Below are 55941 nucleotides of genomic sequence, written 5' to 3'. Positions count from 1 at the left end.
GGCCGCGCCCGCGAGGCCCATCCACGCGCCCGTATCCGCGGCCTTGCGTTCGGCGGCGTTGACCGAGGCGGCGAGCCGCCGATACCGGCCGAGGAGGAACGGGCCGGCCAGGCAGGCGCGCATCTCCTCGCTGGACTCCATGTAGGCCATGTGCCAGCGCAGCTTGTGCAGCATCCGGCGCCGACCCGAGGTCTCCAAACCGGCCAGGTACACCACGCGTGCGGCCCGCACGTAGGCGGCCGCCTGGGGCAGGCACGCCAGCAGCAGCAAGGGGAGGAGGAGCGGGTGGATCACGGCGAGGACGGTGGCTCCGGCCGCGAGGGTCGCGGTGGCGGCCAGCACGTCTTGGGCTTCCTCCACGAGGTCTGGGGTGACCTGGGAGCCGCGGTCGGCGATGTCGTAGAAGTCGTTGTAGCCGGGCTGATTGTTCGCGGCGAGCTCGGCGCCGAGCGCCGCCTCGATCATGGTGAGTTCCGCGGCCCGGGCCAGGAAGGGCCGCAGCCGCCCGGTCAGCCACGTCACCGTGATGCCCAGCAGAGCGCGAAGGCCGGTCGCCGCTGCGATGACGGCCAGCTGCGGGGCCGCCTCCCACAGCCGGTCGGAGATGTCGCCGGAGGAGATCAGCGCGGTCAGGGTCCCGGTGACGGCCAGCAGGCCCAAGGCCGCGAGCACGCCGGTGCCGACCTGGCAGGCCAGCAGGCCGGCCGTCGCGACCCGGTCGACCCGCCAGGCCATCTTCAGGGACCGCAGCACCAGCGCGGGCAGGCGCCGCGCCATCGTGACGGTCGTCATCTGCGCACCAGCCTGAAGCCGAGAGGTATCCCGGTAGAGGAACTCCTCCTCCTGCGGCGTGCTCACAGCATCTTCCGGAGGGCCCGCCTCCGATACGTTCTCGCCCTGCTGCTCGGATGTACTGCTTGTGCTCAAGCTGTCCCCCGATCTGTCGGTCACGGCTGGTCCGTGATGCTCAACGAGCTGGCCGAGATATCGAACTGGTGTGTTTCAGTCGCTCCCGATTTCCCGAGATAGAGCGGGTGGTGGCACGTGGAAGATGCACGAACCCGTCCGGCGCAACGGGTCTGCCGAGCTGCGTGGTTGGCCGAATCGCCGAGGTTCGCACCGGCGGGCGGGTGTGGCCTGGTGGGCTGGCCGCAGCAACGCCGTAATGGCCGCGCGCCGCCGCACGGGGTCGATATCGTGGTGCCGGTGCGGATGATGGATGCCGAGTTCGGTTCCACGACCTTCGTGGTCGTCGATGTGGAGATGCGTCGCCAGCCCGGCGGCCTTGTTCCGGCGGCCGTAGCCGCCCTCGCTCTCAGCGGGGCGGACTTCCAGCCCTTGTGGCGGGTTCACCAGGAGATCCGCGAGGAGCTTCATTCCTCCTGGAAGAAGCCGCGGCCGCCTCGACTGCCTCACGAACTCCCAGAGGGGTCCGCGGGACTCGCCCTGCGGGAGATCGAGCGGCATGTCACGGCGCAGCCGCATCGGATCGTCGCCGCGCTGGGCTTTATCGAGGCCTCGCTGCTGCACACCGAGCGGGCCGCGTGCCCGCGTCTGGCCTCCCTCACCCGCTGGGACGCGGTGGAGCTCGCTCGAACCGCCTGTCCCGGCGTCGAGGGAGGGTTCGAGGAGCTCGCCCGGTATCTGGGTGTGCGGCTGCCTCCGGGACCCCGGCCCGCCACCCAGGAGGCCTGGGCGGTGGCCCAGGTGTTTCGACACGCGGTCAAGCGCGGTACGGCCGAGGGCCGGTGGTCGACCTTCGCTCAGCTGGAGGAGATCGCCGGGACCGCGGCGAAGCCAGTCGAGGAGAAGTACCTTCCGCCGCCCACGGTCCAGGGCTCGCTGTTCGGCTGACGGCCCCGGTTCCGGCCCGGGCCCCGGGGTCGGGCCGGTCATGCCCGGCGTGCGACGACGATGCATCGCGTGCTGTCGCCGGTGAGAGGGCTGCCGTCATACCCGCCGAACGTGCCGTGAACCGTGAACCCGGCTTCGGCGAACGCCCCCCGGAGCTCCTCTGGGGTGTAGAGGCGCGAGGAGCTGTGGAACGGTTCGACGTGGCCGTCCTCGTAGCGGGTGGACATGCGGCTGTTGAGCCGGGCGGTCGCCGGGTCCCAGGTGGTGTGCACGGTGGTCGTCGCCTCAGGACCTTTCAGGATCCGGGTGCCCACCTTGGCCGTGGCGCTGTTGGGCGGGAAGTGATCCATCCCCAGGAGGGCGCCGGGCCGCAGGACACGGGCGGCCTCCTTCAACACGACGAGGTCTTCCTCGGGGGTATCGAGGAACCCGAAGCTCCGCAGCATCAAGACGGCGTCGGCCGAGGCGTTGTGGAAGGGCAGCGCCCGGACGTCGGCGCGTACGAAACGGGGGCGCCGGCCGTTGGCGCCTGCCGACGAGGCGGCGTGCGCGAGCATGTCGGGGGACAGGTCCACCCCGACGGTGCGGGGGAAGCCGCGCCGGGTGAATTCGTGCGTGTGACGGCCGAAGGCGCAGCACAGATCGAGGATCGCCTGGCTGGGCTGAAGGCCCATATGGTGGATGAAGAAACCGACACTGCGGCGGGTCTTGGCGTGGTTGTGGTGGCTGTAGCGCTGGTGGGGGCCGCGGCCACGGTAGTTGGTGATCCACCAAGGTTCTTGATCGGGTACGGCTTGGGCGCGGGGCATGGCACTCCGAGGGCGCAAGAGGACGGGACGGTGGAGCTCTGGCTCGTGCGCGCGGCGCCCCGTCCACGGGCATGGACAGGGGCACCGCGCGGGTCACCCCGGGATGAGGCCGGGCACGGGAACGAGCAGGCCGTCACGGACGGCGAGGACCCGCATGCCGGCCTCCAATGCGGACGTGATGCCGTCCGGCGCGTCGTCGACGGCCAGGCACCGGGAGGGCGCTCGCCCGATCAGCCGGGCGGCCTCCAGGTACGCGTCGGGGGCCGGCTTCCCGCGCGCCACCGATTCGGCCGTCACCACGACCGGCAGGAGCTCGCCGAGGTCCAGCCGGTCGATGAGGGGATGGATGAGAACTCCGGCCGCGGCGGAGGCGACGGCCCGCGGCAGACCCAGAGCCTCGGCCCGCCGCAGCAGGTTCATCGTGCTGTCGATCAGCCGCGGCGGCGGCTCGTTGAGCAGCAGGCGCCGGCTGGCGGGCACGATCTCCTCGACCGGGAGCGTGCGCGGGCCCGCGAGGCGGACGATGACCTCGCGGATGGGCAGCCCGCAGTTCAGGGCGTACCACTGCGGGTCGACGTCCACGCCGTATGGGGCAAGAGCCTGCTGGAGCGCGCTCAGCCGGATCTCGGCGTTGTCGACGACGGTGCCGTCCCAGTCGACGACGACGCCGTCGACGTCCTGGAGCAGCTCGTCCACCGTGGGTGCAGCCGCCGGGACGGGCTGCGGCGGGAGGTTCACGGTCATCGTCCCTCCGCCCAGCTCTTGGCCTCGCGCTGGATGGTTTCAGCGAAGCGGTGCAGGTCGGCCTCGGTGGTCTGCTGCTGAAGGGTGACGGCCAGCATCCGGTCCACGGTCTCGGCGGCGCGCGGGCAGTCGGCCGGGCTCAGGTCCTGGCAGGCCGGGTGCTGGTGTGCCGCCCGGAGCCGGTAGGTGCCGACGGAGTTGGCCACCCCGGCCTCGGCCAGGCGGGTGCTGAAGTCCCGGGGGCGGTCGATCTCGACGCGCCACAGGGCGCTGTACCCGTTCGGGATGTCGTCGGGAGCAGGGGCGTGCACGGTGAGCCCCGGGATGTCACCGACGAGGTCGTAGAGCTGGCGGGCCTGCTCGCGGCGCCGGGCCACGGCCTGGTCCAGGGCCTTCAGGTGGTGCCGGGCGAGCGCGGCGAGGGGTTCGGCCAGGCGGTAGTTCATCCCCCGCCGGCTGGCGGCCGGTGCGCCCGAGGCGGGGGTGAGCCAGTGCGTACGGTACGCGGCGGCGCGCTCGGCGAGGGTGTCGTCGTCGGTGAGGAGGTAGCCGCCCTCCCCGCAGGAGATGATCTTGCCGTCCTTGAGGGAGAAGCAGCCGATGCTGCCGACCGTGCCGGCCGTGCGCCCCCGAGTGGTGCTGCCCTGGGCCTGGCAGGCGTCCTCCACGACGTGCAGGCCGGCCGACTGCGCGTGCGCGGCGAGGTCGATCAGGCCGTCGGTCCGTCCGGCGAGGTGGACGGGGACGATCGCTCGGGTGCGCTCGGTGGTCTTGGCGGCTACGTCGGCCAGATTCATGCCGCGCCCGTCCTCGGCGGCGTCGACGAAGACCGGACGGGCGCCGACGGCGGTCACGGCGGACACCGTCATGATCACGGTGGCGGCGGGGAGGAGGACCTCGTCGCCAGGGCCGACGCCGCAGGCGACCAGGGCGGTGTGCAGCGCCGCCGTGCCGGAGGAGACCGCGATGGCGTGCCGGACTCCGTGGACGGTGGCGAGTTCGGCTTCCAGGGCGGCGGCCTCGGCGCGGCCGGCCGGGTCCGGCATGCGGTCGATGGACGCCTTGAGCGCGTCCAGGGCGTGGGAGGTCGTCGTCACGCGGGGCTCCCGGAGGTCGGGGTGCCCAGCACCCGGTCGAAGTCCATCAGGGGCCACATGTTCACGCAGTCGACGCTGAACAGGGCGCAGTCGCTCCCGCAGCCGGAGGGCTTGCCGAAGAGCTCGGCCGCGTCGGCGCCCTTGATGGTGCGGTGGCGCTCGGTGGGCGTGGCGGCCATCTTCAGGGAGGACGGGCAGTCCCAGAGCGAGCCGTCGGGCTCGGCGAAGTACAGGGTGTCCCCGCCGAAGCAGCCCTCGACGGCTCCGGTGAGGTGGTGGATGGCGGAGGCGACCTGGCCGGGGTAGGTCCGGGGCGGGAGCTGGAGGGGGAGGCCGGCAGCGTAGAGACGGTCGAACTGTTCCTCCAGGACGGGTAGTTCGGCGTCGGTGAGGACCAGGGTGTCGTAGAGGCTGTGCCCCTCGGGCAGCGCGACGGGCTGGGGCACGGCGTAGTCGCAGCCGAGGTCGGCGGCCAGCTGCGGCACGCCGAGGACGTCCGGCAGGTTGAGCTTGGTGATGACGTTGTAGAGGCCGACGCGGGGCCGGCCCTGCGGGCCGCGGGCGGCCAGCAGGGCCTTGATGCCGCTGACGACGCCCTCCCAGCCGTCACCCTCCTTGCGGGGCGGGCGCCAGGTGTCGTTGTAGTCGGGGTCGGTGGAGTCCAGCGAGACGGAGAAGCCGTCCACTCCCAGCTCTACCAGGCGGCGGGCCATGTCCGGCTGGTTGAGGGCCACGCCGCTGGTGCACACCACGACCTCGAGTCCTCCGCCCTTGAGGATCTCGATGAGGTCGAGGATGGGCCGCCACATGAGCGGCTCGCCGCCAGCGAGGAAGACCCGCCCTACAGCGGAGCCGGGGAGGGTGCGGGCGAAGGCCATCACCTGCTCGGTGGGCAGGTCGTGGGGCGAGAAGTGCGACAGCAGGCCGGGGGTCTTGTCGACGCGCTGCTCGTCGAGCCAGGTGAAGTAGCAGGGCTTGCACTTGTGCGAGCCGCAGTAGGAACGCAGTGCCCACAGCAGGCTGGCGGTCCTCGGTATCGCGGTCATGGTCTTCCCTCACGTAGTCGGAGGCGCGGCGGCCGCGCGCGGGCGGCCGCCACTCGGTCGGCTGGTTCGACGGGTGTTCAGCCGTGCCAGGGGTTGTCGGGGCTCTGCAGGAGCCGTACGCGGGCGTGCTGGGTGGCGAACTCGTCAGCGCGGGTGTGCCGCTGCTTCCACAGCACGGCGAGCCAGCGCAGGGCACAGGTGCGCTGGGCGGCGAGGAAGAGGTGGCGGTTGGCGGGGGTGATGCCGAGGTCGGGCAGGAGCGTGATCCAGGTGCTGTCGGGGATCTCGCGGGCGCTGATGTGTTCGATCAGGTCGGCGGCGTCGAAGTGGACGGTGCTGTGCCCGCTGTACTCGAAGTCGACGCAGGGGCTGGAGGCTCCGTCGCGCAGCCAGTTGTTGAGGTTGGAGTCGCCGCGGGAGAGCACGGCCGGGGCGGAGGTGTCGTCGACGAGCTCGGCGTCACCGCTGGCGTGCCAGGCGGTGAGCAGGGCGCGCATGTCGGCGGTCAGCGGGTCGTCCTCGTGGCCGGCGAGGAGTTCGGGCCAGCTGCCGGTCAGGCGCAGCATGTAGTGGGAGCCGGAGTCGATGCGCTCCAGTTCGGCCATCAGCCCGGACAGCGGCACGGCGTGGAGGCGCTCGGTGGTCTGGGCCAGGCCCTTGAGGGCGGCTTCAAGGTCGGGGCTCTCCAGCAGCGGCGTGCCCTTCAGCAGCGTCATGCCGACGGCGGGGACCTCGTCGTGCTGGTCGAGCCACAGCGGGCGGGGGACATCGCTGATGGCGTGCTCGGCGAGCAGGTTCAGGGCCGCCCACTCGCGGTCCACGCGCCGGCGGTGGTTGCCCTTGGCGTAGAGCTTGACGCAGATGGGCCCGGCCTCGGGGTCATCCCAGGCGTAGACGTGGTTCTGGAAGCCGCCGGTGAGCGGGCGCAGGCCGTGGCCGGCGAGCACTTCCTTGAGGCGGGTCTCGCTGCCGGTGCGGGCGCCGCGCAGGTCGGTGAGAAGCGCGGCGGGCGGGGCGAGGCGCGTGGGGTGCATGCGGGGTACTCCGTGACGTCTGGTGGTCGGCGGTACGGGAAGAACGGGTCGGTTCGCTCTACTGCATGGAAGAACTGTGTTCGGCCGGGGCGGGTATCGGGACGCGTTCGGCGATCGCGTCGACGACGGCCTGGTGGACCTGTTCAGGTGTGAGTCCGAGGACGTCGACGGTGACCAGGCCCGGATCGTTGGCGGCGAGGTGGCCGTAGGCGTCGTGGACGTGGCGCAGGAAGGCGTGCTGCTCGGCGGTGTAGGGCTGGCCCTCACGGCGGGTGGCCCGGGCGATGGCCTCGTCGGCGGGCAGGCGCAGCCACACGGCCACGTCGGCTGGCGGCCCGGACATCACGGAGACGGACCGCAGCCACCCGATGCCGTCCGCAGGCCGGCCGGGGTGTTTCTGCAGGAGGGTGGCGAGGCTGTACGACTGGATGGTGTGGATGCCGCGGTCCTCGATGACCGCCTGCCCGGCCGTGAGGGCGGGGGCGATGTGCGTGGCGACGGTGTTGGTGCGGATCGCGGTGGCGAGCATCGTGTCGGTGACGATGTTGCCGTGCCGGGAGAAGGGGTCCCCGCTGGCGAAGAGGTCCAGGAGCGTGCTGCCCAGGGTGTCCTCGGTGCGGGTCAGGTTGTCGGGCAGGTAGTTGACCGGCACCTGCTCGCGGGTGAGGTGGTCGGCGAGGAGCCGGGACTGCGTGGTTTTCCCGGCGCCGGGAAGTCCCTCGAACGCGATCAGCATGCCGGGCTCCCCGCTGTGGCCGCCCACGGGGTGCCCGTGGTGGTGGCCGCGACGATGTCGAGAACGGCGTCGCGCAGGCCGGGCGCCGTCGCGATGGTGGTGAGCGAGTCGGGGGTGTGCGGGCTGCCGTCGGTGTCCGTGACGACGGCGCCGGCCTCGCGGGCGAGGACGACGCCCGCGGCCATGTCCCAGTCGTGGTTGCCCAGGGTGATGGTGGCGTCGAGGGTGCCGTCGGCGACGAAGGCCAGATCCACGGCGGCGGACCCGAGCATGCGCACGCGCTGGGCCTTCTCGGCGAGGTGGGCCTGGATGGCGAGGGCGACGCGGTTGCGCTCGGGGCCGTCGGGGCCCGTTCCGTAGTCGCCGACGGCGATCATCGCCTCGGGCAGCGTGCTGGTGCCGGCGGCGCTGATGCGCTGGCCGTCGCGGAAGGCGCCCAGGCCCTGGGCTGCCCAGTAACGGCGGCCGATCAGGGGCAGGTGGATGACGCCGAGGACGGGCACGCCGTGGTGGACAAGGGCGAGGGAGATCCCGCACAGCGGCAGGCCGCGGATGAAGTTCGCGGTTCCGTCGACCGGGTCGATGATCCAGTGGGTGTCGGCGTCGGTGTCGCCGCCCTCCTCCTCGCCGACGAAGCCGATGCCGGGCGCGCCGTCCAGGAGAGCCTTGCGGGCCTCGTGTTCGATGGCGAGATCGACGTTGGTGACCATGTCGCGGTCGCCCTTGGCGGTGATCAGGTCCGGGGTGAGGTCGCGTAGCTGCTGCTCGGCCCGTTCGGTGACCGAGCGGGCGAGGTCGAGCAGCGCCGGGAGGTCGGGGCTCATGCGGTGAGGGCTCCCTTCGGAGCGGGTCGGGTGGGCGGGTGCTCGGCCATCAGGTAGGCCAGGGCGGTGCGGGTGCAGTCCGGGACGGGGGCGCTGGTGTCCAGGCGCAGCGCGGGGACGGTGATCGGCTCCGCGGAGGCTTTGAGCCGTCGGTAGAGGTCGGGGTCACGGTTGGCGGCCGGGTGGGTGCCCGCCTGCGCGTCTCGGTTCAGGCGGGCGGCGGCGACGTCGTCGGGGCAGACGCATTCGATGATGCGCAGCGGCCGGCCGGTCTCCTTGGCCAGCCGCTGCACGTCCTCGACCTGGTAGCGGCGTGAGCAGGTGCGCCCGTCGAGGACCACGGCCGCGTCCGGGTGTTCGCCGAGGTGCCGTCCGGCCGTCAGGTGCATGACGTGGATGCAGAAGTCGTCCTGTTCCCGGGTGTAGGCGACCAGGTGCGGGCCGAACAGCGCGTCGCGGATCCGGTCCTTGTCGAGCAGCAGGGTCTTCGGGCCGAGTGCGCGGGTCAGTTCCCGGCCGAGGGTGGTCTTGCCGGTCCCGGGCAGGCCGGCCAGTTGCACGATCACCGGGCGACCTCTTCTCGGCCCGGCCCGCCGCCGGCCACCGGCGGCGGGCCGGGAACCAGGTCGGGCAGGTGGCTGTGCAGCACCGCCCATCCTGCGCGGAGCGGCTCCGAAACCGCCGCCACGGCTTCGCGCGAGGAGCCCGGGGCGGCCAGGGCGAGGCGGGCGGCGTCGGCCAGACCGGACCAGCGCGGGCGTGCGGCGAGACGGGCGAGAGCGTGCGCCAGCGCGTCCGCCCGGGCGAGGACAGGCAACGCCTCTCCACCGTCGCCTGCGGCCTCGGTCCGGGCAAGAGCCGCCCGTACGTCCGCCGGGTCGGCGGTGTGGCCCAGGCCGGTGGTGATGTCGATGCTCACGGTGGGCGTCAGCGCGTCCCCGGTGGTCCGCCGGCGCGTGTGCGCACCGCGGCCCGGCTGCGTGAAGCCGAGCTCGGCCAGCACCTCCAGGGCCGCGTCCCGGTCGGCGGCGTCGACCAGGAGGTCGATGTCGGTGAACTGCCGGAGCCCGCCGGGCGGGTACAGGGCGGTGTCGTACGCGAGTCCGTTGAGCACCGCGACGGGCACGTCCCGGCCGGTGAGCGCCCGCACGATTCGGACGGCTTCGCCGCGGTGGAGCCGGTTGTGCAGCGTGTTGGCGCGCGCGATCTGGCCGAGGACGGAGCGCATCGGACGGGACAGGCTCGCGTCCGGGGGGCCGCCCAGGAGACGGTGGGCCAGCAGGCAGACCAGTTTGGCGTCGATCGCTGCCTCCAGCACCGCGCCGAGCGGGATGGAAGCCGGCGCGGACGGGCGGATGTTCGGGCGGGGATCGCACAGCCACCGCAGGGCCGCTGCGGCCGGCCCGTCTCCTGCGGGCGGCGGCGGCGTCGCGGCGGTGGGCCTGGCGGGGGCGTTCACCCGTGCACCTCCGCTCCCGTGCCGAGGAGGCGGCCGACGGTGTCGGCGAGGGCGGCCGGGTCGGAACCGGCGTGGATCCGGTAGCAGGGCAGTTCGGCCAGGGCCTCGACCACGCGGTTCAGGTTGCCGCCGGTGATGGCCGGGTCGGGTGCGGGCCACAGCCAGTGGTTGATGTGGGAGCTGGGCCTGCGGCCGGGGTCGGTCATGAACAGGCGTGTGTGCAGCAGCTCGTCGCGGGCCTCGGCGCCTGAGACCGGCTCGACGTGCACCGTGGTCCGGTCGGGGTCGAGCTGGGGGAAGAGCAGCATGGCCGGGCGGACCGAGCCGAGGACCTGGCCGTCGCCGGACAGCAGCCGGTCGAAGTCCCACGGCTCGATGGGCACCTTGGGCCGGCTCCACCACCGCTGTTCGGCGGGCACCGTGCGCTGGGCCTCGGGGACGAGGCCGGCCAGGTGCGGCAGGGCGGCCAGTGTGCCGATGCCGGCCCGCAGCCGCGCGGGCCACACGTACCCGGCGAGCCCGCCCTCTTCCTCGGCGCGCAGCAGCAGCCGGTCGTTGGTGACGTAGTCGGCGCCGAGGCGGTGCAGGCCGGCGAGCAGGGTGGTGGTCTTGCCGCGGCCGCGGTGTCCGGCGATGACGACGCCGCGCCCACCCAGGGAGAAGGCCGCAGTGTGCGCGTAGACCGCGCCGTTCTCCAGGAGCTGGGCGGTGATGGCCTGCCGGGGCAGTCGCGCCGCCCAGTGCAGCGCCGCCTCCTCCTTCGCGCAGCGCACGGTGATCGTCGCCTGCTGGGTGTCGGTCACGATCAGGGTGTGCAGCGCCTCCACCCAGAAGGCACGGCCGCCGGGCCGCGCGAGGACGGCGGCCGTCAGGCGGGGCCCGATCTCGACCGTGGGCGCGTCGGTGAAGCCCTCGACCTCCTCGTACGTCGGGCCGCCGTCGACCAAGAGGTCGATCTGCCAGTGCGCGAAGTCCGGGCCGGTCTGCTCGTAGGCGTACAGGGTGCCCGTGGCGTGGGTGAAGGCGGCCTTCGAGTTGGTTCGCAGGCAGACGCTGGCCTCGGCCTGAGTGAACGTGGTCTCCCAGAGACGGCCCGGCTGCTGGGCGGGGACCTGGTCGGTGGCGGGGGCCGTCACGGGCGGTCTCCTTCCGGCCGGGGCTGCGCCTGGGGCAGGTGCGTGCGGGCCGCGTCCACCAGCCGGGACATCCGCTGGGCGCAGGCGGAGGTGTGGAGGGCGACGAGACTGTCGGGGCCGACCGCCTCGCGCAACCACGCCGGCTCGACGGCCCGCACACCGCGCCCCCAGTGGTCGCGGCCGCGCCGGGACCCGGTGAGGGTGAAGCCGGCCCCGGCCCGGATCGCGGTGATCTCCACCGGCGCGCTGGAGCGGTACTTGACCTCGGCGTGCTGGGCGGCATGCCGGCTGGTGTGCTGCTGCTCGGTGCCGGGCAGGTCGGTGTAGATGTTGAACACGGTGGCGGGGCCGTCCAGGACCGAGGTCTGGTGCCAGGCCCCGAACGGCACGGCGACCAGGTCGCCGGGCCCGCACGCCTGCCAGTTCAGCACCGGGGTACCGGACGGGTCGTGCCAGGCGGTGATCATCAGCACGCGCCCGGACAGGACCTCGAACACCTCGAGCTGGGCCGGGGTGTTCCAGTGGCCGATCGAGCGGTTGAGTTCGCCGCCGGGCAGCCGGCCGGGCCGGTAGACGCAGAGGTCGGCGAACCACTGGGCGCCCAGGGCCCGGGTGGGTGGGAGGATGTCGCGGTGCGCGGTGTAGAGCACCGGGTCACTCCCTCCCTCGCGGGCGGCACGGGCGGCGCTGGGGTCGGCCAGGTAGCAGGCCGGCGCCCCGTTCGCTGCGGTGGCCAGCAGGTCGGACAGGTGCCGGTCCGCTCCGTCGCCCGCGGCGCTCAGGAGGGCCGTGCCCGCGGCGGGGCCGGGGCCGGTGGCCAGGTCAGTCATGGGAAGCACTCCGTGAGATCAGCTCCGCCAAGGCCGCGCGGCACGAGGAGACCAGCAGGTCCGGCAGCTCGGCGAGATCGGCGAAGTCGGGGACCTGGGGCCGGGAAGCCTTGCGGCGGGGGTTGTAGTGGATGGCCCGGCATCCGGCGCCCAGGGCACCGTCCACATCTGTGAGCAGGTCGTCGCCGACGTGGACGACGCGACCGGGCGTCATGACGGCCCGCTCGGCGACGGTGGCGAACACCTCGGGTCGGGGCTTGGCCACTCCCAAGTCGCCGGAGAACAGCAGGTCGTCGAACCGGTCGAGCAGGCCGAGATCGGACAGCAGCTGCCGGTGGACGTCCGGCGGCGTGGCCAGGGTGTTGGACGTCAGCACCAGGCGCCCGCCCGCGGCCTTGATCGCGTCCAGGGCCTCGCGCGCCCCGGGGATCGGCTGCGGGCAGGCCCGCAGCACCGCGTGCGTGTGCACCGCGAGCAGCAGCTTCAGTAGATCGGGCGCATCCCGGTCGATGCCGAGCTCGTCGAGCACCGCCCCGACCTGAGCCTCGACGCCGGGCTGCGCTCCGGCCATCCGCTGCTGGTGCGCCGCCTCGGCCCGGGTGCGCCCCACGATCTCGCTCAGCGGCTCCGGCGCCGGGCGGTGGCCGTAGGCGTGAAGGACGCGGCCGAACTCCGTGATCCGCCAGGCGTCCGCGGCCTTCCGGTCCCCGTGGGTGATGAGGGTGCCCCACAGGTCGAGGCTGACCGTCCACCCCGCCAGGGGCAGCACGGAGCCGTTCACCGGGCACCTCCGTGCGGGCGCGCGGAGGTGGGCTGGCTGCGGATCCACGCGGCGGTCGCGGCCGGGTCGTCGCTGCCGAAGAGCAGCGAGCCCGCCACGACGCCGGTGGCCCCGGCGGCGACGAGGTCGGGCACCGTGTGCTCGCGGATCCCGCCGTCGGCCAGGAGGGGGATGTCCGTGCCGCGCCGGTCGAGGATCTGGCGGATGACCCGCATGCGGTCCAGGGCCTCGGGGACCATGCCGGTGCCCTTGGTACCCAGCGGGGTGCCCACCATGGTGACGGCGTCGACGGATTCGAGGAGGTCCTCGACGTGCTCGGGGGCCAGGTCCAGGGTGAGCGCGAGACCGGCCGCCTGGCCTCCGGCACGGATGCGGCCGATCGCCTCCAGCGCTCCGTCGGCTTCGGCGTGGACGGTGATCAGGTTCGCGCCGGCGTCGGCGAACGCCGCGGCCAGCTGGGCCGGACGGTGCGCCATCAGGTGGACGTGGAACGGAACCTCGGTGCGGGGGCGCAGGGCACGGACCAGGTCGGGGAAGAAGATCGCGTCGGGGGTGAAGGAGGTGTCAGAGGCGTCGATGTGGAAGGAGTCGGCGTACGGGCCGATCCGCTCGACCTCGGCGGTCAGCGCTCCCAGGTCGGCGGACCACAAGGAGGCGTCGATGATCGTCCGCTCGCGCGGGCGGTCGGTCAGGAAGGACACAGGGCACTCATCTCGTCGAGGTCGCGGGGACGGGGCGCGGGCAGCGGGGCGCAGAGCCGGCCGGTGATCGCGGCGGCCATCTCGGCGGCCACCTCCGGTGCTTCGCGCAGGTCCACCCGGATGGGCAGGACGCGGGGGTGGTGGGCGTCGAGCACCCGCCGGTAGGCCGCCGAGTAGCAGGGGAGGAACAGCAGGCGCTCGATCGCGGCGGGGTTGCCGCCTCCCCGGCCGCGGGCGATGGCGCGTTCGCGGGCCAGCGGCCAGGGGGTGTTGAGGAAGACGGCCAGGTCGGGGTGGAGGAACCAGGGCGCCACGATGTCGAGCAGACGCTGCAGGGTCTCGTCGGCGGGCGCGTCGGGCTGTGTCTCGGTCAGGACGGTCAACGCCCAGGCGATCTTGGAGTAGACGCCGTGGTCGATGATGACGACGTCGTGCTCGGCCAGGGCCGGCTCGTAGAACGTCTGGTGCTGGTGGGCTTCGCGGCACAGGCGCAGCAGGACGTCGACGGTGGCGTGGTGGGCGTGTGCGTAGCCGCCGGCGCCGGTGCGGGAGCGCAGGGGCTGGGCTTCGAGGACCTCGGAGAGCCGGCCGATCGTGCCGGGGCGGGGCCCGTAGTGGAGGACGGCCACCGTGAAGCCCGCGGCCCGCAGCTGTTCCCCGGCCAGTTCGGCGGTCGTGGTCTTGCCCGCGCCCCAGACTCCTTCGGTGCTGACCAGGAGCCCGCGCGGGCCGTCGAGCCGCCACACGGGGGCGCGGTCGGCGGACGGGCCGGGCGGGCCGGCCACGGTGGCGGGTACGGGGGCGGCATGGTGCGGGGGGCCGACGGCGCTGCCTTGCGTGCCGGGGCGCATCGGGTCTCCTCTCCAGGTGGTTGATGGACGGGATGCGTGGGGTCAGCCGCGGGCGGTCAGGGAAGGCAGCCAGTCGAAGTCGACGGCCGCATCGCGGGTCGGCTCGTACTCCAGGCCGATCCAGCCGTCGTAGCCGGAGGCGTCGATGCGCGAGAAGAAGTCCGGGTAGTCGAGGACCCCAGAGCCGGGGCGCCCGCGTCCGGGGGTGTCCGCGATCTGGAAGTGCACGATGCGCCTGGCGTGGCGCTTCAGCAGGTCGGGGATGTCCTCACCGTTGCGGCCGTGGTGGTACAGGTCGCACAGGAACCCGGTGTTCGACAGGCCCGCGGCGTCGTTCACGCGGTCGGCCATGGCGACCGTCGCGTCCGCGTTGCCGAGCGGGTAGTCGGGGGCCTCCTGGCGGCTGATGGTCTCCAGGACGACCGACGCCCCCACCTGGTGGGCGGCGCGGGCCGCCAGGACCAGGCTCTCCAGGGCGAGCTCGTCCTGGGTGCCGGGGTCGGTGTCCGGCTGCTGGTTGCCGTAGAGGGCGTTCAGGACGCGGCAGCCGGTCCGGTCGGCGAAGGCGACGGTGGTGTCGATGCTGTCGCGGAACTCGGCCGCGCGGCCGGGGACGGACAGCAGTCCGCGGTCGCCGGCGCGCATGTCGCCCTCGATGAAGTTCATCGCGACCAGCTGCAGGCCGGCGTCGCTCAGGGCGCGGGCCAGGGCGTCGACGTCGCGGTCGGCCGGAACGGGGGAGTCGAAGGGCCACCAGATCTCGGCGGCCGTGAATCCGGCGGCGGCTGCGGCGGCGGGGCGCTGAAGGAGCGGCAGGTGGCCGTAGAGCATGGACAGGTTTGCGGCGAAGTTCAGGGTGCCGGTGTTCATCGTGGTCGGTCTCCGTCCGGTGGTTGCACGGCGAGCCGCCGTGCAGGTCTGGGGGAATGGATGGGCGAGCTGTGCGGTCAGGTAGCTGCGCCGACCGTCTTGAGGGCGGCGAAGAACTCCTCGGCCCGGTGCTCGGGGTAGGTGCCGTCGCGCATGGCCCGCAGGTAGTAGCTCTGCACGCGCTCCCACTCCCATGGGTTGGCGGCGAACTCGCCGGTGATCTGGTTGTTGGCCAGGGCGATCCAGCGGCGAAGGCAGCTGGAGCAGCGCCCGCAGTGCACGCGCCGCCCTCTCGGTTCGAAGCAGGACAGGGTGTCCAGCAGGTCTCGTACGGGCAGGCCGGCCTCGACGTACCAGCGCACGACGTCGGTCTTGGTCATGTCCCAGAACGGGCTGTCGACCTTGATCGGGCGGCCGGCGAACTCCGAGAGGACTTCGCTCATCCGCGCGAAGGCGTCGGGGCTCTTGTCGAGCGTGTGGTCACCCCTGACGCCGACGCACCAGATGGTGTCCGCCTCGTAGTTGGAGGCGAGCATCGCGAAGTAGATGTTGCGGAACGGGATGAGAGGGCGGGTGTCCCAGGCGGACAGGTCCAGCGCGGTGCTGACCGTGAGGTCGATGCCGCACCGCTCGGCGAGCTCGCGCACGCACTCCAGCTCGGCTTCGCGGAAGTGGTGGCGGATGTCGAAGTACACCGCGGGCGGTTTGCCCAGGTAGTGCCAGGCCGGGAAGGAGTCCAGGCCGGCGGAGTACAGAAGGATCGACTTGCCCTCGTCGCTCATCGGGTCTTCCCCTTTCAGCTCGGGTCGCGTTCGGACGGGGAGGCCGCGCCTTGTTCGGGCACAGGGTCGTCTCCGGCCGTCGGGGTGGTCGCGGGGGCGGGGGCCTTCGGCCCGTTCTCCGTCTCCCAGGGGAAGATCACCCAGGTGTCGGTGTGCTCGGCGATGTAGTCGATGCGCTCCTCGGGGGCGGCCGGGCCGGGCCAGTTGGAGCGGTTGACGGTCAGCACTGCCATGCGCAGCCGCCGGACGCCGAGCGCCTCGACCATCCGGCGGGTGCGCTCCAGCGTCGCTCCGCTGCCGGCGATGTCGTCGACCAGCAGGACGTCCCGCCCGGCCAGGTCGCCGAGGGAGGCGGGGTTCTTGGTGGCCGGGGCGCTGGTCTTGGCCGCGTTGACGCCGTCCGTCTCGGTGTGCGTGACCTCGATCGTCCGGACATCGCGGATGCCGAGCTGATGGGCGATCATCACGGCCGGGATCATGCCGCCGCGCATGATCCCGAGGACGGTTTCCGGCAGGCCGTCGCCGCTCGCCTGCTCGGCGAGGTCGCGGGTGAACGCCTCGATACCGCTCCAGGCCAGCCGTATGGGCGCCGGTGTGGTGACGGGCGGGATGGTTGTGGTGGTCACGGAAGCTGCTCCTCAGGGTGGACGCCCGGCGTGCTGGGCACGCGGACCTGGTGCCAGGCGGGCAGGAAGCGGTCGACGATCAGGGCCCAGACGCGGTGGACCTCGGGCTGAACCTTGGCGGGGACGGTCATCTCCACCTCGGCCGCGCCGACGGCGCCGGGGAGGTGGTGGGCGGCGAGAGCGTGCCGGCCGCGGTCACGCAGCTGCACGGTCAGCCACACCCCCGGCGCCGTCCCGGGCAGGTCCACGGTGACCCTCAGGGCCTGGCCGGGTACGAGCTCGTTCGGCGTGTGAACGCGGACGGCCGTGTGGGCGGGCGTGGTGGGACGGTCTGCCACCAGGCCGCAGCGCGGGCAGGCCACGCGGATCCGCTCCACGGCACCAGGCGCGGGCCCGGACCACACGGTCCGTTCCAGCGGGCCGCGGCAGTATCCGCACCGGTCGGCGCCCGTCGGCCCGTGGGCCGGGGTGTGGGCGGCGGTCGCGGCGTCGGTGAACTGGTCGAGCATGCCGAAGCGGGAGTGCTCGCTCATCTCGGACAGGGCCTTGGCCCAGCCGGTGGCGTGCCGGTCGAACGCATCGGGCAGGCCGGGTAGGGGACCGTACCCGGCGCGCAGCGACTTCTGGACGAGGTGCAGCGCGGCGAGGGCGCTCTCCCGGGCGGCTTCGCGATGACGCCGCATCACCTTGAGCCCTTCGACCACGCGGGACTTGGGGCGGTCGGCCGCCATGGCCCAGGCGCGCAGGTTGTCCTCGAACAGAGCGCCGGCGTCGAGGGAGGTCAGCCAGCCGGTCAGCTCCGTACGCAGCCCGAGCGCCGCCCTGTGCCCGTCGGCGACGGCCACCAGGTCCTCGGGTTCGTGCCAGATCCCGTCCCGGGTCAGCAGCCCCGGCGGCCCGCCGGGGCCGGGGAGGGTGAGGAAGGCCGGGCGCCGGCCGGGCCAGGGGGTGAGGACCGGCGCTGTGCCGGGCGCGGGCGGTAGAGCGCAGGTCTGTTCGGGGTCACCGAGCAGCAGGTATCCGCTGGCCCGCCCTGCGGTGTCGTTGAGGTCGGCGGTGACGGCACCGGCCGGGCGGGCGGCGGCGAGCAGCCGGCCGGTCAGGCGCGGCTCGGCGTGCACGGGCAGGTCCTGGTGCACCATCCCGATCACCGCGGCCGGATGCCCTTCCAGGGCGGCGTGGGCGAGGGACACGCTGGAGGGGTAGTGCTCGTGCGGGTCGAGGATGAGCGCGGTGCACACGAACAGCGCGAGCGTCCGGCACGCCAGGTCACGCAGCAGCAGCGGGGTGAGCGCGCCGCCCGCCCGGCACCGCTCCGGGGTGCAGCCGCCCGGCACCGGCTCGCCCGAGACAGCGAGTTCCCGATCCCCGGTCAGCCCGCACACGCTGTAGGGGCCGAGGAGAGCGTGCGATCCGGAGCCATGGGCCTCCACCACGGCGGAGCGCCACCGGCCGCCGACGGCGGTGTCCAGGGCGGTGCGCTCGTCGAGGTGCCGCCCGGTGCGGGCGGTGCCGGTGAGCCCGTCCAGCAGTACATCGGGCTCCTCGGACTGCGGGGTGCGGGCGGCCAGGATCTTGGCGAGCGAGAAGGCGACGCCCGGAAGGTCGATGCCGGTCAGCAGCCCCACGCGTACCGAGCGCTCGGACCAGGTGTGCAGGAGAGGAGTCAGAGCGGCCAGGGAGCATTCGCCGGCGGGAGCGGTGAGCAGCACGCTGCCGCCGTCCGAGACCGGCACCGTGCCGGCGCCGCTCAGCTCGTCGACCGGTACGAAGCCGCGGCCCAGGACGCGGGCGGCGCGCCGGGCGAACGGGCCGGCCGAGCCGACGCCGACCACGAGGCGTTCACCGGCCGGGCCGGGTGCGGGGGCGAGGGGCGGCTGCGCGCGGTAGAAGGCGGCCACGTTCGCCCAGCGGGCGGCCCGCTGCGGGTCGGCCGGCCGCAGCAGCGCGATCCGCCCGTCGTCCAGGTGCTCGCCCCATGCGGTGAGATCGTCGGCCCAGCAGAATCCGTTGGGCAGCTCTGGGTCCGTGATCGGGTCGGGGGTGGTCATCCGCAGTGTTCTCCCTTCGTGTCCGGCGTGGGTGCGGGCAGGGTGATGCCGCATGCGGCGAGGTCGGCAATGAGCCCGGGGACGGAGAGGAAGTCGACCGCGTGCAGCCCGACATGCCGGGCGGCGATGACATTGGTGGGGTTGTCGTCGGCGAAGAAGATCTCTCCGGCGGCCACGCCCATGGCCTCGATGGCCAGCCGGTAGGCCACCGGGGAGGGCTTGATCACGCCGAGGTCCGCCGAGTTGATCAACGTGTCGAACGCGTCGAACCCGAGACGGGCCAGATCCGCCTCCAGCCCGCTGGTGTTGTTGGTGAAGATGCCGACGGGGATGCCCTGGGCGCGGACGGCCTTGAGGACGGCCACCGCGTCCTCGTCCAACTCCCCGGGATCCTGCGCCCACACCTCCACGGCGGCCCCCGCATCGGGACCGAACTCGGCCACGAGTTCGCCCCGGACGGCCTCCAGCCAGTCCTGGTGGGTGTAGACGCCGTAGTTGGCCAGCGCGAACGCATCCTTGTAGGCGATGCGGCGCAGCGTGCCCGGCGGCAGGCCGACCGCCTTCTCCGCTTCGGCGCGGCCGTTTCCGCGGAAGTGCAGAAGGACTCCGCCCAGGTCGAACAGGGCGGCGCTCACGCGCGTGCTCATGACGGCTCCCGGGCGGTTAAGGCCAGCGCGCGGGCGAGGAACGCGGGCGTCGGCTGGGCGGTGAAGTGCGTGAGCGGGATCTCGAGACCGAAGGTCTCGTTGATGCGGTGCAGGAGCTCCACGCACGCCAGGGAGTCCCCGCCGCAGGAGAAGAAGTCGGTCGTCGCGGTGGCCGGTTCGGCGCCGGTGGCTTGCCGCCACCAGACCCGGACCGTGTCCGGCAGCTCCACGGGCGGGCCGTCCGCGGCTGCTGCCGGGGCGCTCTTGTCCGGCTCGGCGGCCGGACCGGCGCCGGGGAAGGCCAGGGCGGCGATCGCCTGCACATCGGGTTTGCCGTACCCGGTCAGCGGGAGCGAGGGGTGAAGGTGGATGCGGGCGGGGACGGCCGTCGAGGGAAGCAGGCCGGCCAGGTGCGCGCGCAGTGCGGCCTCGGTGACCCGGCCGCCGGGGACAGCCGCGTGCAGGGCGAGGACGTCCCGGCCCTCGGCCGGCTCGGCGAGCGCCGCCGCCGCGGTCACGCCGTCGAGGGCCAGCGCGGCGGCTTCGACTTCCTCCGGCTCCAGGCGCACGCCGCCGAGGTTGAGCTGCCGGTCGATCCGGCCCGCATACACCAGCTGTCCGTCCGGGCGCCGCCACGCCCGGTCGCCGGTCCGGTACACGCGTACCGCCCGGCCACCGATCGTGAGCGTGGGGAAGGCGTGGGCCGTACGGTCGGGCAGGCCCGCGTAACCGTCGGCCAGTCCGACACCGGCGAGGTGCAGGTGACCGGGCTGCCCGTCGGGCACGGGCTGGTCGTGCTCGTCGAGGAGGAAGTCCTCCACCCCGGGCACCGGCCGGCCGAGCGGAGCGGGCTGGTCGTCGGCCGTGATGTGAGGTGCGACGTGGGTGGCGATGGTCGCCTCGGTCGGACCGTACGCGTTGGCGACCTGGTGCCGGCCGATCCAGTAGGCGAAGCGGGCCGGGTCCAGCGCCTCGCCGCCGACGACGAGCAGCCGCAGCTCGGGCAGCGTCACCTCCGGTAAGGCCGCGAGCATGGTCGGGGTCAGCGTGGCCACGGTGACCTGCTCTGCGGCGAGCCACCGGACCAGTCCGATCCCGGGGACCCGCTGACGGCCGTGGGGAACGGACAGGGTTCCGCCGATGGTCAGGGTCAGCAGGGTCTCCCAGAGCACGACGTCGACCGAGGCCGCCGCTAACTGCGCGATCCGGTCCTCCGCCGTGATCCGGTACAGATCGGCGAAGGCGGTGATCCGGTGGGCCAGTCCGCTGTGGGGGAGCACCACGGGTTTCGGTGCGCCCGTCGAACCGGAGGTGTGCAGGATGCACGCGGTCCGGCTGCTGGCAGTCGAGGCGTACTCCGCGCGCGGTCCGGGCAGGTGACCCGCCTCCGGGAAGGTGACGGCCGGTATGTCCTCGGGCCACCAGCTCGGAATCGCCCCGCCGCTGTGGACCAGGAGGTCCGCGCTGCTGGCCAGCAGGCGGAGCCGGGCCGGCGGGTGGTCGAGGTTGACCGGCACCGCCGCCGCCCCGGCCCGCCAGATGCCCAGCAGGCATCCCACCCAGTCGGTGCCCGGCGCCAAGCCGATCGCGACCCGCAGCTCTCCGCCGTCACGGGCGGCGGCCGAGACGACGGCGGCCACCCGCCCCGCCCGCTCCCACAGCTCCCCGTAGGTCACCCTCTCGTCCGCCGAGCGCACAGCGCAGGCGTGGCCGCGGGCCTCAACCTGCCCGGCGACCGCGGACAGCACGGAGCCTGCCGTAGGGCCGGTCGGCGTCTCGGCGCGCGGAAGTGTGTCTTCCGCGGCCGGTGACGTGGACATCAGCTCACCTCCTTCCTGGTCTGCTTGCCGGTTCGCGTTCAGGCCGCGTTCCACTGGGCCGCGGCGAGGAACTGCTGGTTGAGCACCGGGTCGGTGCCGAACCGGCCTCCGGTGTGCAGCGTGGTGGTGCGGGCGGCCTCCATCCGTACGCCGCGCATGCTCATGCACAGGTGCAGCCCGCGTACGGCGACGGCGACGTCCTTGCGCCCGATCACGCCGGTGAGGTGCTCGGCGACCTGCTTGGTGAAGCGTTCCTGGACCTGGAGACGCCCTGCGAAGTGCGCGGCGATACGTCCGAACTTCGACAGGCCAACCACCTCGCCGTCGGGCACATATCCGGCCGTGACCTGCAAGTTCATGGGCAGCATGTGGTGCTCGCAGAGCGCCCACACGCTCATGCCGCCCACGACGACCAGCTGGTCGCTCAGCAGGGGTTCGCTGAAGCAGGTGACCGACGTGGCGTCGTCCGGGGACAGGAAGTCGCTCCACCAGGCCGCGACGCGCTCGGGGGTGTCGATGAGCCCCTCGCGGGCGGGATCCTCGCCCAGCGCGATCAGGAGCTGGGAGATCAGGTCGGCGACTCGGGCGGTGTCGATGTCCGCGGCGGGCTGGCCGGGAACGGGAAGGGCGGCGCCCAGAGGGGTAAGGGGGCCGGCCGTGGAGGTCGTCATGGGCTTCTCTCGCTTCCGGGGACTGGGGAACGGAGGGGACGGAACGGGGGGATCAGCGGCCTCGTGCGTCTGCGAAGGCGAGCACGTGCAGCCGGGTGGTGAGGTGCCAGTGCCGGGCCGCGACCGCGTCCGCGAGAACCCGGGTCGTGGCGGTGATCGCGTCGGCGGTGGTGCCCTCGGGCATCACCCACACCGGTGCGAGCCGGTAGGAGTCGGCGAGCTCGGCGATGCGGTCGAGGTCACCCGCTGAAGACGCGACGAACTTGAAGGCCGCCCTCCCGGACGCCACGAACGCCTCCAGCGCGGCGGGCACCACGCTCTTCGCTTCGTCCATGCCGAAGCTGGCGATCTTGGGTGAGACGTTGAAGCGGATCCCGTCGACCAGCAGCTCGCGCACTGGCGCGATGGTGCCGTTCGTCTCGAACTCCACCCGCTTCCCGGCGGTCAGCAGCGTCTCGACGAGCGGAACCAGGCCCGCCTGCTGGAGCAGCGGCTCCCCGCCGGTGATCACGACCAGCTCCACCGGCGAGGACGTGGCCCAGGTCACGAGGTCGGCCACCGTCTGCTTCGTCGCTTCCTTGCGAGGGTCGAACTGGGACCAGTCCCACGTGTACTTCGTGTCGCACTTGGTGCAGCTGAGGTTGCACCGGGACAGGCGGATGAACAGGGCGGGGTGACCACCGCTCGGGCCCTCGCCCTGGAAGGTCGGAACCTCGACGCCGAAGCGCTCCGCCACGATCAGATGCACCGCGGTCAGGTCGATGCCGACCGGCCTGGAGATGGTCACTGGGCGGCCACATCGAAGCGGGCCCAGCTGCGCGACGTCTCGCGGACGACGACGGCGACCAGGCGGCCGGGGATCGTCGGCTGAACGTTCTGGATGAACCAGCCGGCGAGGAACTGGGCCAGCCGCTCCGAGGTCGGCTCGAAGGGCAGGATCTCGTGCAGGTTGTGGTGGTCCAGCTCGGCGTCCAGGAACTTCTTGAACGGGGCGAGCGCGCCGAAGTCCGTGACGAAGCCGGGCTCCTCCAGCGTGGAGGCGGTCAAGACGATCTCCACCTCGTAGCTGTGGCCGTGCTGGCGCGCGCACTTGTGGTCAGGCGGCAGCCCGGGGAGGCAGTGCCCGGCCTCGAAGTCGAACTTCTTGCCGATGGTGAAGCCACCGGTCGGAAGCGGAACGGAACCGAGGTCCATGATCACCCTTCGTGAGTCGCGTGGTGGGCGGCTCGAGCCGCCAGAGGAATTCCCACAGAGCCAGGTCCAGCAGGGGCGGGCTCTGGCGCACAGGGACGCCGTGAAGACGCGGAGCCGAGGTGATGCGCCACAGCGACCGAGATATCGCTGGGGTGATCGAGTGTCGGCCAACTGTGCGCGCTGCCACAGCGGTTGGCGGGAGTCCCGCGGGAGTCCCGCCGCCTTCGGCAGTACGCTCAGGCCGTGCCTGCCTGATTGGATTTCGTCGTGGACGAGGATGAGCGCACACCCCACCCGCTGGCCGCAGTCCGCATCGCGCGCGGGTTCAACCGTGTGGAGTTCGCCGAGGCGATGCACGGCGCTGCTCGCCGTCGCGGACTTCGCTCCGGCGTCGACAAGGCCCGGGTGCGCAAGTGGGAGGTGAACGGCGTACGGCCCGATGCCGTCTCCCAGACCTACATCGCGGAAGTCCTGGGCCTCCCGGCCGGTGACGTCGACCCTGCTGCCTGGCCCGCCTGGCTTCCCCGCGTCGACCAGGGTGTCGTGCCGCTCGGCCCCGCCAACATCGTGCCCGCTCTGCGAGAGGCCCTGCACACCATGGACCGCCGAACCCTCCTCAGCGCCATCCCCGGATCCGCGCTCGTCATCCTGGCCGGAAGCTGGGCTGGCACCCAGCCCGTGGCCCTCGCCGCCGGCCCCTCCCGCCCGGGCGCCGCGGTGGGCGAAGACGTCGTCGCCCTGCTGGAGGAGACCAGCGCCCGCCTCAACACACTGGCCACCGAGCAGCGCCAGCACATCGCGCCGCTCTACGACGCCCACCTCGCCCGCGTCACCGACCTGATCGAAGGGCAGCGCTATACGCGCCCCCTGGGAGTACGCCTGCACAAGCTCGCCGCGAGCCTCTCCCAGACGGTCGCCTGGATCCGCTTCGACCATGGCCAGCATGGCGCCGCCAGCCGGTACTGGATCGCCGGGCTGCACAACGCTCACGCCGGCAACGACCGGGACATGGGCGCGGCCCTCCTCAGCGACCTCGCCTACCAGGCCTCCTGGCGGGATGACCCCACCACCGCCGCCGGCATCCTCACCAAGGCCCTCAGCCGCACCACCCACCCCGCCGCCGGCTCGCTGCTGCACCTGCGACTGGCACGCGCCCAAGCCGCGCTCGGCGAACGCAGCGCCACCCTGCGCTCCCTGAACGCGGCAGAACGCCTGCTCAACGCCGGGGACACAGACGACACCCCCGCTTGGTGCTCGTGGATGTCGACCGCCGACCTTGCGGTCGACTCTGGTCGCTGCCTGCTCGATCTCGGTGACACCACACAGGCGCACCGCCTCATCGCCGAGGGCCAAGCGCTCCTGCCGGCCAGCCGCGACAAGACGCGCGGGGTTTTCCTTGCGTACCGGGCGCAAGGCCATCTCAGCCGTCGCGAACCCGAAGCAGCAGCCGCCGACGCCCTCGAAGCGCTCCGCCTGGCCGAACGGATCGGGGCCCCGCGATGCGTTCAGCTCGTCCGCGATCTCGCCCCCGCCTTCACCCCCTACCGTACGGCGCAGGGCGTGCCTGAACTGCTGCACGCCGTCGCGTAGCCCGGGCCGGCGCCGCAGGGCCGCCCGGATGCTTACGACATCGGGCACGGTATCCACCGACAGGTAGCCGCCGTGGCGGTTGCTGCCGGCGGGCACCGCAAGGAGTGCGGCGCCGTCCACCTTCACACCAACCGCGCCGTCCGAGGTCCGGATCGGCGAGGCATTCCCAGAACCAGGCGTACTCCTCAGCGCACTCTTAGGGTGAAGGGTGGCAGAGCGGAGCGGCGATGTGCGCCAGCGGGAAGCGGGGCATAGAAGGCGCGGGCCTCGCATCGTAGACATCGGTCACGCCGCCCGGGTGAGCGGGTGGTTGAGGATTTCGGTGAGGGCGTCCCGGTCCAGGCGCACCACGACCGTGTGGTGGTCGGACAGGCCCTTCATGTCGACGACCTCGACCTCACGGACGGCGGGCAGGAGCTGCTTGCTGGCGTAGATCCGGTCGATGCGCGCGTCCGGGCCGTGGGTGGCGCAGGCGTCGACGGTAGCCGCGACCGCGCTGGTGTCGCCCGTGGCCGCGACGAGGTGCCGGGCGACGTCCTGGAGGCCGGCGATGCGCAGGGTGTCGTCGGGCCGGTCGTCCATCCGGCGAACGCCGTCCGCCCCGAGGTAGGAACGGTGAGCCCGGTGGGGCTCGTCGCGGATTTCTTCCAGGGCGGGCAGGGCCGGGTCCCCCGGGGTTCCGACGACGGGGTAGCTGTTGTTGTCGCCGCCGAGCAGAGCGGGGTAGTGGACGTATCGGTCGCCGTCCCTTACCCACTTGTCGTTCCACTTGGTCAGCCACTCGGCCTCCGCCAGGCGCGTCGTGGGGGAGCAGTAGTTGAGGTGGTAGGAGCCCACGATCAGCGGGGTGGCGTCGGGGGCCGTTCCGGCGAGCTGGAAGCTGCACACGGTCGGCGGGAGCGCCCACACGGGACCGGTATTCGGGTACTCGCTGAACGGGATGAAGAGCTTCGGGTCGTGGTAGACGGCGGTGCAGCACTCGCGGCCGATGAAATCGACCATGCCAAGCACGGCTTCGGCCTCGTCCGCGAGCTCGTTGCCGTTGTCGTGGGCGCCCCACATCTCCTGCCGCAGGAGCAGGTGCAGGTCGAGCGAGGCCAGGCGGTCGTGCATGCGCTGCCACAAGTCGCGGTCGCCACCACCGTTGTTCTCGAAATTGCAGATCGCCGCGTTGATGAGCACGAGGGTCCCCCCGGAGGTAGAGGTGTCAGCGGGTGGGCGCGAGGGCTCGGCGGAGGACGTCGAGGTCGAACCGCGCGAGGAGCAGGGCGTGGTCGGAGACCGCTCGCACGTCGTCGTTCGCCAAGACCTCGAAGGCGGTCAGGGCCGGCGCAAGGTCGGGGGTGCAGTACATGCGGTCAATGCGCTGGGCGGGCCCTTGGTCGGTGCGCTTCAGGCTCGCCGTAGCCGCGATCGCGCCGGGCTGGCCGAGGACCGTGGCGGCGTGCAGGCCGAGGTCGGTGAAGACCGGGTTGCCGCCGGAGAGGATCTCGTCCGGTCGAGTGTCCGAGACACGTCGCCCGGCGCGCTCGACGGTCCGGTGCTGGTAGTGCACGCGGTCCTCGACCTTGTCCCAGTCCGGGAGCGCCACGGATTCCAGGTCCGTGCGGTGCGGGTAGCTGTTGGCGTCCATCCCCACCAGCGCGCTGCGGGAGTTGTCGGCGAGGGTGGTGAGCCGCCGCGCCTCGGTCGCGCGCAGGTCCGGGTCGAAGTGGCACAGGTGTGCCGAGGCGAGGTCGATCGGCTTTGCGCAGCCCTTGAGGCGGACGCGGGGATTGCAGATCGGCTTCCACGGCATGTCGTGCTCGAACTCGCCGTCGACGAAGAACACGTTGGGGTCGACCATCACGCCGACCGGGTTACGGCTGCGTCCTTCCCGCGGGGCGGACATGAACGGCGTGAGGCCGCCGAGCCGGTTGGCCTCGGCGTACAGGTCCGCCTTCCCGCGGTCCCAAGCGCCGGTCAGCTCCTGGCGCAGCACCACGTGCGGTTTGATGGAGACGAGGATGTCGCGGGCCAGGTCGCGGTGGTCTTCCCCTCCATGCCGACCGCGGCCGTTGTGCTCGACGTTCCAGCACACGATGCGGATTTCGTTGTCGAAGGTGGGCTCTGCCAGGGACAAGAGGGCATCTCCTTGGGCGGGTCGCGGCTCGCAGGACCGACTCGGGCTGGGATGGTGGCGCGGTCACGCCGCGCGTGCGTCGGGTGCAGGAGCGGGCCCCACCGCAGCGGGGGCGGATAAGGATGCGATTGGCCCGTGCCGCTCACGCAGACGGCGGGCCTGTTCGGTATACGGCGGCAGGCCCGCGTCGGCCCGGCGGGCGTCGAGCTGGGCGGGATCGGTGATCGGGTGCGGTTCGAGGAGCCCGTCGGGGCGGTACCAATGCTGGGTTCCGTACAGCTGCGCCTGCCCGCTGTTGACGAGCATCCGGTCCTGCAAGTGGGCCCACTGGGCAGGCGTCGCCTCGCCTTGCTGCGCCGCCTCGTGCAAGGCGGCGAGGAACCGGCTCTGAAGCTGGCGGTCCTGATCGGCGTGAACAGCAATGGCCACTGCGGCCTGGCATCCGTTCTCACCGACCTGGGACCGCCCTGGCCAGCCGTACCGGACCACGATCTCCCCTAGGAAGAGGGCGTTGTCGGCGTCTGCCTTCCGGGCCGCCGCGAACACGTCCGCAGGCGTGGCGGACCGGTGGTGGGCGGGCGTGCGCCACGACTCCCTGGCGATCTCGGCCCGCGTGGTCAGGTCGCGGCCGATGGCGGGCCAGTTGGGCGGGCTGCCGGGCGTAGTCATCGTGATGCGTCTGCCTCTCGATTGGTCCGGCTGGTCAGATGTCGGTCTCGGCGCGCACCAGCCACAGCCCGCCTGACCGAGCGGCAATCCAATGCAGCTGGGCCTCGTAGATCCGGTCGATGGGAGATACCGAAGTGCGGCTGACGGCGACGACGCCGCGGACGGGCGAGGCCGGGTCGGCGAGGAGGCGCAGCGCACGGGCGTAGCCGCGCCGCAGGGTGGGGTCGTCGCAGTCCCCGTGGCCGTCGAGCGTGTCGACGATCTGGTCGGCGACGGTGAAGGAGTGCCGGGCGGCGTGTCCCTGGGCGGCGGCGAGGTCGTCGGGCGGGTCCAGGTCGTCGGGCGGGTCCAGGTCTGCACGGGTGAGGGCATACAGGACCACGTGCGGCGGCCCCTCCGCGTGCCGCAGTGCGGCCTGGTTGATCGCGGCCCTCTGCGCGGCGAGCGCCTGAGACCCTGCCGGGCGCCACAGCGGCGCCAGTGCAGGGCGCTGGCCGCGAGCCCGCGGCGTGAGCGTACGGACGTCGTCAGGCGGCCGCCGGCGCGACAGCGGATCGCCGGAGGCAGACAGGGTGGCTACCTGGGGGCTCATCGGGCCCTCACCGTCGGCAAGGGAAATGCGTCGGCGGAGGCGGAGATCGCCACGGTGGGCGCGGGGCGCAGCTCGGCCCGCAGCCGCAGGGGTGTGACGCGTTCGCCGTCGGCGCGCCGGACAGCCGGCAGATCCTCCCACCCGAGGTCACGCAGCAAGACCAGCAGCGTCGGGCGCGTCTGGGAGGCAGCCGGGATCTCCCACCAGACCCACTCCAGGCCGTGCTGTGCCGCGTGGTCGGCAAGCCACAGCGCCAGCAGCCGCGCCGCCTGGTCATCGTGTCCCGGCACCGGCGGAACCAGGGATACCCGGACCCCAGGGCCCGGGTACGCGCGGCTCCAGTGCGGCAGATTCTCGCCGACGTGCACAACGAGGCACCCCACGAGCTCCTCGTCGTCGTAGAGGCCGGTGACGATGGCCTGCGACTGGATGAGGGCGACCAGCGGGCCGGCGGGATGGTCGATGCCCTGGTCGGCGAGCCGGCGCGTGGCCTCCTGAGCGAGCGCTGCAGCCTCGGCTCTCGCTGCGCCGGTGCGGACCGGAAGCATCGCGTACACCGGGGTGTCGACGGCGCCCATCACGCCGCTCCCGCCGTGGACGCGGCGAGCGCGGGCCCGCTGACGGCGCCGGACGGTGCGGATTCCCCGAGGATTCCCCAGGCGTGGCCCAGACCGACGAGGTGAACCTCGTTGCACGCGCCCGCCTTGGCGGCGACCGCGTCGATCTCCGCCCGCACGTCGTCAGCGCGCACCCCGATCGCCTCGCCGATGGCGGCGTTGAGGGTGTGCTCGGCGACGGCCCGGATGACCTTCCGGTCGTGCTCGGTGAACTCCGGCGCAGGCCCGGCGGATGGCGGCGGCACTTCCCGGGCCGTGAGCAGGGCGTGGGTGAGGACGGCGCGCGAGGAGCCCGGGCGATCGAGCTTGCGGCGGGCAGCGGCGAGGTGGCTCGCCACCGTGAACACGGCCAAGTGGACCTGGCGGGCTATCAGTTGGTTGGAGCCGCCGTAGACGAGGCGTGCGGCGACGCGCTGCTGGTCGCGTGTGAGGAGGGCGGGCGAGGGCGAGGTGTCGGTGGTGGTCATGGTCGGTCCTGGGCCAGAGGGAGGGTGGGCGGGTGGTCGAAGGCGGTCGGCGCGCGCTGGGGAGGAGGGATCCCCGGCACGCCCGGTGCTGTTACGGCGTGGGGTGCAGTGCGACGGGGAGCGCGGTGACGTCGGTGCCGATGAAGGACCGCTGCGGCTCGAGGTCGTTGACGTCGCCGATCAGAGCGAGCTGGGGGAAGCGCTGGAACAGGGCGGGGAGGGCCTCTTCGGCTTCGAGCTTGGCGAGGCGGGCGCCCAAGCAGTAGTGGATGCCGTAGCCGAAGGCCAGGTGCTGCTTGTCGTCCCGGTCGATGCGGAAGGCTTCGGGGTTCTGGTGGATGTCCGGGTCGAGGCCGTGGGCGCCGAAGCCGATGATGATCGCGTCGCCCTGGCGGATGACGACGTCGTCGCCCAGGTCGATGTCCGCCGTGGCGTAGCGCAAGGGCATGTACATGATTGGCGGGTGCAGACGGAGGGCTTCGTCGATGACGTCGCTCCAGCGCGCCGGGTCGGCCAGCACGGTGGCGAGCTGGTCGGGGTGGGCGAGGAGTTCACGGACGGCGGCGTTGATGAGCGCGACGGCGGTCTCGCTGCCGGCGCCGATCATCAGGATGAGGGTGGAGACGAGCTCGGTGTGGCTGAGGCGGTCGCCGTCCTCTTCATGGGTGGCCAGCAGCAGGCTGGTCATGTCCTCGCCCGGGTGGCTGCGCTTGGTGTCGATCAGGGTCTGCATGGCCCGGCCGAGATCGCGCTTTATGGCCTCGGCTTCCTTGGGGGTGACGTCCGTAGCGAGCACGGAGTCGATCACGCGGAGCATCTCAGGCCGCTGCTCGGCGGGTACGCCGAAGAGGTCGCAGATCACCCGGGTCGGGATGGGGTAGGAGAAGTGCTCGCGCAGGTCGACGGGGCCAGTGGAGGCGAGCGTCTCCAGGTGGTCGAGGAGGTCGGTGACGATCGCGTGGATGGCGGGGCGCATGGCCTCGATCCGGGCGGGCGTGAACGCGCGATCGACCAGCCGACGCAGCCGCTGGTGGTCGGCGCCGTCGGAGGTGAACATCGACACGACGTCCACCCACGGGTACAGCCACGGTATGGAGCCGGGGGTGTGGGAGGGCCAGGACTTGCGGGCGTCCTTGGACACGTCGTCGTGGGTGAGGAGCACCTTGGCGACGGCGCCGCGGGTGACGGCCCAGGCACTCACGGCGCCAGGCAGACGGACGCGGACGGCGGGCCCGGCGGCACGGAGCATCTCGGCTTGGGCGAACAGGGCGCGGCCGCCGCTGCTGTCGAGGGTGACGGCCGCGGTAGGGGAGGTGCTGCTGGTCACGAGGTTCCTCCTGCAATAGCAGTGGCGGGGATGCGGTCGGCGGACTTGGGACGGAAGGTGACGGGCATCGTCTGCGGGCACTGGTGGAAGGGGCCGTGCCGCAGCAGAGGTTTGGCGCTCTCATCGGTCAGCGTCATGTCCCACAGCTGGTCGAGGATCGTCTCGACGGCGGTCTGCACGATCGTGGTGGCCTGGGAGATCGCGGGGCAGCGGTGCGGCCCGGCCGACCAGGCGAGGTGCGCCTGGCTGTCGTAGCTGAGGCCGCTCGGCAGTGCGGGGTCGGTGTTCGCAGCGGCGTGGGAGATCAGGACCGGGACACCGCCCGGTACAGGAACACCGTGGAGGTAGGTGTCATATCGGGCGAAATGGACGGAGAAGTTTGCCATGGGCGCGCGCTCCCACAGCGCTTTGCTCAGGGCCCGGCGCACGGTCAGCGTGCCGGCCGCGAGGCTGCCGGCGTACTCGTCGTCCCGCAGCAGCAGGTGCAGAGTCCAGGCGGTGGCGGCAGCGGCAGGGATGAGGCCGGCGCCGGTGACGCAGAACAGCTGGTTGAGCGCCTCGTCGTCGCTGAGCGCCGCACCATGGTTGATCATCCAGGAGGTGAGGTCCTGGCCGGGCCGCGCCCGGCGCAGCTGGATGAGTTCGAAAAGCAGTCCCGCGAAGTCCGCGGCGCCCTGCGCGGCTTCGGGGCCAGCGCTGATGAGGTCCTGGCACGCGCGCACCATCTGATCGGTCTTCTCGGGCGGGCAGCCAAGGAGATCGGCGAAGACGAGCATGGGCACCATGTCGGCGAAATCGGCCATCAGGTCGGCCTGACCGCGGGCGATGACCCGGGCTATCAGCGTCAGCGCGCTGCGCCGGGTGATCTCCCTGAGCCGGTGGGGGCTGATCCGGGCGATGCAGTCGTCCATGGCCCAGCGCAGGCGGGCGTGCTCGTCACCATCGGTGTAGAGGACGGAGGGCCGCCAGGCCATCATGCCGAGCACCGGACTGTCCGGGGGGACCTGCCCCTGTGCCAGGGCAGCCCACAGCCGCGAGTCCTTGGAGTAGACGGCGGTGTCGTTGAGAAGTGTGACGGCGGCCCGGTGGTCGGTGACGACCAGGGCGTGCACGCCGGGGGCGATCTCGGCCCATCCGGCCGGGCCTTGGGCGCGCAGCTGATCGTAGACGGCGCTTGGGTGGGCGGCGAATGCGGCGCCGTGCAGCATGGGGCAGCCGCTGGTGGCGAGCGGGGGCGGCGTGGTCATGAGACGGGCTCCAGGCTGGGGCGGGACAGCAGGTGAGAGATGAGCGCGATCAGCGGCCTCTTTGCCGACTCCCTGTGCCGGACGTCGCACTCGACCAGGGGCGTGGAAGGGGTGAGGTCCAGGGCGCGTCGCAGTTCGGCTTCGCCGTAGCGTGGGGAGTTGTCGAAGGTGTTGACGGCGACCACGTAGGGCAGGCCGGCTTCCTCCATGCGTCCCATGGCGTCCCAGGACTCGGTGATCCGTGCGGTGTCGACCAGGACCACGCCACCCAGTGCGCCCTGCATCAGCTCGTCGACCATGAAGCTGAACCGGGGCTGGCCGGGGCCGCCGAACAGGTAGAGCACGATGTCGTCGGTCAGGGTGAGCCGGCCGAAGTCAAGCGCAACGGTGGTGGTGGTCTTGTCCGACAGGCCGCGCAAGGTGTCAACCGCCTCGCCAGCTTTCGTCATGCGCTCTTCGGTCGAGGCGGGACGGATCTCGGACACGGCGCCGACGAGGGTGGTCTTACCGACAGCGAACGGCCCGAGCACGACCACCTTCACGGACTGGTTGACCCCAGGCGCCAGGTAGTGGCCCTCAGAGCTTTTCAAGCGCATCGAGAATCCTCTCCAGCAGATGACGGTCGGTCTGCTGAGCGGCGGGGACAGGGCTGCGGCTGAGGAGGTGGCCACTGTCGACGAGGGAGGCGACCAAGACCTTCGTCACGGCGGCCGGCAACTGCAGATCGGCGCTCACCTCGGCCAGCGACAGCACGCCGGGCAGGCAGTGCTGCATCAGGCGGTGGGAGTGAGCGTCCAGTCCGGCCAGCGGCTTGTTCGGATCGGCGATCAGCAGCGTGGCCACGTCCAGGGTGCGACGGGTGGGTACGGCCCTGCCCCCGGTGGGGGTGTAGGGCCGTACCATCCCGGCGCGCCGGCGGCCGCGGGGCGTCACGAGGTCCGGGCCCTCGCGCGCGCGGACAGCGCGGGGGCCAGGCCCTTGATGGCCTTGATCGTCTCAGCGGACGCGACCGCCACCTCGGCGTCGGTCATCTCCGCACCGACCGAGACGGCGAGCACCGAGTTGTGGCCGGCCGCGAAGACGAGGACGCACGCTCCGGGAAGATCGATGATGATCTTGCGGGGGATCGTGTCGTCGGGCGTGGGCGCGAACTCGCCGACGCCGCGGCCCAGCGAGAACAGGCTGGAGGAGCTGGCGGCGGTCCGGTCGGCCACGTCGCGGTGCAGTCCCTCGGAGTGCGCCAGCACTAGGCCGTCGCTGGTGAACAGGACGGCGTGCTCAACGCCCTTCGAGCCGGCGAGACGGTTGAGCACCCAGGTCATGTCGTGGGTGTCGGCGGTCGGCTGCTGCTGCTCAGTCATGGAGTTGATCTCCTTCAGGGGTGTTCTCGGTGTCGTGGATGGTCCGCCCGAGCTGGGCAAGGCTGGCGGAGAACGCATCCGGGTCGTCCGCCGGTGCGGGCTCGCTGGCCCGGGTCGGCGCGGTGGCAACCGGCGAGCGCCGCCGCCGCTGGGGCAGACCTCCAGGAGCCGTCGGCTCCAGGGGAGTTGCATCTGTCGCTCCTGCGGCCGCCGCAGCCCCCGTGGGAAGGGATGTGTGCCTGGCAAGGGACGCGGCCGCATGGCGGTTGGCCTCGATCTCCTCGTCGGTCGGGCCGTGCCCGCACAGCTCCAGCGGGATTCGCAGTACCGCCCGCACACCGCCGTACGGGGAGGTGCTGGTGACGTCCGCAGAGAAGCCGTACTCGCTGGTGAGACGGCCGATGACCGCAAATCCGAGCTGGCCGGTGTCCTGCACGGTGGTGACGTCCAGGACCTCGCGCTGCCCCAGCACCCGGCTCGCTTCCTCTCGCTGGAAGCGGTTCATGCTCAGGCCGCCGTCGTCGACGACGATGCAGTACCCGGTCTGGAACGCTTGCACTTCGACGAACACCTTGCCGTCGGAAAACGCCGTGGCGTTGGACAGCAGCTCCGTGAGCGCGACGGTGACCGGCTCGACGACCCGCCCCTCCAGCCAGGTCTCCCCGGTGCGAGGCTCGTACGTGTAGCTGACCCGCAGGTAGTCGCTGATCCGCCCGCGAGCCGACTCCACAACCTCGCGAACCGTGCAGTCCGCGCGCTGCAGCCCCGGCCACGATCCGGTCAGGATCCGCATGCGCTGCAGCGTGTGCAGCGACTGGGTGACCAGGTGATCGAAGTTCATCAGGCTCTGGTGGTACGCCGTGCCGTCGGGATGGCGCTCCATCTCCTCAACGACACGCATCTGGCAGCGGTGTAGACCGGTCTGCGCCTCGTCGATCATGTCGCGCACCGAAGACCTGGCCGCGCGTCCGATCTGCTCGCGCGTGACGGCCACAGCCTCCTGCAGCAGCCGTCTCACGGCCTGGTGCGCGTGGTCGACGACGGTGCCGGCGAGCTGCTCCTGGCTGAGCCCGGGGACCGGCACACCGCGGTGCCCGCGCGCCACAACGTCCACCAGAGCGGGCATCGTCACCTCGGCGAAGTAACGAACCTCCGTCTCCAGCGCGGCAATTCGCGTGCCGTCGGATTCGTGCTGCTTCTCCAGCCCCGCGCAGCGCGAAGCCAGAAGACGCTTGGCGCGGGTCTGCGCGAAGAGACCGGCTGACGTGGCGGCGAAGCCGACACCGAATATGGCCGTAGTCACCTGCGGATCGAGCATGGGGATTCCTCACACGTCGGGGTCGGCTGTGGGCGGCGCGCGGCGGCGCAGAGACGCGGCTGGAGAACTGGCGTGCGGCCTGTGAGCTGACCGGGCCAAGACGACCAGGAGCCCGGACCGGCGACGCTCTTCGGTGTGCTCACGCGGCGATCACCGGCGCGGCCGCCGTCTTGCGGATCTCGGCCAGCAGGACGGCGCTGTTGGTGAGCCCGAGCATCGAGTACGCCTGAGGGAAGTTGCCCAACTGCCGATTCGCGACAGGGTCGTACTCCTCGGCGAGCAGGCCCACGTCGCTGCGCAGCGACAACAGCTGCTCGAACAGTGCCTCGGCCTCATCCGGTCGGCCGGTGAGGGCGAGCGCGTCGACCAGCCAGAACGAGCACAGAAGGAACGCGCCCTCGTCGCCCGAGAATCCGTCCATGCCCACATGCCGGCCGTCCGTGCGGTAGCGGTGGACCAGGACGCCGTCGGAGGCGAGTTCCCTGCGGACGGCGTCGACCGTGCCGACCACCCGCGGGTCGTCGGCCGGCAGGAACCCGGTGTGGGGCAGCAGCAGGAGCGAGGCGTCCAGTTCCTTGGAGCCGTACGACTGAGTGAACGTATTGCGCTGCGAGTCGAAGGCGCGCGCGCACACCTCGGCGTGGATCTCCTCACGCAGGCTCACTAGCTCGGCCAGGTCGGCGTCGAGTACTCCCTGGTCGGCGAGGCGGACCGCGCGGTCGATCGCCACCCAGCACATGATCTTGGAGTGCGTGAAGTGCCGTCGGCCGCCGCGGACCTCCCAGATCCCGTCGTCCGGCTTGCGCCAGTGCCGTCGGACGAAGTCGACGAGCTTCATGATCAAGCTCTCGGTGTTCTCGCACCGGGCTACGCCGTGCTCGTGCGCCAGAGCCAGCGTCTCGATGACCTCACCGGGCACGTCTAACTGCAGCTGGTCTACTGCGCCGTTGCCGACACGGACCGGGCTCGAGCCTTCGTATCCGGACAGCCAGTGCAGCTCCCGCTCGGGCATGTCGCGGCGCCCGTCAAGGCGGTACATGATCTGCAGGTTCTCCGGATCGCCGCCGAGCGTGCGCAGCAGCCACCGCCGCCACGCGATCGCCTCGTCGCGGCATCCGGTCCGCAGCAGCGCGGACAGCGTGACCGCGGCGTCCCGCAGCCACACGTAGCGGTAGTCGAAGTTGCGCTCCCCGCCGAGTTCTTCGGGCAGGGAGGTCGTCGGGGCAGCGACGATTCCCCCGGTGGGGGCGTACGTGAGCGCCTTCAGCGTGATCAGAGACCGGATCACCGGCTCGCGGTGCGGGCCGTCGTAGACCAGCTGCCCGGCCCAGGCTTCCCAGAATGCGCTTGTCTGCGTGAGCGCCGCCTCGGCATCGGGAACCTCGGGCGCGGGAGCGTGGGACGGTTGCCAGCTCAGGGTGAAGGCCACCCACACGCCCGCCGTGACGGTGAAGCGGTGGTGGACCGCACCATCCTTCTCCGTTCCCGGCACGGACGTGTCGAGCCAGAGCGCGTCGGGTCCGGACACCGCGGCCGTCCGCCCGTCCGTGTCGTAGATCCACGGCGTGCGCCGGCCGTAGCCGACACGTGGGCTCAGTGTCGACGTCATCTCCAGCGTGCCGGAGACACCCTCCACGATCCGGATTAGCTGCGGACCGTGCTCGTGACGCGGCGGCATCAGGTCGAGCACGCGGACCGTGCCGGTCGCGGTGTCCCACTCGGACTCGAGAATCAGCGTCTGCCCGCGGTAGCGGCGGCGGTTCGCGTGCGCGGCGGGCTCGCCCGCAGGAACGGTGGGGGCTATCCGCCAGAACCCGTGCTCGTCGGTGCCGAGTAGGCCGGCGAAGACGGCGGCCGAGTCGAAGCGCGGCAGGCACAGCCAGTCGACACTGCCGTCCCGGCAGACCAGGGCAGCGGTCTGCATGTCTCCGATGAGGGCGTAGTCCTCGATGCGCGGACGGCGCACAGACGGTGCGTGGGGGATCGGCGTCGCGGTGGTCATGAAGTGCGGTCTCCAGGCGAGGCGAGGATGGCGTAGGCGTGGGATTTGTCGAAGCGTTCGTGCAAGGGAGCGGGGCGACGCCAGGAGGCGGTGGTCACGGGCCCGTTGGGGGCGACGTTCATGAGGCGGCCCTCCGCTCCATGGCCTCAGCCGCGCAGGCGAGCTCCTCGCGGGTCTGTTCGCGGGTCCAAGCGGCGTCCACGGCTTCCCGCAGGCCGGCGCTGACAAGGTGGGCGACACGGGAGCCGGTCTCGTAGCTGGGGAAGAGGCCGACGCCAGCCACCATGCGGTGCCCATGGACGGTCACCTCGGCGACCGGGCCGACTGTGTGCATGAACAGGACCGGGTTCATCGGCAGGATGCGGACAGCCAGGCCGCGGCCGGGCTCCTCCCGGCTCACGAGGCCAGCCAGATGCCGAAGCTGCTCGGCGATCACCGCTGACTGGCGGCTTCCCCTGGTGAGCACGGTCTCGTCCAGGAGCACGGTCCGCCGCTGGTCGGCTACCCACGGGACGCGGTGAACCCACGACGGAAGTCCCAACACGGGCTCATCGGGGGTGGCACACACCTCCGGGGCAAGAACCGCCCGCGCGTATTCCTGGGTTCGCAGACCCGCCGGGGCCATCATGCAGAACTGGGTGACCTCGCTCGCCGTCCGCATCACGGCGATGTAGCGGGCCGTCGCCTCATCACGGACCACATCCGCCCAGCAGTCGTGCGGGGCACGCCGGACGTAGCCCCGTTCCTCGCGCACGCTGCGGGTGTAGGCCCGCGGCGGCAGGCTGCTCACCAGGAAGTCCGTGTGATCGCCCGCAACGCCGTACAGCCGTAGGAGCGTGCGCAGCACGTCCGGCCGTATAGGGGACTGGGCCCGCTCCCACCGGCTGACGGCTGATGTGGACATCCTGACGGCGTGGGCCGCGGCCTCCAGCGTGATGCCCTTCGTCTCGCGCAGGTACCGCAGGTAGAGGCCCATCACGATCCGGGCAGGAGGCTGCGGAGCCTCGGCCGGTGGCGACGGAGCAGCGTGAAGCATGGCGGAGTGGTCCTTGCGTGGAGTGTTCGGGCAGGTCAGGAGGGGGCATGTGGCGGGGACGGCGGGCGGTCTCCGGGCGTGGGCGGGGTTCGCCGAGCGGTTCGCCTGAAATCGAAGTGCGCCAGGGCGCCCATGGCCGTCACGATCAGCGCGCCAATCCGGTGGGAGCCATCACTGCCTCGGGACGGATGCGGCACAGATGACGGTGGCCATCGCGAGGGTGAAGGTGAGGATGCGCAGCTGACCACGGCTGGGACGCCAGGCCGACGAACGCTTGCTCCTCGACACAGGCTTAGGCACGGCACACCTGCCGGTGACGCGGGTAGGGCGCGCTGAGGGCTGAACGCAGGCCGGCGCGGGTCCGGCTAAGTGCATCGTGCAGCGCCTCGGCTGCGGTGGCTTCGATCACGGGTGTTCCGGGGCGGGTAACCCATAGGCCCGAACACCCGCGGTAGCCGCTGGCGTCACAGCCCCACGACCTGGGTGCGGGGACGCAGTCGGAGTGCGCGGCCCTCCACCGGTGGACTGAGCCGGGTTCCACCGGCACCAGGAGCCTGTGGTGGAGCAGGCAGTACTTCACCGGCCCGACATCCGAGCCGTCAGCGACCAGGGCGTCGATCGCGCGCAGCCCGAGCGCTAGGCCCACGCGCACCACGCCAGCATCCGACGGAACCACGGCAGGCGGGCGCTCGCTGAGAGCGATGTTCCACGGAAAGTCACTACCTAAGGTCATGAGGGTGGCTCCAGTGAGTGAGGGGTGTTTTGGTGCCGCGCCGTAGGGGGGCCGGTGCGGCACCAGAACGGGACGGGGCGCCGCGAGCGTCAGGGGGTGGGCGCGGCGCCGGCCTGGACGACGGCCCGGGGAGGAGTGGGCTGTCTTCCGGGCGGCGACTTGGGCGGGGGAAGACCCAAGTCGTGCCCCCCGTGTCCGGCGGGGGGCCGTATGGAAGCCGGGCGCCTGGGCTGCTCACGCAGGCCCTGGAATCGGCGGTGTGCGTCCGGGGCGAGGTTGTCCGGCATCGGATCGCCCCAACGCACGAGCCGGCCGGAGGCGACAGGCCGCTCGAATCCGGGACGTCCCCGCAGAACGTGCGCGAGCAATTGGGCGAAGCCCGGGTCGAGCATGTCCATGTGACCACTGCGGCGGTCCGCGCCGACCGGGACTGCCAGTAGCGGGAGGCGGTGCAGCGCCACGGCTACCGCATCACGCAGAAGATGGGGGCTGATGAGTCTGGCCTCCCAGAACTCGTAGTCGCAGGCAGCCGTCGCGGGGAGAATCCGTACGTCCAGCTGCTGGACGGGGGACGGGGGCGACGGGGTCATGTCGTCACCGCCCCACCTGGTTGAGGCCGTCGCGGGCCGACAGCGCCGCCTGTTGGCAGGAGGTATCCCGTGTCCTCGAAAAGGATCACGCCGTTGCACAGCACGCTCCAGCCGGCCTCGGGGTGCCCGACCAAGACGCTTGCCGCCAGGTGATCGGCTGCGCTCGCTGGCGGGCACGGGGGCGAGTGCTCACATAACGCCCCTTCTGCTCGAAGGGTCCAGAGCACCGTGCGCACGGCCGTCGCGAACTTCGCCAGGGGCATCAGGGCCCGGGCGCAGCTGTCCGGCACTTCGGCCTCACGCTGTCGAGCCATCTTCATCACCTCGGCCACAGCACGGGATCGGTCGGGCGCCATCGCCCCCAGCTGCATGAGGTGACCCCGTAGCCGCAGCATCAAGTCGTGGACGTCTTGGTCGGTCTCGGGAGTCGGTGCGCCGTCCGACAACACCATCGACAACGTCTCCTCCGCAGCGGCGATCACCGACCGGGGGGTGACGGAGGGGGAGGAGGCCGGGCGACGGCCGAGGCGGAGGAGACTCACGACGCGGCCTCCTTGGAAGCCAGGTCCAGCTCGAACCAGACTGTCTTGCCAGGCCCCGGTGCGGAGCTGTCTGTTCCCCATCGGGTGACCAGGGAATCGACCAGGTGCAGCCCGCGGCCGCCCTCCTCATCCGCGGACGGCGGCCGCGGATGAGGCTGCTCGATCGAGGGGTCCTCCACCTCCACCCGCAGACATCCGTGCCCATGCGTGGCCCGTACGGCGAATCGGAGCGCCGGCTTGTTTCCGCACCCGTGGACCATGGCGTTCACCATCAGTTCCTGGGCGACGAGCATGACTGTGTCAGCGCATTCGGACAGTCCGGAGCGCTCGAGCAGCGTGCCGAGCTGATGACGCGCTCCGGCGACGGCCTCCGCCTGGGCTGGGATCTCTGTGGCCATCTGGAAGTCACGGGTCCGGCAGGTCGGGGTGCTGTCGCTTTCGGACGGAGGGGCGATCGCTTTCCGGCCGCCGCGCACCACCGAAATGGTGCGCGCCCCACGAAGGCCGCCCATCGGGTACTGCACGTTCATCAGCTGCCTTTCCCGGCCCCGCTGGGGCCAATTCCGGTCACCGTCCGAGATCGTGGGCATGACGTGGCCGATTCCGGTACGCCGCCTGCGGGTTGGAGGAATATCGTCTTCACGAGACAACCGCGTGCCGGGGCCGGTGGGAATGCAGGCAGGCTCGGCAAAGCGATGCACGTGATGCAAGATCGTTTCGGGGACGGGGGCGCACACCCATGGGGCGCACACGCAACACCCGGCTGGAAGCCGTCATCCAGGAATGGGGCGTGTCGCAGCGGCAACTGGCCGCTCGCTTCCGGGCTGTTGCCGCGGAGAACGGTGCAACTGAACTTCTGCGCTACGACCAGTCCCGCATCGCTCGCTGGATCGGCGGCGCCATCCCGGAGGGCCGAGCAGCGCATATCTTGGCCGAGACGCTCTCCCGCGGCCTCGGTCGCACCATCACGCTGACCGACATTGGGCTGGCACCGGACGACGCCGCCGACCCGCAGGCGCCGGCGTGGAGCGTCGACACCCTCGCGACGCTGGCGACCCTCGGGAGCACGGACATGGACATAGCTCGGCGCCAGGTGCTGGCACAGTCGGCCTACTCGGTCGCCGGCCTGGCCCTGCCCTCCGAGACCTGGTGGCAGGAGGCCGCCGATCGCGCCCGCACTCGCAAGCCGCTGTCGCAGCACACGGTCATGGCCGAGGACGTCGCAAGCGTGCGCGAGATGACGGCCTTCTTGTCTCAGCGGGACCAGCAGCGCGGCGGCCGCGGTGTGGGACGCGCCGCCCTGGTCGCTTACCTGCGCACCGACGTTGCCGAACTCCTGGCCGCACGATTCCCGTCCGACAATCTGCGCTTGGACATGACGTCGGCCGCTGCCGAACTGGCCTACCTCGCGGGCTGGACGAGTTTCGACGCCGGGGAGCACCCCATCGCGCTGCGGTGGCTGACCCTCGCAACGCAGTTGGCCGAGGAGGCCGGCGACGCGCCGCTCGCCGGGCACGTACTGCGGGCCATGGCCCACCAGGCTGTGGACCTGCACCAGCCGGCGGAAGCCGTACGCCTGGCCGAGGGATCCCTCTCCGGCCGCCGTTACACCGAAGCCTGCTGGCGGGAGAAAGCCCTGCTGGGTGTCGTCCACGCTCGAGGGCTTGCCGCCGCCGGCGACAAGAAGCGGGCCGCGGTGGCGCTCAACCGCGCGGAGTCCGACCTGGGCCGCGCCAGCGACACCGGCGACGAGCCCGCCCGGGTGTGGTTTTTCGGAGAGGCAAGTCTCGCCCATGAAACCGCAGCCGCGCTGCGGGATCTGGGCGACCTGAAGGGCGCCGAACGCGAGTTCAAGCGCAGTGTTCGCACCCGTCGGAGGCAGTTCAAGAGGACTCACTCCGTGACCTTGGGATACCTGGGTGAGGTTCAGGTCCGGCAGGGGCAACTCGATGCGGCCTGCGCGACGTGGCACCAAGCGCTCGACACGATGACCGGCGTCCAGTCCGGGCGGGCACGGGAGACCGTGGTGCAGATGCGCCGAGCACTGAGTCCCGTCCTCCGCCGAGGCGGTGGGCCAGCCGCAGACCTCGACGCGCGAGCCCGAGCGGTCCTCGCGGACAAGTAACCCGTACGGTAAGGAAACCCGGCGCAGAGAGCCCATCTCTCGGCGCCGCGGGAGAAGACCCACGAGAGGTGAAGCGTGTTCGACCAGCACATCCAGCTGCCGGTGATCGCCACGGTCGTAGGAGGCCAGACCGGCCGTCTTGACGACTACAAAGGCGGAGTCGAGTCGATCATCCGTCTCGTGCCGAGCATCCCGGAGAGTGCCCTCCAGGGCATCGATGAGTTCAGCCACCTGGAGGTCGTCTGGCACTTCAGCCTGGGGTCGGACAACGACATTGAGCTTGAGCCGCGGAGCCCCCGCGGGAATCCGGACTGGCCGGCCACCGGAGGCCTCGTCCACCGCAATCACAGGAGGCCGGCCCGAATCGGCACCTCCTACCCGCGACTGCTGCGAGTCGAGGGACGGGATCTGCACGTTGCGGACCTGGACGCGGACGCTGGGACTCCCGTCATCGACCTGGCGCCGGTCTTCCAGGAAATGCTGCCCCGCGGACCCGTGCACCAGCCGGAATGGCCCACTGACATGCTTCGGAACTACTGGAAGCGAGCAGACGAGCGCCCCTGAGCCGTCCTGCTTCCCAGTCACTTGCCCGAATGGAGCCGCGCGCAGCATGTGCGTGAGTGCCGTCGCCATCACGGCCTCCTGGATGATGGCAGCACGGACCTGACCGCTGTCATGGCACGGCTCAGAGGCGATCGTTCCAAAGGGAGATGAAGGGCAAGAGCCTCGGCAAGGCAGCGGGCGAGGGGAGCAGGGCTCGTCAGCAGCGGCGTCCCGCCGATCACCTGCTCGTCATCGGGTGGGACAAGCCACCGTGCTACTCCGGCTCCCGATCGTGGGGCCGGGGCGGGTACAAGAATGGCGTGGCGCTTGCCGAGGCAGGCCGGCCGGGGAAGTCTGCCCGGCCACTGGGAGGCCGCCATCAAACTGCTCCAGCTCTCGCTCGTGCCGCACGGCACGAGCACGGCGGCAGAGCGAAGGCTGGTGAACGCCACAGCGGGCCCGAGAGGCTGTTCGTACTCGGCAAGGAGCCGATAGGCCGCCTCGATCAGATGCCGGTCCGCCAGCACGATGTCGAAGGTGACGCCGCACTCAAGTCGTCGCGGGAGGTGCGGATTCGTCCGCCACAGGCCCGTCGATGTAGCCGGGCACGGCGTAGCCGCGGAGAACCACACGGACAGTGCCGCGCTCTCGGCGTCAGCCATCTCGCCGGTCTCCATGAGCCCTCCAGCATCACGACCAAACGCAGGGTGTCTGCAACGTGACCTAGTGCAGCGAAGGGCTGGAGCGGTGAACAGGTCTTTTACCCGGAACTCTGGCGGCCTCTTACATGCCCTTTGGCCGCCCTTTCGCCAGCCCTTTCCCTCTGACCAGGGCATTCAGTTGACGAACCCTCACGCAAGGCGGTCGAAGTCGCTACCGTGAGGCCATCCAGACGGTGAGGAGGTGGCCATGCGTGAACTCAAGCGGTTACGCACCCGTGCGAACCGCACGCAGGAAGAGGTCGTCCAGGAACTCTCCGCTCTTGCCCGACGCCTTCATGCAGAGGGACGCTTGAGCAAGGCGCCCACCTTCACGCTCCGCCAGTACTCCAAGTGGGAGAACGCCGAACCTCCGCCCTGGCCGCACCCCGACAGTCGGGCGGTGCTGGCCGCCTACTGGAAGTGCCCCGTCGAGGAACTGGGGTTCCGCCCTCCAACGGATGGGGACCGCGGTGGCCCTCTGGTTCTCACACCGGTGCCCATGATCAGCCAGGCGTCACCTGGCCCCCTCCTGGTCGCGGCCAGCTCCAGTCCTCTCACCGATGAGGCGCCGCCCCCATGGCTGGCCGAGACGACCACGAGCGCCAACCGCGCCGGCGAGTGGCGCATCTCGCCGGAGGAAGTCGAACTGCTGTCTGGCGCCGCCGACGACAACTATGCGATCGACCAGCAGTTCGGCGCGAATCGACTATGGCGACCGACCCGGGCCCATCTGCTCTGGACCCATCACATGATCGACCGCGGTATCTACGACGACGCTCTGGGACAGCGGCTGCATGCACTCGCAGGGAAGCTCACAACGTCGCTCGGATGGTTCTGCTACGACGCAGGGCTGCAGACCCAGGCCCGCCAGTACTTCTCCGAGGCCCTCAACGCGGCCAACTACACCAGCGACGACGTGTTGGCCAGCCGCACCCTCAGCAACATGGCCAGACAAGCCGTCGACCTGAACAAGGGACGCGAAGCCGTGCGCTTCGCCAAGCTCGGACAGCGGCACGCCGAACTCTGGAACGCACCCAGCCGCGTCACCGCACTTCTGGCTATCCGGGAGGCTCAGGGACACGCACGCGTCGGGGACGTCTTCAACTGCGAGGCGGCCATCAAGCGCGCCTGGCAGGAATGGGAGCACGGAGACCACGAACTGGACCCGGACTGGGCGCACTTCCTCAACCTCGCCGAGCTGACGTGTCTGGAGGGTATGTGCCGGCTCGACCTCGGCCAGGTGGCCCGAGCCCAAGACCTTCTCGCACGGTCTGAGGCGCTTCAGGATGTCGCCCACTCCAGGAACCGCGGAATGTGCCTCGGCCGGCTTTCGGTTGCGGCCGTGCAGAACGGCGACGTCGACCACGGTCTGGCCGCCGCGACACAGGCACTCCGACTCGTGGAGAGCGGGATGTCTTCTACGCGAACGACCGCGCAGTTGACGATCGTTCATGACGGCTTGATTCCCCATCGACGCGCCCGCGGGGTGGGGGACCTACTCGAACAGATCCGTACTCACGTCGCGTGAGCAAGCAAAGGAGAGTGCAGACGGTGGACCCGGAGTTCCAGCGGCACGATGCGCAGTCAGCGAAGGCGATACTCACCGAGCTGGTCGACGTCTACGCCACGGTGTACGACACGCCCCCCTACATCGGTGACCCCTTCTTCTCCGTCGACTCCTTTCGGAGCCGTCTCGAGGCTGCCTTCGACACTGAAGGCTTCGAGACGGTGACAGCCCGGCTGGACGGTCGGATCGTCGGATACGTCCACGGTGCCACCCTGCCCCATGACAAGCCCTGGTGGACGTCCCTCGGCACCCGGCGGCCGGCCCGGCTGCAGGAGCTCGCCGACTCTGGCGGCATCTTCTGGCTGCGGGAGCTGATGGTGCTGCCCGCGCAGCAGAATCGCGGTCTCGGTCGCCAGATCCACGACACGGTCATTTCCGGCCGGGAGGAGAACGTCACAGCCCTGACGTGCATCGAGGACAATGAGCCCGCACGCAGTGCCTATCTCCGGTGGGGGTACACGATCCTGGGCCAGATCAAGCACGCCCCAGAATCACCCGTCTACGACGCGATGTACCTGACCTCCCACTAAGACCGGAAAGCACATGACGCAAACCATAACCACCTCGGCCCCGGAAGCCACTGGGCGCCGGGACCGACTCTCGCAACGCCCCGACGTGCTGTTCTGCTACGGCACGCTCCGTTTCGACGCCGTCCTCCGGGCCCTGCTGGGCCGAGTCCCGCAGCAGTCTCCGGCATCCGCGCCGGGCTACCGCGCTGCCGCGCTCGAAGGCCGCGTCTACCCAGGCCTCGTCGCTGGAACGTCCGCCGACGTTGCCTCCGGGGTGGTCCTGACCGACCTGAGCAACCAGGAGTGGCGCATCCTCGACGCGTTCGAGGACGCTCGATACGAGCTGCGAGAGTTGCCGCTGTCCAACGGGCGGTGGGGTTGGGCGTACATATGGCCTGGAGGCGATGTACGAGTGGATGACTGGGATGCCGCGGAATTCGAAGCCCGGCATCTCGCCGCCTACGCAGCCCGCTGCGCGCGGCTTGCCCCTGGGCTGGCCGCAGGGCGGCCGAAGGGCGAGTAGACGGCGGCCTCACCCAGGTGTTCGACCGCTTTGCATCTCACTGAAGGGAACCTCAACCCCGGTGAGAGAAATTGCGGCCTGCCCTCTCTGCCGACATCGCAGGGAAGACAGGCCGCTTTCGTTTCAACTGCCTCGTTGCAGTGGAGCGTCCTACACTGAAAGGGATACTTCGGCCGTGCCGCGGAACGATCGTGAGAAGTATCCCATTGCTCCCGCCATATTCGATCTCGCGCTCTCTGCGAGAGGCGTCCTCCACCTTCCAGAGATTCCCGGAGGGGTAATGTCGGGGATAAGCCAGCTGGCGAGCTCGGGGATTTCTTCTGCCTTGCGTTCTAAGGCGTACGAAGTGTGCCCTCCGGGGGTCGAGACCTTTCGGATGAGCTGGAAGTTCTGCTGCTGGTAGTACTCGGCGAGAGCGGGGGAGCTGCAGTCGCGACGTACGCGGCTGATGCCCTCGCGTGCCGCGCGGTCGACGGCCCAGTCGGCGATGAGCGTGCCGAGCTTGCGGTGGCGTTCGGCGGGATCGGTGACAGTGCCGTTGAGGTAGTAGGCGGTGTCGGCGGCTTCGGCCGCGGTCCAGGTCCAGGGCGCGGATGTCCGGAGGATCGTGGTACAGCCCAGGATCCGGTCGCCGTATTCCGTCAGGACCCACATCTCGATTGGGTGGCGCGTGCAGTTGTCGGCCAGCTCGTGGACGTGCTTTCCCCAGTTGCGCCAGCCGGGGAGCTGGTTGACCTTCATCCAGTCGGAGCGATTCTGGATCATCGTGGCGAGGCCGGGTTGGTCGTCCGGAATGGCCGGGCGCATCGTGAGCATGCGGTCCGCTCCTGTGTGCTCGTCCGTGAGCGGTCGGCAGTCTGTGTCCCGTCCGCACCTTAGACGTCTACTGCCTGGTAGGTACACGTTCTATGTGCTCTGGGTCCGGATCGTTGTGTGAGCCGGCGTGGGGTAGTCGGCGGGCAGATAGGCGGCGAGGGCGGCCCGGCCTTGTCCGTGGGCGTTGGCCAGGGCCTGCTCGAGGAGGGATGCCGGGGCGCCGGGTGACGAGGAAGTGAGGTTCAAGGTGCCTGTCCTGGGGCTCGATCGCCCGGTCGGCGGCTCTCGGGGCCGGGCCAGCGGAGCGGGCGTGGCGCCAGGCCAGCGGCGGGGTGGGTGCCGGGTTCCGGGTGAGGGTACGCCGACGGCGGCCCGGGGTCACAGTGGGCCGGGCCGCCGTCGCGTCGTCCTGAGCCTGTTCGAGGTGACGGCTCAGGCGTGGGTGGGGCCGGGAGAGCTCGGGTCAGGTCGTCTCTGTCGGCCGGGGGTGGAGGTCAGTCCAGCTGCATGGGCACGTTGATGTACTGGGCGGCGACCCAGCCCTTCTTGCCCTTGTGGGCGCCGGACTTCACGGTGACGTAGCCCCAGGCGCCGGGCTTGCCGTTGTCGCCCTTGTTGCACTGCCAGTAGACATCGGTGCCCTTGGAGAGCTGGCCGGTGGCGGTGTAGCCGGTGCCGGGGCCGGTGCGGAACTTCACTGTCGTGTACACGTCGGTGTTGAGCTTGATCTGGTGGGTGCAGGCTCCGCTGCCGACGGTCGCGGCGCTGGCGGTGGAGGCGGTGGCGACGGCGCCGCCGAGGAGCAGGGCGCCGGTGGTTGCCACGGTCGCTACGCGGCGGGTGAGGGTGTGCATGTGCGGCTCTTCCTGGTGTCGTCGGCCGGAATTCCTCGCCCGTCTGACTTCCTCATCGCGGTGCTGATAGACAGTGAGGAGGGCGAAGAAGATCGGGAACGTGACAGGTTCGTCTTCGTTCCGGACTCGATCTTCTTTCTGCGCCGAGGAGTTGACCAGGCTCGGTTTATTCCGTGAATCCGCGTTCCGGAACGGCGGGGTCAGGTATGAGTCGTTCCGGAATGCGGTGTGCAGGAAGAGGAATTACAGGAAGCGGTATTTCCGGGAATGCGCAGCGCGGTCAGGCCGCGGTGACCGAAACGGCGAGGGCCCCGATGACCATGTAGGGGCCGAAAGACACGTGCGTGCGGCGGGCACGGCCGACGGCCATCCGCGCCACCTCCAGGACCGCGCCGACGACGAAGCCCGCGGCTGCTCCCCAGAACAGGGCTGTCCAGCTGCTCCAGCCCAGGAGCGCCCCGATGGCCGGTGCGAGCTTGACGTCTCCGACCCCCATGGCGCCGGTGAACGCGATGAGGAGGAAGACGGCGGTGAGCACGGCAGCGGCGGCGGCCGCGCGGCCTAGACTCCCGGGCTCGCCCGCCAGTTGGGCCGCGGTGAGCAGGAGGAACGTCCCGCACAAGGCGGGGAGGGTGAGCACGTCAGGGAGCCGTTGCACGGCGACGTCGATCAGGGCGAGTGCGACACCGCATGCGGCGATCCAGTACTGGGCAGCGGCGAGCCAGCCGCTGGCGCCGCCCGCGGCGATCATGGCGAACGCCACGGCGGCTGCCGCCTCCGGCGTGAAGGCGTGCGGTCCGATCGCCTGTGCGCACGCGGGGCAGCGCCCGGAGGCGGGCAGCACCGGGAGCCGGCGTCTGAGGACGCTGCTGCCGCAGTGCGGGCAGTCACTGCGTGCGGACGCGGCCGCCGGGACGGAGCGGGCGAAGACCACCGGGCGTGCCGCAGCGCCGGCCAGCGCTCCGACGGCGGCGATCAGGGCAACGCTGAGGACGGACAAAGGAGACTCCTACGGGCAGCCCGGCCTCCCCGTGACGGGCCGGTCGGCTTCGACCCTACGGCCCGCCGCGACGATCCCCACCGGCCCCTCTCCACGGGTCCCCTGCTGCCCTGAGCGCCGGGCCCGGCGGGAACCGATGACACGTCCCGTCGTACGGCCGCCGGCTCATGCTCCACGTGAGCCGGCGTCGAGCGTTTCCGCCAGGCTGAGCGCGGCCAGGACCTGCACCTGGCCCTCTGCCGGCTTGAGGGTGCCGGCCGCGGCCGCCTCGGCGACCCGGGCCGCGTGCTCCAGAGCCATCGCCACGCCGGTCGGTTCCCGGTGTGCGGTCAGCCACTCGAAGCCCGCGCGGAGCGCGGCCGCGAGGTCGCCGTCGTGGTCCTCGGGACCGTTCGTGGTTAACGCCCGGAGCCACAGGTCGGCGTGGGACTGCACGATCGTGTCGAAAGGGCGGTAGTCCGTGACGGTGCCACACCTGCCTCCCGCTCCGTCGGCGCCGCGCCGCCCGGTCCAGTTGCTCGCCAGCCACCGGTGGCGATGGCAGACCTCAAGCCGGTAGTCCACCGGCCGGTCCCGTGCCCGGGTGCGGCGTTCGACGACGACGGTCGACGGCGCGGTGCATGTGGTGATCTGGCGCAGGACTGGCACAGCGGAACTCCTCCTGGTCGCGAGTGGAGTTCTGATCATGACCAGGTGGGAGGCGCGCCATAGTCCACGATTGGGCGCTACGGCTGTGACCCGGCTCTCACTCTCCGACCCGACGGCGCAGCACGAGAGCGGTCCGGCGAGCGGCGCTCACTCCCGTATGTCGCCGGGAGCCATGTCGTCCCGCAGCCTCAGGTAGCGCACCGGGTGGCGGTGTCGGCCCAGGTCAAGCGCTGTGTCGGTATCGACTTCGGCGATGTGCTCGGGCACGACGGGCTGGAAGACCAGCAGCTCCTTCGTTCCCCATCCTGCCGAGAACTCCCGGCCCCACCAAGGGTGGTCGGCTCCCGCCGGGCGCAGGACCGCACCCAGCTCGATCGCCGCCGTGCGGGACAACGGTGTGGAGCGGGCGATCAGCCGGAGACGGCCGGTCGCGTCGAGCCGGCCGAGCAAGAGGCTGCGGGGGGCGTGCGCGGTGCCAGTGACCGCACCGATGATCCCTTCCGTCGTCATGCGCGTTCTCAGCTTCAGCCACCCGCGCTCCCCGGGCCGGTACCGGGAGCCGGAATCCTTGATCATGAGGCCCTCGACGCCGGCTGCTCCCCAGGCCGGATCCAGCCATGTGCGGGCCGTTGCGGCGTCGGCGGTCTGTGGGCACAGCACCCAGGGCGCTGCGAGCTCCAGGGATGCGAATTGGCTCTCCAGTGCCCTCCTGCGCTGATGCAGGGGCTGGTCCATGAGGACGGCGCCGGAGACCTCGAGCAGATCGAAGGTGATCAGGTGGGCGGGCTGATCGCGGGCGGCGCGCTCTGCCCGGGGCCCGCGGAGCCGGGCTCGGTGCTGAAGGGCCGTGAAGTCCAGCCTGCCGTCGTGCCAGACCACCAGCTCGGCGTCGACGACTGCCTCGACACCGAGCGCGGCCGCGGCACGGGCGATCTCCGGGAAGGCCGGGCGAAGGTCGGCGCCTCGCCTGGACTGGAGGTACGGCTCGGGACCGGTGAACACAAGGACACGGAACCCGTCGGCCTTCTGCTCGAAGAGCATGGGCCTGGGCCCGGATGGCGGCAGAGTCGTCACGGAGCGTGCCAGCATCGGCTCGACCGGCGGTGAAAGGTGCACCCGTCCAGTCCTACGCTCTTCGCACCCCGCTCGCCCGCGCACAGTCTGTCTCCGATGACCGCCTCGGGCAGGGGTACTCAGCGGGCCCAGCCGAGGGCGGGCGAGACCCGGGGAGCACGCTGCCGCAGGCCCGAGAGCCCTATCGCGGCGACCGCACCGCCGCGGCCTCGGCACCGCCTTCACCCGAGCCGACCTCCTGTCGCGGCAGCCGGATGGCTGGTCCTCGGTGTCCGAAACTCGCATGTTCGAATTAATGTTCGATAGAGTCGAAGCGGAGGCAGTCGGTTAGTGCCGGTTTGGGGGTATTCGGGCGGAGGGTGGCATGCGCGGAGGGCTTCCTCATCTGCATGTGGCGAGCGGGTTTTCGGCCCGCTACGGCGCCTCACATCCAAGCGATCTCGCCGCCCGGGCCGCCGAGCGCGGCATCGGGACGCTGGCGCTGACCGACAGGGACATGGTCACCGGGACCGTCCGTTTCGCGAAGGCCGCCGCGGCCGAGGGAATCCGCCCGCTGTTCGGTGTGGACCTCGGGGTCGCCGCATGCACTCCCGCCGCTCCGGCCGCCCGCCGCCGCACTCCGGTGCGGGGCGGCGCGCACGTGGCCGAAGCACCGTTCCGGGCGACCTTCCTGGCCCAGGACCCCGACGGGTGGGCGCGGCTGTGCCGGCTGGTGTCCGCCACCCACGCCGCCGCGTTTGCCGCCGGCGCTCCGCCGGCGGCGTCGTGGGATCACCTCCGCCAGTACGCGGGCAGCGGCCTGGTGGTGATGCTCGGCCCTGCCTCCGAACCGCTGCGCGCCCTCTCCGCAGGCCGCGCGGACATCGCCGAACAGCTCCTGGAGCCGTGGCGGCAGGCCGCGGGCGAAGGCCTGCGGCTGGAGGTCGTGTGCTGGGGCCTGCCCGGGACCGGACCCGGCTCCGTACGACTTGCCGCGCACACCCTCATGCTTGCCGACCGCCTCGCCATCCCGGCCGTCCTGACCAACGCCGTCCGCTACGCCGACCCGGGCCAGCACCGGATCGCGGACGTGCTGGACGCCGCGCGGCTGCTACGCCCGGTGGACCGGCGACGGCTGGACTGCGGCGAGCGCTGGCTCAAGCCCGCCAGCGACATGACGGCGATCGCACAGCGGGTCGCGGCGGCCACCGGTGCCGACGGCCGGCGGGCGGAGCGCCTCCTCGCCGACACGCTCACCGTCGCCGACGCCTGCACCCTGGACGCCGTACGGGACCTCGGGCTGGGCACCCCGCATTTTCCCGAGCCCGAAGTGGTGGGTGCGGAGCCGGTGCCGGGCGGCGCGATGCGACTGCTGCGGCAGCGGTGCGAGGCCGGGATGGTCGCCCGCGGCCTCGACCTCGACCGGCGCGCCATGGACCAGCTGCACTACGAGCTCGGCATCATCGGACGGCTCGGCTACGAGGCCTACTTCCTCGCCGTCGCTCAGGTCGTCGCCGACGTCCGCGCGATGGGCATCCGGGTCGCCGCGCGCGGCTCCGGTGCCGGCTCGATGGTCAACCACGCGCTTTTTGTGGCGACCGCAAACCCTTTGTCGCACTCTCTCCTTTTTGAGCGTTTCCTGAGTGAGCGGCGAGCTTCGCTCCCGGACATCGACATCGACGTCGAATCCGCGCGCCGACTGGAGGTCTACGACCGGATCATCGCCCGCTTCGGCACAGAACGCGTCGCAGTCACCGGCATGCCCGAGACCTACCGCGCCCGCCACGCCTTGCGCGATACCGGCCTCGCACTCGGCCTGCCGCCGGCCACCGTCGACCGGATCGCGAAGTCCTTCCCCCACATCCGCGCCGCCGACATCCGCGGAGCACTCGCAGAACTCCCGGAACTGCGCGGCCTGGCCGCGGAAGCCGAGAACTTCGGCCCGCTGTGGGAGCTCGCCGAGGGCCTGGACAAGCTGCCGCGCGGGATCGCCATGCATCCCTGCGGCGTCATCCTCTCCAACTCCACCCTGCTGAACCGCCTGCCCGTGCAGCTCACGCCCGGTGGCGAGTACCCGATGGTCCAGGCCGACAAGGAAGACGTCGAGGACCTCGGCCTGCTCAAGCTCGACGTCCTGGGGGTACGGATGCAGTCCGCGATGGCCCACGCGGTGAAGGAGATCCGCCGCACGACCGGCCGGCAGATCGACCTCGACAACCCCGACCACGTCCCCCTCGACGACCGGTTCGCCTTCGCCCTCATCCAAGCCAGCGACACCGTCGGCATGTTCCAGCTCGAGTCGCCCGGCCAGCAGGACCTGGTCGGCCGCCTGCAGCCCCGCGGCCCCCAGGACGTCATCGCCGACATCTCCCTCTTCCGCCCGGGACCGGTCGCCGGCGGCATGCCCGCCCTCTACATCGCCGCCCGCCACGGCGCAGCACCCGCCTACCCCCACCCCGACCTCGAACCGGTCCTCGCCGATACCTACGGAGTGACGATCTGGCATGAACAGATCATCGACATCTTCGCCGTCATGACCGGCTGCGACAGAGCGCTCGCCGAAGTCGCCCGCCGCGCCCTCGGCGACGAAGAGCGCCTGCCGAAGATCGAGTCGTGGTTCCGGAAACTGGCCGGCGCCCGTGGCTACACGCACAGCGTTCTCGACGAAGTCTGGGAGATCGTCTCGTCGTTCGGAGCATACGGATTCTGCCGTGCCCACGCCGTCGCGTTCGCGGTCCCAGCCCTTCAGTCCGCGTGGCTCAAAGCCCACCACCCCGCCGCCCTCTACGCCGGCTTGCTGGAGCACGACCCCGGCATGTGGCCGCTGCGCGTCATCGTTGCCGACGCCCGCCGCCACGACGTCCCCGTCCTCCCCGTCGACATCAACCACTCCAAGCCCGCGTACACGGTCGAGGAGACGCCGGACAGCTGGGGCGTGCGGATCTCCCTGTCATCGGTACACGGCATCAGCGAGGACGAGGTCGTCAGGATCGCCGCCGCACAGCCCTACACCTCGCTCCAGGACTTCTGGGCCCGCGCCCGGCCGAAGCTGCCGACCATCGAACGCCTGATCAGGATCGGCGCACTCGACCAGTTCAAGGGAGAGGCGTCACGGCGGGACCTGCTGCTGCAGGCGACCGAGCTGCACCGCCAGACCCGCACCCGCCCCGGCACCGGCCAACTCCCGCTTGACACCACTCTGGTGGCCGCCGGCCCGGCCGGGCTGAGAGAGATGACCGCCCGCGAGAAACTGGAGGCCGAGCTCGGCGTACTCAAGATCGACGTCTCGCGCCACCTCATGGAGGACCACCACCGCCTCCTGCGCGAGATCGGCGCCACCGACGCCGCCCACCTCAAAGCCATGCACCCGGGACAGAAAGTCCTCGTCGCCGGCGTACGGGCCTCCACCCAGACCCCACCCATCGCGTCCGGGAAAAGGATCATCTTCGTCACCCTCGAAGACGGCTCCGGCCTGGTCGATTTCGCCTTCTTCGAGGACTCCCACGAGCAGTGCGCCCACACCATCTTCCACAACGGACTGCTCCTCGTCCGCGGCACCGTCGAAGCCCGCGGTCCACGCCGCACCGTGGTCGGCGAGATGGCCTGGGACCTCGACTCCCTCGCCACCACCCGCGCCACCCACGGGCCCCAGGCCGTCCTCGACATCCTCGGCCAGACCCCCGCACCCACACCCGCCCAGCCGACACCAGCACGCACGATCCCCGACGGAACCGCTGGCGCGCGGCTCCACCCCTACGCGGACCTCCAGCCCGCTGGCACCCGTTCCGCCGACCTCACCCGCCTGGGCCACCGGAGCCAAGGGAGCGCAGGTTGAGCAGCACACCGCCGGTCTCCCGCCCCCGCGCCATCGTCCGGATCCACTTCCATGCGCAGCAGCGCAGCGAGGAGCTGTTCGCACAGCTGATGGACGTGCTGGGCGGCATCAGCCCGACCACCGAACCTCTGCCCGCCGACTGGTCCGCCTACATGGACGTCACCGGCTCCTTGCGATTCTGGGACCGCGACGTCGAAGGCCTGGTCGCGGTGATCCGCCTGCGCCTTCTCGCACTCCACGGCGTGCAGAGCTCGGCAGGGGCGGGTCCCACGCGGTCGATCGCCGCCATGGCCGCTGCCCTCACCCCGCCCGGCGCCGCAACCATCGTCGGCGACACCCCCTACGAGATCGCCGCGTTCCTCCGCCCCCAGCCGGCCCCCGCGCTTCCCGGAGTTGGGCCCAAGACGGCCAAGACGCTCGCCCGCTACGGCATCACCACCGCCGGCGACGTCGCCGACACCACGCCCGCAACCCTGCAACGGATCCTCGGATCCGCCGCCCGCCAGATCCAGGACTTCGCCCGCGGCATCGACGAACGCCCCGTCGTCCCCGCCGCCGCTCCCCGCTCCCTGAGCGCGAGCCACCGCTTCGACCTGGATGAACTCGACACCGACCAGCACCAGCGCACCGCCCTGGCCCTGGCCGAGGACCTCGGCGAGCGCCTGCGCAAGGCCTCCGAGATCGCACAGGCCCTCACGCTCACCGTGACGTACGCCGACCACACCCACAGCGTGCGCACGCGCACGCTCGCCGAGGCCACCGCGCATACCCCCGCCCTGGCAGGAACCGCCCGCCAGCTCATGGCCGATCTCGGTCTCCAGCGTGCCCGCGTCCGCGGGATCGCCCTGCGCGCCGAACGGCTCCGCCCGGCCGCCCACGCCACCCACCAGCTCACCCTCGACGACCGCGACGAAAAGCTCCACCGGCTGGAAGCCGCCCTCGACCGGGCACGCGCCCGCTACGGTCCCGGCGCCGCCGGCGCCGCCTCCGCCTTCAAGAGGCTCACCACGTCCTGATCCCGGATCCCACGGGCCGGGTCAGCACCCGTACTCGTCGAGCACCGCCCGGGTCGCCCGGTCGAGCGGGCGCAGCGGGTGCGTGCTGCCGTCCTCGGCCGGCCCCAGGCGCAGCCTCGTCCCGCCGGTCACCGGCGTGACGGTCAGCACGCCGTCGTCGACCATGGCCTGGACGGCATCGTGCCGGTAGGGGCTGGCGGCGAGGCATCCGTTCGCGTACTGCCGGTCGTAGCGGTCGTACGGGCCGGCGAAGTAGTAATCGGCGACGGGACCTTGGCCCTGCCACACCGTGAAGGCGATCACCGCCGCGACGATCCCGGGGAACAGGGCCTGGGGTCCCGGCGGGGTGATCAGCTTCGGTCCGTGCCGGTAGATCAGGGCTGTCCCGGTGCAGGCGATGAGGCCGGCCGCCAGGAACAGCAGCGTGTAGTGGGACAGCAGGTCGGCGCGCTGCCCGAAGGTGAGCGGGAGTCCGGTGCACGCGAGCACCAGCCAGCCGAGCCCGGCCAGTGTCGCGCCCTGGTAGCCGTTGAGCTTGGCCGGCCACTTCGCACGGTCCGGCACCAGCTGCTGCTCGCGTCCCACCCAGCGGCCGGCACCGCGAAGTCGTCCCGACTCCGGCGCTACGCCGTCCGCCCGGTGCGCGACGAGGAGAGCGAGAACCGCGTCGCCGAAGGCGAGGGCCCTGGCGTGCACGGCTGACCGGTCGCTGCTCAGCTGGGTGAACTCGGCCTCCCGGCCGGGCTGGATCCGCGTACCCGTGGCCCCGCCGCGAGGAAAGGCACGGTTGAGGGGATGCCCCGGGTCGGGAAACCCGGGCAGTGTGGGCGCCGTCCGCCCACCGACGAGCAGACTCGCGTCCGGGCTGCCCGTCCGGTCAGGGATGTACGACTCGTACAGCCGGTTCACCTGCCGCTCGCCGCGGAGGCTGGCCTGCAGTGCCTCGGCCTGGTCGATGACGGCGGCCAGCAGAGGGTCGGACGGGGCGCTGCGCATCTGTACGAGGGCGGCGTTCCGGGGGATGGCCCGCCACACCCCGCCGCGCCGGTCCAACACCTGGTCCTTCCACACATCGCGCAGGCACGGCCAGACGCGGGCGACCGGCAGCCGCCGGGGCGGACGCCGGTCGGTGAGGTGCGCGCGCAGCAGTGTGCTCGCGCTGCGTAGATAGTCGGTCTCGGCAACGTTGGAGATCGCGGCGGCGGTCGTGCGCTGCCCGCTGGGAACGTCCTGCACGCGCTGGGCGGCGGCCCGGGCCGCGTCGCCCTGGGCGCTCAGCTCGGCGATCGCCCGGTGCCAGCGGCTGCTCACCAGCCGCCCCCCTTCCGTACCCGGTGTGGTGTCGCCCCTGAGGCTACCCGCACGGTCGCACAGGGCATTCTCCCCGGCTCGGGGGCGTGCCGGCCGGGGAGTTGGGGGAGCTGGACGTTCAGGCGGCTACCGGTTGGTGGGACCAGTTCAGGTCGACGTGGGTGGCACCCTCGCGGACGACGATGGGGCCGTGCTCCTTCTCCAGCCGACGGTATTCGTTGCCGCCGGAGTTGGGGTTCTTGTACCCGGCCCACTTGCCCAGGTCGGCCTGCGACAGGGCCACGCCGGCGGCTTGGTGGGCGACGTAGATCCGCTCGGCCCGCTGCCGCTGGGTGAGGTTCTTTGGCAGCACTGAAAGGTCGATGTCGATGCTCAGCCGCTCCCGAGTTTCTTCGTCTTCCTCGTCGTGCGGCGGAGTGTCGTGCTCGGGGTCGGGCTCCTCGCCCTCGGGCTCCTCCTCTTCTGCATCCTCGTCACCGGGGGCGCCGCCGCCCGGTACGGGCTCCTCGTCGGGCTGACCGGTGGGCGAGGCCGTCGCGTTGGGCGCGGCAGGTTCTTCCTCAGGTTCGGGGTCCTGCTCTGCTTCCGGTTCGGGAACGGCCGCAGGGCGCGGCTCGACCGCCACGGCCGGCACCGGGGCCTCCTGCGTGGCCGCCTCCTCTTC

At 71.4% G+C, this 55941-nt stretch carries 57 protein-coding genes and 1 pseudogene (2 of these 58 cut by a window edge); 9 read left to right on the top strand and 49 right to left on the bottom strand.

Annotation, left to right across the window (positions count from 1 at the left end; translation table 11 throughout):
- Positions 1–792, bottom strand: partial view of an ATP-binding cassette domain-containing protein gene (locus ACH41F_RS34860; RefSeq protein WP_391237951.1) — the 5' end (the start) only. The gene continues 1011 nt to the left of window position 1, outside the view; 792 of the gene's 1803 nt are visible here — the first part of the coding sequence; it begins with the start codon at positions 790–792; its stop codon lies beyond the left edge, outside the window.
- Positions 793–1206: 414 nt separating this feature from the next.
- On the opposite strand from ACH41F_RS34860, the gene ACH41F_RS34855 reads away from it, so the two are divergent.
- Positions 1207–1854 (top strand): hypothetical protein, encoded by a 648-nt coding sequence (locus ACH41F_RS34855; protein WP_391237954.1) that lies wholly within the window; start codon positions 1207–1209, stop codon positions 1852–1854.
- Between the two features lie 38 nt (positions 1855–1892).
- Here ACH41F_RS34855 and ACH41F_RS34850 read toward each other — a convergent pair whose 3' ends face one another.
- From ACH41F_RS34850 to ACH41F_RS34740, 23 genes are all read right to left on the bottom strand, one after another.
- Positions 1893–2663 carry a methyltransferase domain-containing protein gene (locus tag ACH41F_RS34850; RefSeq protein ID WP_391237957.1) on the bottom strand — a complete coding sequence of 257 codons (771 nt, stop codon included), beginning with the start codon at positions 2661–2663 and terminating at the stop codon, positions 1893–1895.
- 93 nt (positions 2664–2756) lie between these two features.
- A complete protein-coding gene (locus ACH41F_RS34845) occupies positions 2757–3407 on the bottom strand; it encodes an HAD-IA family hydrolase (protein WP_391237959.1) in 651 nt (216 codons plus the stop codon).
- Positions 3404–4504: an aminotransferase class I/II-fold pyridoxal phosphate-dependent enzyme gene (locus tag ACH41F_RS34840; RefSeq protein ID WP_391237962.1), complete on the bottom strand. Its 1101-nt coding sequence runs from the start codon at positions 4502–4504 to the stop codon at positions 3404–3406. The genes ACH41F_RS34845 and ACH41F_RS34840 overlap by 4 nt, the downstream gene beginning before the upstream one ends.
- Positions 4501–5550, bottom strand: a complete 1050-nt coding sequence (locus tag ACH41F_RS34835) for a radical SAM protein (RefSeq protein ID WP_391237964.1) — start codon at positions 5548–5550, stop codon at positions 4501–4503. Before ACH41F_RS34835 ends, ACH41F_RS34840 begins: the two co-directional genes overlap by 4 nt.
- Positions 5551–5627: 77 nt before the next feature.
- The gene (locus ACH41F_RS34830; RefSeq protein ID WP_391237967.1) at positions 5628–6584 is read right to left on the bottom strand and encodes a phosphotransferase; all 957 of its coding nucleotides are present in this window, start codon (positions 6582–6584) and stop codon (positions 5628–5630) included.
- Between the two features lie 58 nt (positions 6585–6642).
- The gene (locus tag ACH41F_RS34825) at positions 6643–7320 is read right to left on the bottom strand and encodes a dTMP kinase (RefSeq protein WP_391237970.1); all 678 of its coding nucleotides are present in this window, start codon (positions 7318–7320) and stop codon (positions 6643–6645) included.
- The gene (locus ACH41F_RS34820; protein WP_331724600.1) at positions 7314–8144 is read right to left on the bottom strand and encodes an inositol monophosphatase; all 831 of its coding nucleotides are present in this window, start codon (positions 8142–8144) and stop codon (positions 7314–7316) included. Before ACH41F_RS34820 ends, ACH41F_RS34825 begins: the two co-directional genes overlap by 7 nt.
- On the bottom strand, positions 8141–8710 hold the full coding sequence (locus ACH41F_RS34815) for an AAA family ATPase (RefSeq protein ID WP_331724599.1): 570 nt from the start codon (positions 8708–8710) through the stop codon (positions 8141–8143). Before ACH41F_RS34815 ends, ACH41F_RS34820 begins: the two co-directional genes overlap by 4 nt.
- Entirely contained in the window at positions 8707–9603 is an 897-nt protein-coding gene (locus tag ACH41F_RS34810; RefSeq protein WP_391237974.1) for a nucleotidyltransferase family protein, read from the bottom strand. The genes ACH41F_RS34815 and ACH41F_RS34810 overlap by 4 nt, the downstream gene beginning before the upstream one ends.
- Positions 9600–10739, bottom strand: coding sequence for a hypothetical protein (locus tag ACH41F_RS34805; RefSeq protein WP_391237977.1), 1140 nt, complete (start codon positions 10737–10739; stop codon positions 9600–9602). The genes ACH41F_RS34810 and ACH41F_RS34805 overlap by 4 nt, the downstream gene beginning before the upstream one ends.
- On the bottom strand, positions 10736–11569 hold the full coding sequence (locus ACH41F_RS34800; protein WP_391237980.1) for a hypothetical protein: 834 nt from the start codon (positions 11567–11569) through the stop codon (positions 10736–10738). The genes ACH41F_RS34805 and ACH41F_RS34800 overlap by 4 nt, the downstream gene beginning before the upstream one ends.
- Complete coding sequence (locus ACH41F_RS34795) at positions 11562–12350, bottom strand: HAD-IA family hydrolase (RefSeq protein ID WP_391237982.1); 789 nt, start codon at positions 12348–12350, stop codon at positions 11562–11564. Before ACH41F_RS34795 ends, ACH41F_RS34800 begins: the two co-directional genes overlap by 8 nt.
- A complete protein-coding gene (locus tag ACH41F_RS34790) occupies positions 12347–13051 on the bottom strand; it encodes a ribulose-phosphate 3-epimerase (protein ID WP_391237985.1) in 705 nt (234 codons plus the stop codon). Before ACH41F_RS34790 ends, ACH41F_RS34795 begins: the two co-directional genes overlap by 4 nt.
- Positions 13039–13902 (bottom strand): hypothetical protein, encoded by an 864-nt coding sequence (locus tag ACH41F_RS34785; RefSeq protein WP_391237988.1) that lies wholly within the window; start codon positions 13900–13902, stop codon positions 13039–13041. Before ACH41F_RS34785 ends, ACH41F_RS34790 begins: the two co-directional genes overlap by 13 nt.
- Positions 13903–13944: 42 nt before the next feature.
- On the bottom strand, positions 13945–14772 hold the full coding sequence (locus ACH41F_RS34780) for a TIM barrel protein (protein ID WP_391237990.1): 828 nt from the start codon (positions 14770–14772) through the stop codon (positions 13945–13947).
- 77 nt (positions 14773–14849) lie between these two features.
- Complete coding sequence (locus ACH41F_RS34775; protein ID WP_391237993.1) at positions 14850–15554, bottom strand: 7-cyano-7-deazaguanine synthase; 705 nt, start codon at positions 15552–15554, stop codon at positions 14850–14852.
- A 14-nt stretch (positions 15555–15568) separates the two neighbouring features.
- Positions 15569–16180 carry a phosphoribosyltransferase family protein gene (locus ACH41F_RS34770; RefSeq protein WP_391237997.1) on the bottom strand — a complete coding sequence of 204 codons (612 nt, stop codon included), beginning with the start codon at positions 16178–16180 and terminating at the stop codon, positions 15569–15571.
- Positions 16177–18231 (bottom strand): hypothetical protein, encoded by a 2055-nt coding sequence (locus ACH41F_RS34765; RefSeq protein WP_391238000.1) that lies wholly within the window; start codon positions 18229–18231, stop codon positions 16177–16179. The genes ACH41F_RS34770 and ACH41F_RS34765 overlap by 4 nt, the downstream gene beginning before the upstream one ends.
- Positions 18228–18878: an HAD family phosphatase gene (locus tag ACH41F_RS34760; protein WP_363005106.1), complete on the bottom strand. Its 651-nt coding sequence runs from the start codon at positions 18876–18878 to the stop codon at positions 18228–18230. Before ACH41F_RS34760 ends, ACH41F_RS34765 begins: the two co-directional genes overlap by 4 nt.
- Positions 18875–20698: an AMP-binding protein gene (locus ACH41F_RS34755; protein WP_391238003.1), complete on the bottom strand. Its 1824-nt coding sequence runs from the start codon at positions 20696–20698 to the stop codon at positions 18875–18877. The genes ACH41F_RS34760 and ACH41F_RS34755 overlap by 4 nt, the downstream gene beginning before the upstream one ends.
- Positions 20699–20736: 38 nt before the next feature.
- The gene (folE, locus tag ACH41F_RS34750) at positions 20737–21369 is read right to left on the bottom strand and encodes a GTP cyclohydrolase I (protein WP_331724586.1); all 633 of its coding nucleotides are present in this window, start codon (positions 21367–21369) and stop codon (positions 20737–20739) included.
- Between the two features lie 52 nt (positions 21370–21421).
- Entirely contained in the window at positions 21422–22156 is a 735-nt protein-coding gene (locus ACH41F_RS34745) for a radical SAM protein (RefSeq protein WP_391238007.1), read from the bottom strand.
- A complete protein-coding gene (locus ACH41F_RS34740) occupies positions 22153–22563 on the bottom strand; it encodes a 6-carboxytetrahydropterin synthase (protein WP_331724584.1) in 411 nt (136 codons plus the stop codon). Before ACH41F_RS34740 ends, ACH41F_RS34745 begins: the two co-directional genes overlap by 4 nt.
- Positions 22564–22830: 267 nt before the next feature.
- Here ACH41F_RS34740 and ACH41F_RS34735 point away from each other — a divergent pair, with 267 nt between their 5' ends.
- Entirely contained in the window at positions 22831–24153 is a 1323-nt protein-coding gene (locus tag ACH41F_RS34735) for an XRE family transcriptional regulator (RefSeq protein ID WP_371558649.1), read from the top strand.
- A 51-nt stretch (positions 24154–24204) separates the two neighbouring features.
- On the opposite strand, the pseudogene ACH41F_RS34730 reads toward ACH41F_RS34735, so the two are convergent.
- The 18 genes and pseudogenes from ACH41F_RS34730 to ACH41F_RS34645 all read right to left on the bottom strand — a co-directional run.
- Positions 24205–24426 (bottom strand): annotated as a pseudogene (locus ACH41F_RS34730) (DUF6302 family protein); the annotation flags it as partial.
- A gap of 12 nt (positions 24427–24438) precedes the next feature.
- The gene (locus ACH41F_RS34725; protein ID WP_391238010.1) at positions 24439–25335 is read right to left on the bottom strand and encodes an endonuclease/exonuclease/phosphatase family protein; all 897 of its coding nucleotides are present in this window, start codon (positions 25333–25335) and stop codon (positions 24439–24441) included.
- 25 nt (positions 25336–25360) lie between these two features.
- Positions 25361–26275 carry an endonuclease/exonuclease/phosphatase family protein gene (locus ACH41F_RS34720; protein WP_331724581.1) on the bottom strand — a complete coding sequence of 305 codons (915 nt, stop codon included), beginning with the start codon at positions 26273–26275 and terminating at the stop codon, positions 25361–25363.
- A gap of 63 nt (positions 26276–26338) precedes the next feature.
- Positions 26339–26944, bottom strand: a complete 606-nt coding sequence (locus tag ACH41F_RS34715) for a DUF6624 domain-containing protein (RefSeq protein ID WP_331724580.1) — start codon at positions 26942–26944, stop codon at positions 26339–26341.
- Between the two features lie 34 nt (positions 26945–26978).
- Positions 26979–27536 carry a hypothetical protein gene (locus ACH41F_RS34710; RefSeq protein WP_391238013.1) on the bottom strand — a complete coding sequence of 186 codons (558 nt, stop codon included), beginning with the start codon at positions 27534–27536 and terminating at the stop codon, positions 26979–26981.
- Positions 27533–28114: a hypothetical protein gene (locus ACH41F_RS34705; protein WP_391238016.1), complete on the bottom strand. Its 582-nt coding sequence runs from the start codon at positions 28112–28114 to the stop codon at positions 27533–27535. Before ACH41F_RS34705 ends, ACH41F_RS34710 begins: the two co-directional genes overlap by 4 nt.
- Positions 28114–28620: a LuxR C-terminal-related transcriptional regulator gene (locus ACH41F_RS34700; RefSeq protein ID WP_053761321.1), complete on the bottom strand. Its 507-nt coding sequence runs from the start codon at positions 28618–28620 to the stop codon at positions 28114–28116. The genes ACH41F_RS34705 and ACH41F_RS34700 overlap by 1 nt, the downstream gene beginning before the upstream one ends.
- A gap of 91 nt (positions 28621–28711) precedes the next feature.
- Positions 28712–29947 carry a cytochrome P450 gene (locus ACH41F_RS34695; protein WP_363005122.1) on the bottom strand — a complete coding sequence of 412 codons (1236 nt, stop codon included), beginning with the start codon at positions 29945–29947 and terminating at the stop codon, positions 28712–28714.
- Positions 29944–31194, bottom strand: a complete 1251-nt coding sequence (locus ACH41F_RS34690) for a cytochrome P450 (RefSeq protein ID WP_391238021.1) — start codon at positions 31192–31194, stop codon at positions 29944–29946. The genes ACH41F_RS34695 and ACH41F_RS34690 overlap by 4 nt, the downstream gene beginning before the upstream one ends.
- Positions 31191–31790: an ATP/GTP-binding protein gene (locus ACH41F_RS34685; protein WP_363005126.1), complete on the bottom strand. Its 600-nt coding sequence runs from the start codon at positions 31788–31790 to the stop codon at positions 31191–31193. Before ACH41F_RS34685 ends, ACH41F_RS34690 begins: the two co-directional genes overlap by 4 nt.
- Positions 31771–32097, bottom strand: a complete 327-nt coding sequence (locus ACH41F_RS34680; protein WP_024126766.1) for a DUF742 domain-containing protein — start codon at positions 32095–32097, stop codon at positions 31771–31773. Before ACH41F_RS34680 ends, ACH41F_RS34685 begins: the two co-directional genes overlap by 20 nt.
- A gap of 26 nt (positions 32098–32123) precedes the next feature.
- Entirely contained in the window at positions 32124–32555 is a 432-nt protein-coding gene (locus ACH41F_RS34675; RefSeq protein WP_024126765.1) for a roadblock/LC7 domain-containing protein, read from the bottom strand.
- Positions 32548–33873 (bottom strand): histidine kinase, encoded by a 1326-nt coding sequence (locus ACH41F_RS34670; RefSeq protein ID WP_391238024.1) that lies wholly within the window; start codon positions 33871–33873, stop codon positions 32548–32550. The genes ACH41F_RS34675 and ACH41F_RS34670 overlap by 8 nt, the downstream gene beginning before the upstream one ends.
- Before the next feature lie 139 nt (positions 33874–34012).
- A complete protein-coding gene (locus ACH41F_RS34665) occupies positions 34013–35875 on the bottom strand; it encodes a glycoside hydrolase family 15 protein (protein WP_391238027.1) in 1863 nt (620 codons plus the stop codon).
- Positions 35876–35993: 118 nt separating this feature from the next.
- Positions 35994–36911 carry a Scr1 family TA system antitoxin-like transcriptional regulator gene (locus tag ACH41F_RS34660; protein WP_391238030.1) on the bottom strand — a complete coding sequence of 306 codons (918 nt, stop codon included), beginning with the start codon at positions 36909–36911 and terminating at the stop codon, positions 35994–35996.
- 822 nt (positions 36912–37733) lie between these two features.
- Entirely contained in the window at positions 37734–38234 is a 501-nt protein-coding gene (locus ACH41F_RS34655) for a DUF6302 family protein (protein WP_391238033.1), read from the bottom strand.
- The gene (locus ACH41F_RS34650; RefSeq protein ID WP_391238036.1) at positions 38231–38776 is read right to left on the bottom strand and encodes a DUF5999 family protein; all 546 of its coding nucleotides are present in this window, start codon (positions 38774–38776) and stop codon (positions 38231–38233) included. The genes ACH41F_RS34655 and ACH41F_RS34650 overlap by 4 nt, the downstream gene beginning before the upstream one ends.
- Positions 38773–39306 (bottom strand): ATP-binding protein, encoded by a 534-nt coding sequence (locus ACH41F_RS34645; protein WP_363005140.1) that lies wholly within the window; start codon positions 39304–39306, stop codon positions 38773–38775. The genes ACH41F_RS34650 and ACH41F_RS34645 overlap by 4 nt, the downstream gene beginning before the upstream one ends.
- Before the next feature lie 209 nt (positions 39307–39515).
- Between ACH41F_RS34645 and ACH41F_RS34640 the strand changes: the two genes are divergently transcribed.
- The 5 genes from ACH41F_RS34640 to ACH41F_RS34620 all read left to right on the top strand — a co-directional run bounded on the left by ACH41F_RS34640 (position 39516) and on the right by ACH41F_RS34620 (position 44744).
- On the top strand, positions 39516–40901 hold the full coding sequence (locus tag ACH41F_RS34640; RefSeq protein WP_391238040.1) for a Tat pathway signal protein: 1386 nt from the start codon (positions 39516–39518) through the stop codon (positions 40899–40901).
- 75 nt (positions 40902–40976) lie between these two features.
- Complete coding sequence (locus ACH41F_RS34635) at positions 40977–41465, top strand: TrmO family methyltransferase (protein WP_391238043.1); 489 nt, start codon at positions 40977–40979, stop codon at positions 41463–41465.
- Between the two features lie 888 nt (positions 41466–42353).
- Positions 42354–43673 carry a hypothetical protein gene (locus tag ACH41F_RS34630; RefSeq protein ID WP_391238046.1) on the top strand — a complete coding sequence of 440 codons (1320 nt, stop codon included), beginning with the start codon at positions 42354–42356 and terminating at the stop codon, positions 43671–43673.
- Positions 43670–44242: a GNAT family N-acetyltransferase gene (locus ACH41F_RS34625; RefSeq protein ID WP_363005146.1), complete on the top strand. Its 573-nt coding sequence runs from the start codon at positions 43670–43672 to the stop codon at positions 44240–44242. The genes ACH41F_RS34630 and ACH41F_RS34625 overlap by 4 nt, the downstream gene beginning before the upstream one ends.
- A 13-nt stretch (positions 44243–44255) precedes the next feature.
- Positions 44256–44744 carry a gamma-glutamylcyclotransferase family protein gene (locus tag ACH41F_RS34620; RefSeq protein ID WP_363005148.1) on the top strand — a complete coding sequence of 163 codons (489 nt, stop codon included), beginning with the start codon at positions 44256–44258 and terminating at the stop codon, positions 44742–44744.
- Positions 44745–44894: 150 nt separating this feature from the next.
- On the opposite strand, the gene ACH41F_RS34615 is transcribed toward ACH41F_RS34620, so the two are convergent.
- From ACH41F_RS34615 to ACH41F_RS34595, 5 genes are all read right to left on the bottom strand, one after another.
- Entirely contained in the window at positions 44895–45560 is a 666-nt protein-coding gene (locus tag ACH41F_RS34615) for a GNAT family N-acetyltransferase (protein ID WP_391238051.1), read from the bottom strand.
- Positions 45561–46054: 494 nt separating this feature from the next.
- Positions 46055–46414, bottom strand: a complete 360-nt coding sequence (locus tag ACH41F_RS34610; RefSeq protein WP_234388944.1) for an SH3 domain-containing protein — start codon at positions 46412–46414, stop codon at positions 46055–46057.
- Between the two features lie 280 nt (positions 46415–46694).
- Positions 46695–47414: a prepilin peptidase gene (locus tag ACH41F_RS34605; RefSeq protein WP_391238056.1), complete on the bottom strand. Its 720-nt coding sequence runs from the start codon at positions 47412–47414 to the stop codon at positions 46695–46697.
- 165 nt (positions 47415–47579) lie between these two features.
- Positions 47580–48062, bottom strand: coding sequence for a hypothetical protein (locus ACH41F_RS34600; protein WP_365129067.1), 483 nt, complete (start codon positions 48060–48062; stop codon positions 47580–47582).
- A gap of 147 nt (positions 48063–48209) precedes the next feature.
- Complete coding sequence (locus tag ACH41F_RS34595; protein ID WP_391238314.1) at positions 48210–49151, bottom strand: ATP-dependent DNA ligase; 942 nt, start codon at positions 49149–49151, stop codon at positions 48210–48212.
- Positions 49152–49500: 349 nt separating this feature from the next.
- Here ACH41F_RS34595 and ACH41F_RS34590 point away from each other — a divergent pair, with 349 nt between their 5' ends.
- Both ACH41F_RS34590 and ACH41F_RS34585 read left to right on the top strand, forming a co-directional pair.
- A complete protein-coding gene (locus ACH41F_RS34590) occupies positions 49501–52950 on the top strand; it encodes a DNA polymerase III subunit alpha (protein ID WP_391238059.1) in 3450 nt (1149 codons plus the stop codon).
- Positions 52947–53966, top strand: coding sequence for a DNA polymerase thumb domain-containing protein (locus ACH41F_RS34585; protein WP_391238062.1), 1020 nt, complete (start codon positions 52947–52949; stop codon positions 53964–53966). The genes ACH41F_RS34590 and ACH41F_RS34585 overlap by 4 nt, the downstream gene beginning before the upstream one ends.
- A 21-nt stretch (positions 53967–53987) precedes the next feature.
- Here ACH41F_RS34585 and ACH41F_RS34580 read toward each other — a convergent pair whose 3' ends face one another.
- Both ACH41F_RS34580 and ACH41F_RS34575 read right to left on the bottom strand, forming a co-directional pair.
- Positions 53988–55277, bottom strand: a complete 1290-nt coding sequence (locus ACH41F_RS34580; RefSeq protein WP_391238065.1) for a hypothetical protein — start codon at positions 55275–55277, stop codon at positions 53988–53990.
- A gap of 118 nt (positions 55278–55395) precedes the next feature.
- Positions 55396–55941 carry the 3' portion of a DUF2637 domain-containing protein gene (locus tag ACH41F_RS34575; protein WP_391238068.1) on the bottom strand. 912 nt of this gene lie beyond the right edge of the window, so 546 of the gene's 1458 nt are visible here — the last part of the coding sequence; its start codon lies off the right edge, out of view — the gene reads right to left on this strand; the stop codon is at positions 55396–55398.

Source organism: Streptomyces sp. NPDC020489 (assembly GCF_044386545.1).
Classification (GTDB): domain Bacteria; phylum Actinomycetota; class Actinomycetes; order Streptomycetales; family Streptomycetaceae; genus Streptomyces.
Note: the sequence above shows the minus strand (reverse complement) of the source record. Positions and strands in the feature narration are given on the sequence as shown.

Coding starts and splice junctions, on each gene's coding strand:
- ACH41F_RS34850 (WP_391237957.1), bottom strand. CDS start 2,663: ATGCCCCGCGCCCAAGCCGTACCCGATCAAGAACCTTGGTGGATCACC.
- ACH41F_RS34845 (WP_391237959.1), bottom strand. CDS start 3,407: ATGACCGTGAACCTCCCGCCGCAGCCCGTCCCGGCGGCTGCACCCACG.
- ACH41F_RS34835 (WP_391237964.1), bottom strand. CDS start 5,550: ATGACCGCGATACCGAGGACCGCCAGCCTGCTGTGGGCACTGCGTTCC.
- ACH41F_RS34830 (WP_391237967.1), bottom strand. CDS start 6,584: ATGCACCCCACGCGCCTCGCCCCGCCCGCCGCGCTTCTCACCGACCTG.
- ACH41F_RS34825 (WP_391237970.1), bottom strand. CDS start 7,320: ATGCTGATCGCGTTCGAGGGACTTCCCGGCGCCGGGAAAACCACGCAG.
- ACH41F_RS34820 (WP_331724600.1), bottom strand. CDS start 8,144: ATGAGCCCCGACCTCCCGGCGCTGCTCGACCTCGCCCGCTCGGTCACC.
- ACH41F_RS34800 (WP_391237980.1), bottom strand. CDS start 11,569: ATGACTGACCTGGCCACCGGCCCCGGCCCCGCCGCGGGCACGGCCCTC.
- ACH41F_RS34785 (WP_391237988.1), bottom strand. CDS start 13,902: ATGCGCCCCGGCACGCAAGGCAGCGCCGTCGGCCCCCCGCACCATGCC.
- ACH41F_RS34780 (WP_391237990.1), bottom strand. CDS start 14,772: ATGAACACCGGCACCCTGAACTTCGCCGCAAACCTGTCCATGCTCTAC.
- ACH41F_RS34775 (WP_391237993.1), bottom strand. CDS start 15,554: ATGAGCGACGAGGGCAAGTCGATCCTTCTGTACTCCGCCGGCCTGGAC.
- ACH41F_RS34765 (WP_391238000.1), bottom strand. CDS start 18,231: ATGACCACCCCCGACCCGATCACGGACCCAGAGCTGCCCAACGGATTC.
- ACH41F_RS34760 (WP_363005106.1), bottom strand. CDS start 18,878: ATGAGCACGCGCGTGAGCGCCGCCCTGTTCGACCTGGGCGGAGTCCTT.
- ACH41F_RS34755 (WP_391238003.1), bottom strand. CDS start 20,698: ATGTCCACGTCACCGGCCGCGGAAGACACACTTCCGCGCGCCGAGACG.
- folE (WP_331724586.1), bottom strand. CDS start 21,369: ATGACGACCTCCACGGCCGGCCCCCTTACCCCTCTGGGCGCCGCCCTT.
- ACH41F_RS34740 (WP_331724584.1), bottom strand. CDS start 22,563: ATGGACCTCGGTTCCGTTCCGCTTCCGACCGGTGGCTTCACCATCGGC.
- ACH41F_RS34715 (WP_331724580.1), bottom strand. CDS start 26,944: ATGACTACGCCCGGCAGCCCGCCCAACTGGCCCGCCATCGGCCGCGAC.
- ACH41F_RS34710 (WP_391238013.1), bottom strand. CDS start 27,536: ATGAGCCCCCAGGTAGCCACCCTGTCTGCCTCCGGCGATCCGCTGTCG.
- ACH41F_RS34705 (WP_391238016.1), bottom strand. CDS start 28,114: ATGGGCGCCGTCGACACCCCGGTGTACGCGATGCTTCCGGTCCGCACC.
- ACH41F_RS34700 (WP_053761321.1), bottom strand. CDS start 28,620: ATGACCACCACCGACACCTCGCCCTCGCCCGCCCTCCTCACACGCGAC.
- ACH41F_RS34690 (WP_391238021.1), bottom strand. CDS start 31,194: ATGACCACGCCGCCCCCGCTCGCCACCAGCGGCTGCCCCATGCTGCAC.
- ACH41F_RS34685 (WP_363005126.1), bottom strand. CDS start 31,790: ATGCGCTTGAAAAGCTCTGAGGGCCACTACCTGGCGCCTGGGGTCAAC.
- ACH41F_RS34680 (WP_024126766.1), bottom strand. CDS start 32,097: ATGGTACGGCCCTACACCCCCACCGGGGGCAGGGCCGTACCCACCCGT.
- ACH41F_RS34675 (WP_024126765.1), bottom strand. CDS start 32,555: ATGACTGAGCAGCAGCAGCCGACCGCCGACACCCACGACATGACCTGG.
- ACH41F_RS34670 (WP_391238024.1), bottom strand. CDS start 33,873: ATGCTCGATCCGCAGGTGACTACGGCCATATTCGGTGTCGGCTTCGCC.
- ACH41F_RS34665 (WP_391238027.1), bottom strand. CDS start 35,875: ATGACCACCGCGACGCCGATCCCCCACGCACCGTCTGTGCGCCGTCCG.
- ACH41F_RS34660 (WP_391238030.1), bottom strand. CDS start 36,911: ATGCTTCACGCTGCTCCGTCGCCACCGGCCGAGGCTCCGCAGCCTCCT.
- ACH41F_RS34655 (WP_391238033.1), bottom strand. CDS start 38,234: ATGACCCCGTCGCCCCCGTCCCCCGTCCAGCAGCTGGACGTACGGATT.
- ACH41F_RS34645 (WP_363005140.1), bottom strand. CDS start 39,306: ATGAACGTGCAGTACCCGATGGGCGGCCTTCGTGGGGCGCGCACCATT.
- ACH41F_RS34640 (WP_391238040.1), top strand. CDS start 39,516: ATGGGGCGCACACGCAACACCCGGCTGGAAGCCGTCATCCAGGAATGG.
- ACH41F_RS34630 (WP_391238046.1), top strand. CDS start 42,354: ATGCGTGAACTCAAGCGGTTACGCACCCGTGCGAACCGCACGCAGGAA.
- ACH41F_RS34620 (WP_363005148.1), top strand. CDS start 44,256: ATGACGCAAACCATAACCACCTCGGCCCCGGAAGCCACTGGGCGCCGG.
- ACH41F_RS34615 (WP_391238051.1), bottom strand. CDS start 45,560: ATGCTCACGATGCGCCCGGCCATTCCGGACGACCAACCCGGCCTCGCC.
- ACH41F_RS34610 (WP_234388944.1), bottom strand. CDS start 46,414: ATGCACACCCTCACCCGCCGCGTAGCGACCGTGGCAACCACCGGCGCC.
- ACH41F_RS34595 (WP_391238314.1), bottom strand. CDS start 49,151: ATGCTGGCACGCTCCGTGACGACTCTGCCGCCATCCGGGCCCAGGCCC.
- ACH41F_RS34590 (WP_391238059.1), top strand. CDS start 49,501: ATGCGCGGAGGGCTTCCTCATCTGCATGTGGCGAGCGGGTTTTCGGCC.